The sequence below is a fragment of the Bacteroides sp. AF39-16AC genome (assembly GCF_003602735.1).
Taxonomy (GTDB): Bacteria; Bacteroidota; Bacteroidia; order Bacteroidales; family Bacteroidaceae; genus Bacteroides; species Bacteroides uniformis.
On the sequence record NZ_QTLN01000009.1, the window covers coordinates 1 to 57,671 of the forward strand.

General features: G+C 46.9%; 63 protein-coding genes (1 of these 63 running past the window's edge). 5 read left to right on the forward strand and 58 right to left on the reverse strand.

What is annotated here, in order from left to right; all coding sequences use genetic code 11:
* Window positions 1–79 precede the first annotated feature (79 nt).
* The 4 genes from DW039_RS09460 to DW039_RS09475 all read right to left on the reverse strand — a co-directional run bounded on the left by DW039_RS09460 (window position 80) and on the right by DW039_RS09475 (window position 6,745).
* Entirely contained in the window at window positions 80–799 is a 720-nt protein-coding gene (locus tag DW039_RS09460) for an SGNH/GDSL hydrolase family protein (RefSeq protein ID WP_005825612.1), read from the reverse strand.
* 186 nt (window positions 800–985) lie between these two features.
* Window positions 986–2,386, reverse strand: a complete 1,401-nt coding sequence (locus DW039_RS09465) for an efflux transporter outer membrane subunit (protein WP_120381885.1) — start codon at window positions 2,384–2,386, stop codon at window positions 986–988.
* Window positions 2,387–2,417: 31 nt separating this feature from the next.
* Window positions 2,418–5,609, reverse strand: a complete 3,192-nt coding sequence (locus DW039_RS09470) for an efflux RND transporter permease subunit (RefSeq protein ID WP_120381886.1) — start codon at window positions 5,607–5,609, stop codon at window positions 2,418–2,420.
* 20 nt (window positions 5,610–5,629) lie between these two features.
* Complete coding sequence (locus DW039_RS09475) at window positions 5,630–6,745, reverse strand: efflux RND transporter periplasmic adaptor subunit (RefSeq protein WP_120173086.1); 1,116 nt, start codon at window positions 6,743–6,745, stop codon at window positions 5,630–5,632.
* A gap of 191 nt (window positions 6,746–6,936) precedes the next feature.
* Between DW039_RS09475 and DW039_RS09480 the strand changes: the two genes are divergently transcribed.
* Window positions 6,937–7,773, forward strand: a complete 837-nt coding sequence (locus DW039_RS09480; RefSeq protein WP_117588576.1) for an AraC family transcriptional regulator — start codon at window positions 6,937–6,939, stop codon at window positions 7,771–7,773.
* Between the two features lie 90 nt (window positions 7,774–7,863).
* Entirely contained in the window at window positions 7,864–9,531 is a 1,668-nt protein-coding gene (locus tag DW039_RS09485; RefSeq protein ID WP_120381887.1) for a beta-N-acetylhexosaminidase, read from the forward strand.
* On the opposite strand, the gene DW039_RS09490 is transcribed toward DW039_RS09485, so the two are convergent.
* The 14 genes from DW039_RS09490 to DW039_RS09555 form a co-directional block, all read right to left on the reverse strand.
* Window positions 9,532–11,040, reverse strand: coding sequence for an MBOAT family protein (locus DW039_RS09490; RefSeq protein ID WP_057098260.1), 1,509 nt, complete (start codon window positions 11,038–11,040; stop codon window positions 9,532–9,534).
* Window positions 11,027–11,983: an SGNH/GDSL hydrolase family protein gene (locus DW039_RS09495; protein ID WP_120381888.1), complete on the reverse strand. Its 957-nt coding sequence runs from the start codon at window positions 11,981–11,983 to the stop codon at window positions 11,027–11,029. Before DW039_RS09495 ends, DW039_RS09490 begins: the two co-directional genes overlap by 14 nt.
* The gene (locus DW039_RS09500) at window positions 11,946–13,325 is read right to left on the reverse strand and encodes an SGNH/GDSL hydrolase family protein (protein WP_009037291.1); all 1,380 of its coding nucleotides are present in this window, start codon (window positions 13,323–13,325) and stop codon (window positions 11,946–11,948) included. The genes DW039_RS09495 and DW039_RS09500 overlap by 38 nt, the downstream gene beginning before the upstream one ends.
* A 123-nt stretch (window positions 13,326–13,448) precedes the next feature.
* On the reverse strand, window positions 13,449–13,742 hold the full coding sequence (locus DW039_RS09505) for a PG0541 family transporter-associated protein (RefSeq protein ID WP_005825638.1): 294 nt from the start codon (window positions 13,740–13,742) through the stop codon (window positions 13,449–13,451).
* Window positions 13,743–13,793: 51 nt separating this feature from the next.
* On the reverse strand, window positions 13,794–16,964 hold the full coding sequence (locus DW039_RS09510; protein ID WP_057256343.1) for an efflux RND transporter permease subunit: 3,171 nt from the start codon (window positions 16,962–16,964) through the stop codon (window positions 13,794–13,796).
* A gap of 102 nt (window positions 16,965–17,066) precedes the next feature.
* Window positions 17,067–18,083, reverse strand: coding sequence for an efflux RND transporter periplasmic adaptor subunit (locus DW039_RS09515; RefSeq protein ID WP_005833504.1), 1,017 nt, complete (start codon window positions 18,081–18,083; stop codon window positions 17,067–17,069).
* Between the two features lie 37 nt (window positions 18,084–18,120).
* Complete coding sequence (locus DW039_RS09520) at window positions 18,121–19,479, reverse strand: TolC family protein (RefSeq protein ID WP_035450368.1); 1,359 nt, start codon at window positions 19,477–19,479, stop codon at window positions 18,121–18,123.
* Window positions 19,480–19,506: 27 nt separating this feature from the next.
* On the reverse strand, window positions 19,507–20,169 hold the full coding sequence (locus tag DW039_RS09525) for a TetR/AcrR family transcriptional regulator (protein WP_005825647.1): 663 nt from the start codon (window positions 20,167–20,169) through the stop codon (window positions 19,507–19,509).
* A 155-nt stretch (window positions 20,170–20,324) separates the two neighbouring features.
* Window positions 20,325–21,821 carry a histidine ammonia-lyase gene (gene hutH / locus DW039_RS09530; protein WP_098032615.1) on the reverse strand — a complete coding sequence of 499 codons (1,497 nt, stop codon included), beginning with the start codon at window positions 21,819–21,821 and terminating at the stop codon, window positions 20,325–20,327.
* On the reverse strand, window positions 21,818–22,447 hold the full coding sequence (locus DW039_RS09535) for a cyclodeaminase/cyclohydrolase family protein (RefSeq protein ID WP_098032616.1): 630 nt from the start codon (window positions 22,445–22,447) through the stop codon (window positions 21,818–21,820). The genes hutH and DW039_RS09535 overlap by 4 nt, the downstream gene beginning before the upstream one ends.
* Before the next feature lie 48 nt (window positions 22,448–22,495).
* A complete protein-coding gene (gene hutI / locus DW039_RS09540) occupies window positions 22,496–23,749 on the reverse strand; it encodes an imidazolonepropionase (RefSeq protein WP_120381889.1) in 1,254 nt (417 codons plus the stop codon).
* A gap of 63 nt (window positions 23,750–23,812) precedes the next feature.
* Window positions 23,813–24,703, reverse strand: a complete 891-nt coding sequence (gene ftcD / locus DW039_RS09545) for a glutamate formimidoyltransferase (protein WP_005833514.1) — start codon at window positions 24,701–24,703, stop codon at window positions 23,813–23,815.
* A gap of 147 nt (window positions 24,704–24,850) precedes the next feature.
* Entirely contained in the window at window positions 24,851–26,833 is a 1,983-nt protein-coding gene (locus tag DW039_RS09550; RefSeq protein WP_087333287.1) for a urocanate hydratase, read from the reverse strand.
* Window positions 26,834–26,970: 137 nt separating this feature from the next.
* On the reverse strand, window positions 26,971–27,630 hold the full coding sequence (locus tag DW039_RS09555) for a lipocalin family protein (RefSeq protein WP_120381890.1): 660 nt from the start codon (window positions 27,628–27,630) through the stop codon (window positions 26,971–26,973).
* Between the two features lie 432 nt (window positions 27,631–28,062).
* On the opposite strand from DW039_RS09555, the gene DW039_RS09565 reads away from it, so the two are divergent.
* Both DW039_RS09565 and DW039_RS09570 read left to right on the forward strand, forming a co-directional pair.
* On the forward strand, window positions 28,063–28,341 hold the full coding sequence (locus DW039_RS09565; protein WP_005825664.1) for a LysO family transporter: 279 nt from the start codon (window positions 28,063–28,065) through the stop codon (window positions 28,339–28,341).
* Window positions 28,338–28,958 carry a lysine exporter LysO family protein gene (locus DW039_RS09570; protein WP_005825665.1) on the forward strand — a complete coding sequence of 207 codons (621 nt, stop codon included), beginning with the start codon at window positions 28,338–28,340 and terminating at the stop codon, window positions 28,956–28,958. Before DW039_RS09565 ends, DW039_RS09570 begins: the two co-directional genes overlap by 4 nt.
* A 229-nt stretch (window positions 28,959–29,187) precedes the next feature.
* Here DW039_RS09570 and DW039_RS09575 read toward each other — a convergent pair whose 3' ends face one another.
* Window positions 29,188–29,640 carry a DUF6078 family protein gene (locus tag DW039_RS09575; RefSeq protein ID WP_009037297.1) on the reverse strand — a complete coding sequence of 151 codons (453 nt, stop codon included), beginning with the start codon at window positions 29,638–29,640 and terminating at the stop codon, window positions 29,188–29,190.
* A gap of 11 nt (window positions 29,641–29,651) precedes the next feature.
* Window positions 29,652–30,296 (reverse strand): DUF6563 family protein, encoded by a 645-nt coding sequence (locus DW039_RS09580; RefSeq protein WP_034532588.1) that lies wholly within the window; start codon window positions 30,294–30,296, stop codon window positions 29,652–29,654.
* A gap of 126 nt (window positions 30,297–30,422) precedes the next feature.
* Here DW039_RS09580 and DW039_RS09585 point away from each other — a divergent pair, with 126 nt between their 5' ends.
* Window positions 30,423–32,321, forward strand: coding sequence for a MutS family DNA mismatch repair protein (locus DW039_RS09585; RefSeq protein ID WP_120381891.1), 1,899 nt, complete (start codon window positions 30,423–30,425; stop codon window positions 32,319–32,321).
* Between the two features lie 40 nt (window positions 32,322–32,361).
* Here DW039_RS09585 and DW039_RS09590 read toward each other — a convergent pair whose 3' ends face one another.
* The 38 genes from DW039_RS09590 to rpoB form a co-directional block, all read right to left on the reverse strand.
* Window positions 32,362–32,901 (reverse strand): hypothetical protein, encoded by a 540-nt coding sequence (locus DW039_RS09590; protein ID WP_005833536.1) that lies wholly within the window; start codon window positions 32,899–32,901, stop codon window positions 32,362–32,364.
* 109 nt (window positions 32,902–33,010) lie between these two features.
* Window positions 33,011–33,424, reverse strand: coding sequence for a hypothetical protein (locus DW039_RS09595; RefSeq protein WP_120381892.1), 414 nt, complete (start codon window positions 33,422–33,424; stop codon window positions 33,011–33,013).
* A gap of 141 nt (window positions 33,425–33,565) precedes the next feature.
* The gene (gene rplQ, locus DW039_RS09600) at window positions 33,566–34,069 is read right to left on the reverse strand and encodes a 50S ribosomal protein L17 (protein ID WP_005825680.1); all 504 of its coding nucleotides are present in this window, start codon (window positions 34,067–34,069) and stop codon (window positions 33,566–33,568) included.
* 3 nt (window positions 34,070–34,072) lie between these two features.
* Window positions 34,073–35,065: a DNA-directed RNA polymerase subunit alpha gene (locus DW039_RS09605; RefSeq protein WP_005825683.1), complete on the reverse strand. Its 993-nt coding sequence runs from the start codon at window positions 35,063–35,065 to the stop codon at window positions 34,073–34,075.
* An 11-nt stretch (window positions 35,066–35,076) separates the two neighbouring features.
* Entirely contained in the window at window positions 35,077–35,682 is a 606-nt protein-coding gene (gene rpsD, locus DW039_RS09610) for a 30S ribosomal protein S4 (protein ID WP_005825685.1), read from the reverse strand.
* 117 nt (window positions 35,683–35,799) lie between these two features.
* Window positions 35,800–36,189 (reverse strand): 30S ribosomal protein S11, encoded by a 390-nt coding sequence (rpsK, locus tag DW039_RS09615; protein ID WP_002558049.1) that lies wholly within the window; start codon window positions 36,187–36,189, stop codon window positions 35,800–35,802.
* A gap of 11 nt (window positions 36,190–36,200) precedes the next feature.
* Entirely contained in the window at window positions 36,201–36,581 is a 381-nt protein-coding gene (gene rpsM, locus DW039_RS09620; protein ID WP_004291218.1) for a 30S ribosomal protein S13, read from the reverse strand.
* A 34-nt stretch (window positions 36,582–36,615) separates the two neighbouring features.
* Window positions 36,616–36,732, reverse strand: coding sequence for a type B 50S ribosomal protein L36 (gene ykgO / locus DW039_RS09625; RefSeq protein WP_002558051.1), 117 nt, complete (start codon window positions 36,730–36,732; stop codon window positions 36,616–36,618).
* A gap of 9 nt (window positions 36,733–36,741) precedes the next feature.
* Complete coding sequence (infA, locus tag DW039_RS09630) at window positions 36,742–36,960, reverse strand: translation initiation factor IF-1 (RefSeq protein WP_002558052.1); 219 nt, start codon at window positions 36,958–36,960, stop codon at window positions 36,742–36,744.
* Window positions 36,961–36,969: 9 nt separating this feature from the next.
* Entirely contained in the window at window positions 36,970–37,770 is an 801-nt protein-coding gene (map, locus tag DW039_RS09635) for a type I methionyl aminopeptidase (protein WP_005825687.1), read from the reverse strand.
* A 13-nt stretch (window positions 37,771–37,783) separates the two neighbouring features.
* On the reverse strand, window positions 37,784–39,127 hold the full coding sequence (gene secY, locus DW039_RS09640) for a preprotein translocase subunit SecY (protein ID WP_005825690.1): 1,344 nt from the start codon (window positions 39,125–39,127) through the stop codon (window positions 37,784–37,786).
* A 4-nt stretch (window positions 39,128–39,131) separates the two neighbouring features.
* Entirely contained in the window at window positions 39,132–39,578 is a 447-nt protein-coding gene (rplO, locus tag DW039_RS09645; protein WP_005825692.1) for a 50S ribosomal protein L15, read from the reverse strand.
* A 30-nt stretch (window positions 39,579–39,608) separates the two neighbouring features.
* A complete protein-coding gene (gene rpmD, locus DW039_RS09650; RefSeq protein WP_004291222.1) occupies window positions 39,609–39,785 on the reverse strand; it encodes a 50S ribosomal protein L30 in 177 nt (58 codons plus the stop codon).
* An 11-nt stretch (window positions 39,786–39,796) separates the two neighbouring features.
* Window positions 39,797–40,315: a 30S ribosomal protein S5 gene (rpsE, locus tag DW039_RS09655; RefSeq protein WP_005825693.1), complete on the reverse strand. Its 519-nt coding sequence runs from the start codon at window positions 40,313–40,315 to the stop codon at window positions 39,797–39,799.
* Window positions 40,316–40,320: 5 nt separating this feature from the next.
* Complete coding sequence (gene rplR, locus DW039_RS09660) at window positions 40,321–40,665, reverse strand: 50S ribosomal protein L18 (RefSeq protein WP_005656518.1); 345 nt, start codon at window positions 40,663–40,665, stop codon at window positions 40,321–40,323.
* Between the two features lie 20 nt (window positions 40,666–40,685).
* Window positions 40,686–41,255 carry a 50S ribosomal protein L6 gene (gene rplF / locus DW039_RS09665; protein ID WP_005825696.1) on the reverse strand — a complete coding sequence of 190 codons (570 nt, stop codon included), beginning with the start codon at window positions 41,253–41,255 and terminating at the stop codon, window positions 40,686–40,688.
* 15 nt (window positions 41,256–41,270) lie between these two features.
* Window positions 41,271–41,666, reverse strand: a complete 396-nt coding sequence (gene rpsH / locus DW039_RS09670) for a 30S ribosomal protein S8 (protein ID WP_004291226.1) — start codon at window positions 41,664–41,666, stop codon at window positions 41,271–41,273.
* Window positions 41,667–41,721: 55 nt separating this feature from the next.
* A complete protein-coding gene (gene rpsN / locus DW039_RS09675) occupies window positions 41,722–42,021 on the reverse strand; it encodes a 30S ribosomal protein S14 (protein ID WP_005825697.1) in 300 nt (99 codons plus the stop codon).
* Between the two features lie 4 nt (window positions 42,022–42,025).
* Window positions 42,026–42,583, reverse strand: coding sequence for a 50S ribosomal protein L5 (rplE, locus tag DW039_RS09680; RefSeq protein WP_005825698.1), 558 nt, complete (start codon window positions 42,581–42,583; stop codon window positions 42,026–42,028).
* A complete protein-coding gene (rplX, locus tag DW039_RS09685) occupies window positions 42,583–42,903 on the reverse strand; it encodes a 50S ribosomal protein L24 (RefSeq protein ID WP_005825699.1) in 321 nt (106 codons plus the stop codon). Before rplX ends, rplE begins: the two co-directional genes overlap by 1 nt.
* A 20-nt stretch (window positions 42,904–42,923) precedes the next feature.
* Window positions 42,924–43,289 carry a 50S ribosomal protein L14 gene (gene rplN / locus DW039_RS09690; RefSeq protein ID WP_005825700.1) on the reverse strand — a complete coding sequence of 122 codons (366 nt, stop codon included), beginning with the start codon at window positions 43,287–43,289 and terminating at the stop codon, window positions 42,924–42,926.
* 2 nt (window positions 43,290–43,291) lie between these two features.
* Window positions 43,292–43,561 carry a 30S ribosomal protein S17 gene (gene rpsQ, locus DW039_RS09695; protein WP_005825701.1) on the reverse strand — a complete coding sequence of 90 codons (270 nt, stop codon included), beginning with the start codon at window positions 43,559–43,561 and terminating at the stop codon, window positions 43,292–43,294.
* Window positions 43,558–43,755, reverse strand: a complete 198-nt coding sequence (gene rpmC / locus DW039_RS09700) for a 50S ribosomal protein L29 (protein ID WP_005825702.1) — start codon at window positions 43,753–43,755, stop codon at window positions 43,558–43,560. The genes rpsQ and rpmC overlap by 4 nt, the downstream gene beginning before the upstream one ends.
* 5 nt (window positions 43,756–43,760) lie before the next feature.
* A complete protein-coding gene (rplP, locus tag DW039_RS09705; protein ID WP_004291234.1) occupies window positions 43,761–44,195 on the reverse strand; it encodes a 50S ribosomal protein L16 in 435 nt (144 codons plus the stop codon).
* 21 nt (window positions 44,196–44,216) lie between these two features.
* A complete protein-coding gene (rpsC, locus tag DW039_RS09710; RefSeq protein ID WP_004291235.1) occupies window positions 44,217–44,948 on the reverse strand; it encodes a 30S ribosomal protein S3 in 732 nt (243 codons plus the stop codon).
* A gap of 5 nt (window positions 44,949–44,953) precedes the next feature.
* Window positions 44,954–45,364, reverse strand: a complete 411-nt coding sequence (gene rplV, locus DW039_RS09715) for a 50S ribosomal protein L22 (protein WP_004291236.1) — start codon at window positions 45,362–45,364, stop codon at window positions 44,954–44,956.
* Between the two features lie 36 nt (window positions 45,365–45,400).
* On the reverse strand, window positions 45,401–45,670 hold the full coding sequence (gene rpsS / locus DW039_RS09720) for a 30S ribosomal protein S19 (protein ID WP_002558070.1): 270 nt from the start codon (window positions 45,668–45,670) through the stop codon (window positions 45,401–45,403).
* 20 nt (window positions 45,671–45,690) lie between these two features.
* The gene (gene rplB, locus DW039_RS09725; RefSeq protein ID WP_005825705.1) at window positions 45,691–46,515 is read right to left on the reverse strand and encodes a 50S ribosomal protein L2; all 825 of its coding nucleotides are present in this window, start codon (window positions 46,513–46,515) and stop codon (window positions 45,691–45,693) included.
* Between the two features lie 5 nt (window positions 46,516–46,520).
* Window positions 46,521–46,814: a 50S ribosomal protein L23 gene (gene rplW / locus DW039_RS09730; protein WP_120381893.1), complete on the reverse strand. Its 294-nt coding sequence runs from the start codon at window positions 46,812–46,814 to the stop codon at window positions 46,521–46,523.
* 16 nt (window positions 46,815–46,830) lie between these two features.
* Window positions 46,831–47,457: a 50S ribosomal protein L4 gene (gene rplD, locus DW039_RS09735; protein WP_005825707.1), complete on the reverse strand. Its 627-nt coding sequence runs from the start codon at window positions 47,455–47,457 to the stop codon at window positions 46,831–46,833.
* A complete protein-coding gene (gene rplC, locus DW039_RS09740) occupies window positions 47,457–48,074 on the reverse strand; it encodes a 50S ribosomal protein L3 (protein WP_005825708.1) in 618 nt (205 codons plus the stop codon). Before rplC ends, rplD begins: the two co-directional genes overlap by 1 nt.
* 19 nt (window positions 48,075–48,093) lie before the next feature.
* Entirely contained in the window at window positions 48,094–48,399 is a 306-nt protein-coding gene (gene rpsJ, locus DW039_RS09745; protein ID WP_004291244.1) for a 30S ribosomal protein S10, read from the reverse strand.
* Window positions 48,400–48,485: 86 nt separating this feature from the next.
* Complete coding sequence (gene fusA / locus DW039_RS09750; protein ID WP_016271993.1) at window positions 48,486–50,603, reverse strand: elongation factor G; 2,118 nt, start codon at window positions 50,601–50,603, stop codon at window positions 48,486–48,488.
* Between the two features lie 59 nt (window positions 50,604–50,662).
* Entirely contained in the window at window positions 50,663–51,139 is a 477-nt protein-coding gene (gene rpsG / locus DW039_RS09755) for a 30S ribosomal protein S7 (protein WP_005825710.1), read from the reverse strand.
* A 155-nt stretch (window positions 51,140–51,294) separates the two neighbouring features.
* Complete coding sequence (gene rpsL / locus DW039_RS09760) at window positions 51,295–51,696, reverse strand: 30S ribosomal protein S12 (RefSeq protein ID WP_005825712.1); 402 nt, start codon at window positions 51,694–51,696, stop codon at window positions 51,295–51,297.
* 117 nt (window positions 51,697–51,813) lie between these two features.
* Window positions 51,814–52,125 carry a DUF3467 domain-containing protein gene (locus DW039_RS09765; protein ID WP_005825714.1) on the reverse strand — a complete coding sequence of 104 codons (312 nt, stop codon included), beginning with the start codon at window positions 52,123–52,125 and terminating at the stop codon, window positions 51,814–51,816.
* Window positions 52,126–52,393: 268 nt separating this feature from the next.
* Entirely contained in the window at window positions 52,394–56,689 is a 4,296-nt protein-coding gene (rpoC, locus tag DW039_RS09770) for a DNA-directed RNA polymerase subunit beta' (protein WP_008661873.1), read from the reverse strand.
* 108 nt (window positions 56,690–56,797) lie between these two features.
* Window positions 56,798–57,671 carry the 3' end of a DNA-directed RNA polymerase subunit beta gene (rpoB, locus tag DW039_RS09775; RefSeq protein ID WP_120381894.1) on the reverse strand. The gene runs 2,939 nt beyond the window's last position, so the window shows 874 of its 3,813 coding nt (coding positions 2,940–3,813); the start codon falls outside the window, past its right edge; the stop codon is at window positions 56,798–56,800.

Genomic DNA, 57,671 nt, shown 5'->3' on the forward strand with positions numbered 1-57,671 from the left:
GTAACACATTTATTAGTTTGTAAATGTGTCTACCTATATCAGGATAAGACAAAAAGGATAACTCCCAATGAGTCTGTCCTTAGTTCTTGGCAGGCAAAGAAACAGAAGCCTCCAATATCGGGGAGACAGACTCCCAAACCTGAGCATCGATACTCTGCATTCCTTGCACAGAAGGATGCCCCCATTGTTTATCAATGTCGTGCAAACGAATATTCTCGATGCCATAGTGCCGGCAAATTTCATCCATGGAATCAGTTACCTCTTCGGATAATTCAGAATTGGTAATATTATAAATCCTGGCCGCAGGATAGAGCTGCTTGAGAGATGCAAGCAGATAGCAAAAGGCAGGACGGAAGCTATACAAATCGGCTTTCGTCCAGCCATCATATTGGTATGCGCCAATGGGAGCACCTGCCCAACTGTCATTGGTACCGCCAAAAACAAGGATTATGTCGGGGGTGCCGAGGTTGTGAATACGGGTGATAAAAGAACGGTCGGAGTAATCAGCTTTCTCGTAACCGGTATGACAGACGGTAGAGCCGGAATAGGAATTGTTGCGTTCCAACTGAAAGCCGTGCTCATGGATGAAACGGTACCACCAGGTTTCCTCCACCTTTGTCACATCATTCTCTTTCTTTTCGCCGGGAACTCCATACCAGCAGAGATTGGCGGCAGGAGAGACATGACCGTAAAAAGTGGAATAGGAATCGCCAAGAATAGAAACTTTCTTTTGAGCAAACACCCCTGATATAAGGGTCAGGGAAAAAACAACCAGAAAAAACAAGGATTTGCAGTTCATAATAGATAGATTTTTATGTCGTATGCCGCAAAGTTATAAAGTTTGTCCCGGTTTGACGGCAAGAAACCGTAGTTTTTTTGCCATAGCCCGCTTATATGAAAGCCCCTCTACCATCGGATTCCCACAAAAAAAGGAAATGCCGGATTGATAGAGGGGCGAGAGAATGAAGATGAGAAAGAGTATATTTTACTCCCGCCCTCCACCGAGGGCTTGATAGAGGTTGATGATACCTTGTATTTCATCAAAGCGGTCGGCTACCTGTGTCAGTTGGGCAGAGAGTAGCCCCTGCTGGGCAGTGAGCACTTCCAAATAGGTGGAAGTGCCGTATTGCATCAATAACCGGGTGCTGCAGACGGTAGTTTCCAGTGAAGTTATCTGCCTTGCGCGGAGCTCCGTCTTTCCACGGGCTACCTGCACTTGGGTCAGAGCATTGTTCACTTCGCTACCGGCATTGAGCAAAGCTTGCTGAAAAGCGAGCCTGGCTTCTTCCTGCTGTGCTTTGGCTATCTTGAGCTGTGCCACGTTCAGCCCTTTGTTGAACAAGGGTTGTGTCAGCGAGCCGATGGCAGAGAAGAGTAGTTTTCCTGGATTGACAATCATGCTTCCTGCCGAGTTGGTCCAGCCAGCTGTACCGCTCAGGGTGATGGAGGGGTAGAAAGCAGAACGGGCGGCATTGGTGCTGTAGAAAGCGGATGCCAGCGAGAGTTCGGCACTTTTCACATCGGGACGGCGGGAAAGCAGTTGCAGAGGTACGCCCACCGCAAGTTCCTGCGGGAACTCCTGCCCCGCCAACCGGCCACGCTCAATGGTGCCCGGAACATCGCCCAACAGAATGGAGAGACTGTTCTCCACTTCCTTTACCTGCTGCCGGAGGTCGAGCAGCGAAGCTTCCACCTGACGACAGTTGGCTTCGGATTGCGAAACACTCGCCTCGTTCGTCATGCCTGCAGCCATCATGGCTCGCATGGTGCGTACACTTTCGCGCCAACTGGCGGCTGTTTCTTCGGAAATGCGGTATTGCTCGTCGAGCATCAGCAAGGTGTAGTACAGATTGGCCACATTAGCTATCAGCGAAGTGCTGACGGCTTGTTCGTACTCCAAGCTTTGAAGGTAGAGCGCTTTGGAACGGCGTTTGGCATTGGTCAACTTACCAAAAATATCGACTTCCCAACTTGCCGAGGCAATGCCGGAATAGGTCCACGAGCCTTTGGAATTGTCGAAACTGCTGACGCCACCCTGCGGAGTGAGCATAAACGAAGGCAGGTACGAAAGTTTGGCCGACATCAGCGTGGCTTCCGCCTCCTTGATACGTTGCCGGGCGGAAAGCAGGTCGGTGTTGCCTTGCAAGGCTTGCTCGATGAGCGACTGTAATTGTGGGTCCGTAAAAAGCTCGCGCCAGGAAAGGGAAGCGATGGAGGCAGTGTCTGATGCCACAAACAGACTCAGGCTATCCAGACTTTGCCCGTCCAAATCGTGTCCATAAAGTCCATCGGTCGTGATGTCCTCCGGGCGCTGGTATTTGGTATAGATGCCGCAACCGGTCAGTACCAAGCCGGCGACAGCTAATAATATGAATTGTTTCTTCATTATTTTTTTATGTTAGTTACGCGATAATGTACTAATGTGATTCTTCTATCTCCTTCCGGCTTACTTTCATCTCTTCCTCAATCTGCCAGTCGCTCGTCGGAAGGGATTGGGCAGGACGAAGCCGCTCCTGCAACCACTGGAAACTGATGAACAAGACAGGAACAATGAACAGCAGCGCCAATGTGCCGATGAACATACCACCGACAACACCCGTACCCAATGAACGGTTACCGTTGGCTCCGACACCCGTGGCAACCACCAAGGGGAAAAGGCCGAAAATCATCGTCAGTACCGTCATCAGGATGGGACGGAAACGCGCCTTTGCCGCACTGACGGCAGAAGCAATCAGCCCCATTCCCGCTTTACGGCGCTCGGCGGCATACTCCGTCAACAGAATAGCGGTCTTTGCCAACAGACCTATCAGCATGATAAGTCCCGTCTGTAAATAGATATTATTCTCCAATCCGGCTATCCTGGCAAAAAGGAACGACCCCATCAGGCCCGCAGGAACGGCCAGGATAACGGCAAACGGAATCAGGAAGCTCTCGTAAAGCGCACTCAGAATCAAGTAAATCATCAAGATACAGATACCGAAGATGATGACTGTAGTACCACTCTGCTGGCTTTCCTCGCGGGTGATGCCACCAAAGTCATAGCCATATCCCTTCGGCAAGGCTATCTCCGCCGTTTCTTGTACGGCACGGATGGCGTCACCGGTACTGTATCCCTCGGCAGGCATAGCATTCACGGCAATGGAGTTGAACATGTTGAAGCGGCTCAAGGACTCGGCACCGTAGGAACGGGTCAGCGTAACGAACTGGCTCAACGGAGCCATCTCACCGTTGGACATGCGCACAAAGGCATTGTTCAGTGAAGCCTCATCCAAACGGAACTTCGGGTCGGCCTGAATCATTACCTTGTAAACTTTGGAGAAACGGTTGAAGTTGGAGACATATTGCCCGCCATAATAGCCCGACAGTGTGGACAACACCTGGTCGGGAGTAATCCCGGCACGTTTGCACTTGGAAGCATCCACCTCGACGGTCCACTGCGGATAGCGTACATCGAACGTGGAGTATGCCATCGAAATTTCCGGACGCTGGTTCAGTGCCGCCAGATACTGCTGGGTGGTCTGGAAGAAGGTGTTCATATCCCCTCCCTGCTTGTCCTGCACATTCAAGTCCAGCGCATTACCCATACCATAGCCCGGAATCATACCCGGAGCAAAGGCAAAGACTGTAGCATCCTTAATATCCGCCGTGCGAGCGTATATCTGGTTGACGACTGCCTGCACCTGGTCTTCCTTTGCCGTACGCTCGTCCCAAGGTTTCAGCTTCACGATAATCATACCGAAAGAATTTCCCTGCCCGGACAGCAGACCATAACCGGCAACTTTCTGCAAGTGCAATTTCTGAGGAAGGTCTTCCAGACGCTTCTCCACGCGGTCTATAATGTCATTTGTCGTCTTGAGCGAGCTACCCGGAGCGGTGCTAACGTTGACAAACAACGTTCCTTGGTCCTCGTCGGGCACCAGTCCGGTCTTGGTGGTATTCATCAGGAATACCAGCAGCACTACCGAAAGTGCCAGCAACGACCATCCCAGCCAGCGGCGCTTGATGAACAGCAGCACTATCTTCTTATACTTCTCGACCACCGCCTCGAAAGCCGTGTTGAATGCCTTGCGGAAGCGCGAAGCAAAATTATTCTTCTCCGTCCCATCCTCATTGATATAAGGTTTCAGCAGCAAGGCACAAAGTGCGGGACTGAGTGTCAGCGCATTAATCGCCGAAATGCCAACAGCCACCGCCATCGTCAGCCCAAACTGGGTATAGAACGTACCGGAAGTCCCTCCCATGAACGATACCGGAATAAACACCGCCATAAACACCAGTGAAGAAGTGATAACCGCGTTGCTGATGCCCTTCATCGCATCGATACTTGCCATATAGGAGGACTTATAGCCCACATCAAACCGTGCCTGCACCGCCTCCACCACGACAATGGCGTCATCCACCACCGTACCAATCACCAATACCAGCGCAAACAGCGTAATCAGATTGATACTGAATCCGGCAACGGACATGAAAGCAAACGTACCAATCAGTGAAACAACGATACCTACCAGCGGAATCAGCGTAGAGCGGATGTCTTGCAAAAAGACATAAACCACCAGGATAACCAGGATAATAGCCTCAATCAGCGTTTTCACCACTTCGTGGATAGAGGCGAAGAGGAAGTCGTTGCTGGACATCATCTGGGTAAGCTCCACGCCTTTCGGCAAGTCCTTGCGTGCTTCTTCAAGGAGCCGGTCAATCTGCCGGTTCACTTCCGTGGCATTGGACCCCGCGGTCTGGAACACCATGCAGGAGATACCGGGATGTCCATCCATGGTACCTTTGTAGGCATAACTGTCCTTACCCAGTTCTATGTCGGCGATGTCCTTCAGTTTCAGCACCTCGCCGTCTTCGGTAGAACGGATGACGATGTCGCCGAACTCCTCAGGAGTAATGAGGCGTCCCGTATATTTCATGGTATATTGATACGTCTCATCCGAGTTCTCACCAAACGACCCGGTGGCCGATTCGATATTCTGCTCTGCCAGCACAGCCGTCACATCCGAAGGTATCAGCTTGTACTGCGCCATAACATCCGGTTTCATCCAGATACGCATACTGTAGTCACCACCCATAATCATCATATCGCCCACACCGGAGATACGTAGAATCTGCGGCTTCAGGTTGATACTGATATAGTTGGCAAGAAAGTTTTCGTCATAGCTGTCATCAGGGCTATATAAAGAGAACATCTGTAAGATACTGGTCTGCCGCTTGCTGGTGGTGACGCCCACCTGGGTTACTTCGGCAGGAAGCTGCCCCGTGGCTTTGGACACACGGTTCTGCACATTGACCGCCGCCATGTCCGGGTCTGTACCCTGCTTGAAGTACACAGTAATGGAAACCGACCCTGCATTGCTGGCGGTAGAAGTCATGTAAGTCATGTCCTCTACACCGTTGATGGCCTCTTCCAACGGAGCGATAACACTTTTCTGAAGGGTTTCCGCACTGGCACCATAGTAAGTGGTGCTCACCATGATGGTGGGCGGCGCAATGTCGGGATATTGCTCAACGGGCAAGGTGAACAATCCGATGATGCCCAGAATGACAATCGTAATGGAGATGACTGCCGAAAAAACGGGGCGTTCTATAAAAGTTCTGAGGTTCATATTCTATCGGTTAAAAATTATCATTCATTCGTTTTGGGTTGGACGGAAGTACCTTCACGCAGCAAACCCACGCCTTCGGCCACAATTGTGTCCCCCACTTTCAAGCCGCTCTCTACGATATATTCCTGACCTCCGTTCACACGGGTCACTTGCACGGGAACTGATTGCGCCTTGCCGTCAACTACCTTATATACATAGACCTTGTCCTGCACTTCGTAAGTGGCACTCTGGGGAACAACGATGCAGTTCTCTTTCCGTACCGGGATGATGACGTTGCCCGAACCGCCACTGGTCAGCAATCCCTCTTTATTGGGGAACACGGCACGCAGACTGACTGTACCCGTAGAGGTATCAATTACACCACTGATAGTTTCTATCTTACCTTCTTGCGGATAGACAGAACGGTCATTGAGCTGTAATTCGATAGAGTCCATCTCTGCCAGCGCCTTATCCTTGGAGCCGTAGCGGCGGGTGAGGTCAAGCAACTGATTCTCTGTCATGGAGAAATAGACATACATATTAGAATTATCGGATACGGTCGTCAGTGGTTTGGGCAAACTGGCGCTGACCAACGTCCCCACCCTATAAGGGAGCGTACCTACCATTCCATCTGCCGGACTCTTCACTTCTGTATAAGAGAGGTTATTGGCGGCATTCACCTGCTGCGCCTCGGCTTGGGCCAACTGGGCTTTCGCTGTCAGCAGGCTGTTGTAGGAAGTCTTTAAGTCAAACTCGGAAATCACCTTCTGGGCATAAAGCTCCTTCTTGCTGTCATATGTCAGTTGCGAAGTGGCCACGCCGGCACGGGCAGCTTCCACATTGGCTTCTGCTGTGCGCAAGGCTGCCAGATAGGGCACCTGGTCGATAATAAACAAGACTTGCCCCCGACGCACGGTCTGTCCTTCCTCCACACAAAGTTTGGTGAGTGTACCAGACACCTGCGGATAGATGTCGATGTCCTGCCGTCCGCGGATGGCTGCGGAATAGATTGTCTGCAGTTCTCTGTCGGTAGTCGAAATAGTCATCACCTGATATTCCGACTGGGGTTGCACGGCAGGCGCGCTGCCGCAGGCTGCCAGTGTTGCACAACAGATGACGGTCATCATCTGTTTCATCATACTCTTTTTTGTTTTCATACTCTTTATCTTAAAAAAAATAATACGCCGGCTTTATCTTTTATTTTTTAAGCCGGCAGCAAAGGTATGCCGTTTTTGAACAACCTTTTGTTTCATTGGAGGTACACGACTGTTCATTTTCGGAACATGCCATTTAACAATCCAAAAAGAACTCGTACCTTTGTGACCGCAAATCATAAACAATCTAAAATATGAACCCATTACTGACTACCAAACAAGAAACGTTCAGAGCCGGAACAGACAACCTGGAATTCTTCCGGGAACGTCTTCTGAAAATGAACAATGGAGCACTGATGTTCTGCACCCGTGGAGAAGCAATTATCACAATAGATTTAAGAAAATATCATATTGTACCCAATACGCACATTACGCTGCTTCCAAGTTCCATTATTTCACTGACAAGTGCGAGTAAAGATTTCCTGGTGGACTTCTTTGCCTATTCCGAGACAATGTTCAAGACGGCATGCTTCCGTTTAGAGCCGCCCTTCATACATTTTATAAAGGAGAATGCATGCTATACGCATACCGAAGACGAACCGGTTCGTGCTATCACGGGACTCATCACGGCAAGCAATGCCATCTACCGCGATTCTGAAAATCTGTATCGCGAAGCCATTGCACAAAACCTGCTGCAAATTTTCTTTCTCGACACCTACGACAAGGTTCAACGTTACTTTACGGAAGAGCAAATCAATGGCAGTAACCGGAAAGAAGAATTGTTCAAAAAGTTTATAAATCTGGTACATACGTACTGTACTACCCAGCGGGATGTCGCTTTTTATGCTGACCAACTCTGCATTTCGACCCGCTACCTATCTGCCATCACCAAACAAGTGGCAGAAGATTCTGCCAAAGAAATCATTGACGAAAACCTGATATTGGAACTGAAAATGGCGTTGCAATCCACCGGCATGTCACTGAAAGAGATTGCCGACAAATATCGTTTTCCCGACCAGTCTTTCTTCGGACGATATTTCAAGAAACACACGGGAATGTCACCCAAGGAATATAGAGCAAAAAAGAACTGAGGTATGAGCATGCATTTATCCCCTTCTCCTCTGCCTCTTTAGTATTTTTTCTATATATTTGTCAGACACTAATTTAATCAGTTCAATGCCATGAGAAAACTTACACACATGCTCCTTGCAGGCACTCTCATCCTGGCCTGCTCTTCATGCGGAGTAGAAACAACAGCCAACTATCAAGTCATTCCCTTGCCCCAGGAGATTGCCTTGAGTCAGGAATCCCCCTTCAACCTGAATGACGGTACCATCATCGCCTACCCCGAAAACAATGAACTTTTGAAACGCAATGCCGAGTTTCTGGCCGAATACATCAGCCAGTCCACCGGCCGCACCCTCCAGACAGAAGCCCTTGCCCCGGGAAGCGAAGCGCCCAAAGGCGCCATCACATTGGGACTGGATCCGGCTATCGGCAACCAGGAAGGCTATGTGCTGACCATCAAAGCCGACCGGGTGACCCTAAACGGACAGACCGAGAACGGAGTGTTCTACGGTATACAAACCCTGCGTAAATCAATCCCTGCCGAAACCAAAGCCACCTCTATCCTATTGCCTGCCGGCAGCATCCAGGATGAACCCCGCTTCAGCTACCGAGGCATGCACCTCGATGTGGGCCGCCACTTCTTTCCCATTGAGTTCGTAAAGAAATACATAGACTTGCTGGCACTTCACAATATGAATACCTTCCACTGGCACCTCACCGAAGACCAAGGCTGGAGAATAGAAATAAAGAAGTATCCCAAGCTGACGGAAATTGGCGCCTGGCGCGACCGTACCGTTATCGGCCGGAACACCGAAGAGTATGACAACACCCGGTATGGCGGTTTCTATACGCAGGAGCAAGCCAAAGAAATCGTAAAATATGCCGGGGAGCGCTATATCACGGTCATCCCCGAAGTAGACCTGCCCGGACACATGCTTGCCGCACTGGCCGCCTATCCCGAAATGGGATGTACCGGTGGACCGTATGAAGTGTGCCCACGTTGGGGCGTATTCGAAGATGTGCTGTGCATCGGCAACGAAAAGTCCATGCAGTTCCTCGAAGATGTCATGGCCGAAATCATTGACATATTCCCTTCCAAATACATCCACATCGGCGGTGACGAAGCTCCCCGCACCCGTTGGGAAAAGTGTCCCAAATGCCAGGCACGTATCAGAACCGAAAAATTGAAAGCCGACAAGAACCATACTGCCGAAGACCGTCTGCAGAGCTATTGTATGACACGTATCGAAAAGCTCCTCAATAGTAAAGGACGCCAGATTATCGGCTGGGATGAGATTCTGGAAGGCGACGTCGCCCCCAACGCAACTGTTATGTCATGGCGTGGCTCGGCAGGAGGAATCAAGGCGGCCCAACTGGGACACGACGTGATAATGACACCCAATGACTATTGCTACTTTGATTATTACCAAAGTGAGGATACCCGGCACGAACCATTTGCCATCGGAGGCTTTGTCCCATTGGAGAAAGTATACAGTCTGAATCCTACCGCCTCACTGACCGAAGAACAAGCTAAGCACATACTCGGCACACAAGCCAACCTTTGGACAGAATACATCCCGACCAGCGAACAGGTAGAGTATATGGTTCTCCCCCGTATGGCCGCCCTTGCCGAAGTACAATGGACACAACTGGAAAAGAAAGATTATACAAACTTCACTACCCGACTGGCCGGACTCATCGGCCTCTACCGGAGAGACGGGCTCAACTACCGGGAACCCTTCCGACAGCAGGCAGACTCCACAGCGACCGAGAAGAAGTAATCAGAACTGGAAATAGATAAACGGCTGTATCTCCGAACTTTTCATCTGAATGACCAGATAGATTACAGCAAGCATCAGTACCGCCTTTCCCAACAAGGGGAGGCGGATTACTGTTTTTGTGCAAGCACGTTCCCAACTGTCGGGCACAAAATGCAGCAGATAGCCCAATGCCATCAGTGCAAACACTTCCCAATAACCCTCTACCAGCTGCGGGAAGAGTTGCGGACGGAAAGTAGTGAATATCTGCTTCAGCATATCCATTGATGTGGAGAACTCCGCATTACGGAAGAATATCCAGCAGAAACAAACAAAATGGAAAGTGACAAGCACTCCGAAGAAGCGGTGGATGCCATGGCTCTCCGTCCCCTTCTTACGCCCGGTAAGCGTCATCCAGAACTTATGGGCTGCAAGCGCAACGCCATGCATCATTCCCCAAAGTACAAAATTCCACGAAGCGCCATGCCACAAGCCGCCCAGGAACATGGTAATGATGAGATTGGCATATTGGCGGATTTTCCCCTTCCGGTTGCCTCCCAAAGAAATATAAAGGTAATCGCGCAACCAGCTGGAAAGCGAAATATGCCACCGCCTCCAAAATTCCGTAATGGAAGCGGACTTATAAGGGGAATCGAAATTGATATTGAAATGGAAGCCCAGCAACAAGGCAATGCCGATAGCCATATCACTGTAACCGGAGAAGTCGCAATAAATCTGCAAGGCATAGCCATAAACACCCATCAGATTCTCCACCCCCGAATAAAGAGTAGGATTATCAAAAATACGCTCTACAAAGTTAACGCTGATATAGTCCGATATAACCGCTTTCTTGAAGAGCCCACTCACGATGAGGAAGATTCCACGTCCGAACATCTCATTGGAGACAAACAACGGGCGGCGGATTTGCGGAATGAAATCACGGGCACGTACAATAGGACCCGCCACCAACTGGGGAAAGAAAGAAACATAAAAAGCATAATCCAACAAACTGGTCAGAGGCGTTATCTGGCGACGGTACACATCTATCGTATAGCTCAACGACTGAAAAGTGAAAAAAGAGATGCCCACCGGAAGGAAAATATCCATTGTCGTGAACGTGCCTCCCGTCAGCGAGGCAAAAGTTTCGCCCAGAAAATTGGTGTACTTGAAGTAACACAACAATCCCAAATTGATGAACAGACTCAACACAACCCATGCCTTACGTAGCCAGGGAATAGCCTCGCGTGCCATCAAGCGTGCAATGAAAAAGTCACAGACCGTCACCAGTCCAAGCAGGAAGAAATAAGTGCCACTACTTTTATAATAGAAGTAATAGGAAAACAAGGTGACAAACAGCAAACGCGCCGTCGTCCGGCGTTGCAACAACAGATAAACCAATATAAAAGCGACAAACAGCCAGAGGAAAATACCACTGCTGAATATCATCGGGGCTTGCGGGTCATAAGTGAAGACATCGCGCAAACGGTCCAAGTCTATATTCAATCCGGATAAAAATTCGTCAATATTCCACATAATCGTTATAAGCTTTTAACAAGGCCTGGTAGAACAGCTCGCCTTGCAGGCGGTAACCGTCCGGCAAATAGTGTACATGGTCCGGACGCATCAATCCGGCTTCCTGCCAGTTGAGGCAGGCACGGTGGGTACCGCCAAGTATTTCGTACATGTCCCATACCGCCAATCCGTTTTCATCGGCATAGCGGCGGATGGTCTGCACGGCAACGGCAGTACGCGGATTAATCTTATAGGTCCGACGACGGCGACGCTGCCGGAAACTCTCGTAAGAGCCCGGAGGAGTGGTCATCAACATCGGTACATTCGGCAGTTTCTCGCGAAGCATGCGTACAAGGTCGTCCATCTGGCGATAGTGCAGCATTGTATTGTAACGGCGGTTATGGCTTTCGTTCGTCCCGAAGGAAAGAATAAGCAGGTCGGGATGCAGAGCCGCAATATCAGCAATACGGTCCGGACGGGTGAAAGTAGTACAAAATGCACCGTTGATACCTACATCGGTATAAGAGACTGCCCCGAAAGTGTCCTGCATCAACGCACCGGTGGTACGGGGGAAGATATGGCCGCGTATATGGCTGTCGCCCACATGTACGATGCGAAGCGTATCAGCGGAAGCGCCCAGCCGAGACAGACGCAACTTCTCCCAGAAAGGATTAAGAATACCCAGACTGTCGGTAAGTACATTCTCCTTCATTTGCCGGAATGCGGCGGGAAAAGTTATCAAAGGGACAGACACCGTATCCGTACGTTGGGAATAGAGGCAGAGAGTATCACAATCCGTTCCGCCGACATGACACGAAAGGCTGCCCGGCAATACATCTTGTGCATGGAGCGGCCCTATCGCCGCAATCAGCACCAGCACCGCGCAGCAAATCGTACATCGTAAATCGTACAATCGTGAATCCTCCTTATGGCTCCTCTTCATAGTAGGCCCTCCTTCTGTCATACTGTTCCTTACCATAAATCAAAGACTCATAAAGCAATCCCGCAAGATACTTTCCACCACGGAAGTTGATGTGCGTATAATCATAATTGGCCAGTGACGGCTTGGCATGCACCATCTCTGCCATACTGCCTTCCCCACCCATAGCCTCGAACATGTTCCAGAAAGCGACAGCCTCATCCGCCGCCAAATTCTGTTGATAACGAACCAGATTCTTGATACCGGGCATGGTACGCAGCTCCCCTTCTTCGGTCTTATAGTCACGGTCGCCCACGCTGACCACAAGGATGGCAGCTTGCGGAAAGGCTTCCTTGAGATGTTCCACCGTTGTCTGCATACCTGCAATGTACCTATCGTAATTGCGTCCGCGCTCGGTGGCCACATTCAAGCCGTATTGCAGGATTATCAGGTCGTAGGGTCGCTGCTCGTTGAACTCGCGCATCATCCACACGGGAACAGAACGGAGGGAGAGGCCGGAGCTGCCACGCAGTGAGAAGTTATCCAGCACAATGCCGGAAGTACCGTCCATGGCAAGGCCATAAAACAAGGTGGAGTCCGCACTTTCCACCGTCCAACGGACAGAACCGATATTTCCCTCTACCGTCATCTCCTGCAAATCATCAATCGGCTCAAAAGTCTCGGTAGTTGCTTCGCCACGATTGACGCGGACAGAAAGGGTGGTTGTGCCACGGTTATAGAAAAAAATACTGGCACGCTGGCAAGTATCCAGACGGGAGGCATAGTTCTTCTGCCCCCGCAGTTCCACATAAGCACCGGTATTCGGAATAAAGTAATGTCCGGAGACTCCCAGCTTGCTACGGTCAAAGAACACGGAGTCCATGACAGAATGACTCTGCCATCCGCTGAAGGAATGACGCACTGTAGGACGGAAGCCACTGGTCATGGACGTAATGGTGACAAAACCTACTCCGCAACCGCCATATTTCTGCTGAAGCATCTCGCGTAAATCAGCCGTCAGAATATCCGCTTCGATAAAGGAGTCGCCGAAGTAGGCGATACGAACCGGACGGGGTGCTTTGGCAAGCTCGTCGAGCGCCTGATAGAACCGCGTCATGCCACGCATGGTAGAATCGCTGTAATCTTCAATGCACGTCATGCCCGCACGGCAGGTGTCCACAAAGGCGGGCTTCACCTTCGGGGGCGGAGGCAGCAGGCTGTCCGGCTCACTCACCGGCTTGGAAGGACGACGCACGTCCCCCAAGATATCCACACGCCTCAGCACACGGCCACCCATCGTAATACTTGGCAACAGATGCATCAGCAACAATGCACCCCATACGATAAACGCCAACAGACCCGTATATTTCAATGAATTCTTTTCCATACCTAATGTGGCCGCAAAGATATAGATATAGGTTGAAAAAATCTCTCCGGACAAAAAAGAATTATCCCCAAAGAAACAAGATTTTTTCTCCGGGGATAACGGTTATAGACAGAGCAGACCCGATTAAATGGTCTGTTCGATATTCCAAACAAAAGCACGGAGTCCGAGTTGCTCGGTCTCCTTGTCCATCCGGTGGAGCGCTTCGAGCAACGGAGCCACCTTAGCCTCATCTATGATAGTGATGATGGCGGAACACATACTGGGCCAGGCATGGCTGCCATAGTGCGGTTCCCCCGTCTTACTGCCACGCCCCTGTACTTGCTGCCAATAGCTGAAGCCGCGGCAGTTGTGGCGGTCAAGCAATGCCATGATACGTTCAAAGAACGCTTGGTCGAATGTTATAAATACTGATTTCACGCTATATAATGTTTAGTGATTAATGTTTAATGATTAACGGATAATGATTAATCATTGTTTACGTGGTTTCGTCATCTTCTCCTTATGCAACTGGTAATAATCATTCAGCTCACGGTCTTTCTTAATCTTCTTACGCGTGCGGCGGATACCAACACCTGCAAACGAGCAATAGAGTACGGGGACAAGAATCAATGTCAGAATGGTAGATACCGTCAGACCGCCAATTACGGCAACACCCAACGGACGCCACATCTCGGCACCTTCACCCTGCCCTACAGCCATCGGCACCATACCGAGGATAGTGGTCAGCGTAGTCATCAATACCGGACGCAAACGGCTGCGGCCTGCCGTGACTACAGAGTGAAGCACCGCTTGACCACGTTCGCGGCAAAGCGTGATGTAGTCGATGAGTACGATACCGTTCTTCACCACAATACCAATCAACATGATTCCACCCAAAAGCGACATCACATTCAAATTGGTTCCCGTAAAGAATAATGCCATCAACACACCGCTGAATGCAAATGGAATGGAAAACATGATGATGAACGGATAGCTCAAAGACTCAAACTGAGCTGCCATCACAATGAATACGAGAATAACAATCAATACAGCCAGCGTTCCCAAGTCGGAGAATGAATCCTGTTGGTCCTCATACGAACCCGAAATCTGGATAGAAGCACCACTTGGTAAGTCCATCTTATCAATTATAGCATTACCATCGGCCACCACATCGCCCAAAGGTGCTCCCGAAATAACCGCAGATACAGTAACAATACGCTCACGGTCTTTACGTTCGATGGTAGGAGGAGCAGAACGCTCGACTACTTTGCCGAGGTCTTTCACGCGAATACCCTCACCGGAAGGCGTATAAATAAGGATGTTCTCCAAATCTTCAATCTTTGTACGGAATTCGGGAGCGTAACGCACACGGATGTCGTACTCGTCACCATCTTCGCGATAATAAGATGCCAAAGCACCATTTACACGATTACGCAGATAGTTGGAGGCAGTAGAAAGATTCAAGCCATGCAATGCCAGCTTCTCACGGTCAAAGTCCACCTGATATTCGGGCTGATAATCCTGACGGCTGATGTTCACTTCACTCACACCTTTCACCTGCAACAATTTCTCTTTCAGTTCGGCTGACACTTTGTCCGTAGCGGTGAAGTCGTAACCATAAACCTCAAAGTCGGCACTTGCCTGGGCGCTCATGCCGCCTGTGCTACCGCCCAGAATAACCTGCGCCTTGTCCAATTCAGGATACCCCTTCAAGTCCTCACGCATTTCGTCGCAAACGGTTTCCAGTGTCACGTCACGGTCTCCCGGACTCACCAGACTGATATTGAAACTAATGATATGACTACCGTTGTCCTGCATGGAAGCAAACGTATTGTCAGAGTCCGCCTGCCCCACAGTGTAGTTGCAAACTTTCATCATATCTCCGTAGCGCGTCATCCACTTGTTTGTCAGTTCCGAAGCCAACGCTTCCGCACGCTCCACACGGGCCCCGATGGGCAACTGAAGGTTGATACCGATGCGGCTATTGTCTGCTGCCGGGAAGAACTCGGTACCAATGTACTTGGCACAGAACAGACTTGCCACAAAGAATGCGGCACAGCCTGCCATAACCGTCAGACGATGGCGCACAGCCCAGTTCAACCGGTTCTGATACCACACGTCAAGACCGTCCAGCGCACGCTGAATCGGCGTATAGAGCGTAAGGAACATCTTACTCTGCTTTTTCTGCAAACGCAGAAGCTGCGCACACATCATCGGGGTGAATGACAAGGCTGAAACTGTGGAAACCGTCATAATCACACACATCATCCATCCCAACTGACGGAATAACACACCGGACATACCACTTACCATCGTCAATGGGAAGAATACCGCAATCATAGTCAGCGTAGATGCAATTACGGAGATGGCCACCTCGTTCGTGGCATGTATCGCTGCCTGCTTCGGTTCGGAACCCCGTTCAATATGGGTCGTTACATTCTCGAGTACCACAATGGCGTCGTCCACCACGTTACCAATAGCAATAGAGAGACAAGAGAGCGAGATGATATTCAGTGAACCGCCGTCGATGATACCCAGATAGATGAACGAGGCAACCAGTGACATCGGTATGGTGATACAAATAATGACCGTGGCACGCCAACGCCCCAAAAAAACGAACACCACCAAGATAACGAACAGCATAGCGTACATAATGGTTTCCTCCAAGCTGTCTATTGTATTCAAGATGTTATCGGAAGTATTGACAATGATCCCCAGCTTCACATCGCTCGGCAGTGACTTCTGCAACTGCGGCAACATATCAATTACCTTCTGCGAAATAGCTACAGAATTGGCACCCGATTGTTTCTGCACCACAATCATAGCGCCCTGCACACCGTTGCTATACGTCTTCTGTGCACGTTCCTCCACAGAGTCCACAACTTTTGCCACATCGCGCAGATAGACGGAAGCACCGTTGTGCGTACCTACCACGATGTTCTCCATCTCTTTGGGATCCTTGAACTCACCTTCCACACGCAGCGAATAGGTATTGCTACCCACATCGAACGTACCGCCCGGCGTATTCCGGTTTTCGGCACTGATAATAGAGCTGATAGTTTCTACAGAAAGGTTGTAGGCATCCAGTTTATTGGGGTCGCAATATACATTGACCTCACGCTTGGGGGCACCCGAAATGGACACCGTACCCACACCGGGCACACGCGCCAAGGGATTCGCCACGTTGTCATCCAATATTTTGTAAAGAGCCGGCTGGCTCTCCTCTGCCTGCACGGAGAGCAGCAGGATAGGAATCATGTCCGTACTGAACTTGAAGATGATGGGAGTTTCGACCTCATCGGGCAGCATGGAGCTCACCATGTCCAGTTTATCACGCACGTCGTTCGTCAGCACGTCTATGTCATATCCATACTCAAACTCCAGCGTAATCACGGAAATATTCTCCGACGAACGGGAAGTGATATGCTTCAAGTTGCTGACCGAATTCAGCACGTTTTCCAACGGACGGGTCACGTTATTCTCGATGTCCGAGGCACTGGCACCCTGATAGGTCGTCATCACCATAATGGTGTTGGTCTCGATGTCCGGATAAAGGTCTACCGGCAATTTCGACAGAGAGAACAGACCAAATATAGCCACTGCCAGGAAGCAGAGCGAGGTCATAATCGGTTTCTTAACCGCTCCTTCGTATAAACTCATAAGATTAATTCTTTAATTTGCCAATGTGCTAATATGCTAATTGGCTGCGCAATGTAGCTACATCGGCACATTAGCATATTATCACATTACCACATTACCATATTATTTTTCTACCTCGACTTCCACACCATCGGCTAATTTAGACTGCCCAGCAATAACAACTTGAGAGTTATTGTCTACACCGGAAATCAACTCATACTCCGTATCCATACGACGGCCAAGCTCTACCTTATTATAAGACACCTTGCCGTCCTTGTAGACATAGACATAGCGGTCGCCTGAACCGGCACGCTTCACAATGGCCAGGTCGGGAACAACCACGTGGTCCTGTGTTCCGAAGTTCAGCGTGGCGCGGGCAAACATTCCCGGACGTACGCGCTGATCACGGTTGACAAGCTGTATCTCTACCGGGAAAGTACGGGTAGCCGGGTCGATGGTAGGATAAACAAGGCTGATTTTGCCTTCGAACTCCTCGTCACCATAGACATCTACTTTCACGGATACGGGAGCGCCCTTCTTCACTTTGGTAAAGTAGCCTTCGGATACGTTGATGTATAGTTTTACCGGAGTGATTTGCTCCACTACCAGTACCGGTTCTCCACCGCTATACATATCTCCGTTATCGTAATTGCGTGCCGTCACCACCCCGTTAATGGGACTGAGCAACGAGGTGTTCTCCAAGAGATTCTTATAGGAAGTCTCACGGATGTCGAGATTCATCTTGGCGGTATCCCACTCCGACTTGGAGGCACCGCCTACCTTATACAACTCGTCAATACGCTTGAACTCTATCTGCTGGTTGTCCAACTGATATTTTATCTGCTTCAGATTGGCAGCATCCATGCTGACCAGCTTCTGGCCTTTCGACACGCGGTCGCCCACCTCCACAAAGATGCGGTCTATACGCACCGGAGAAGAGGGAGCAATATTGTTTTTTACTTCGGCTTCCACCGTAGCGGTGTATTCCTGAATCTGTTCCACGGGACGGGACGACACCTCGGCCAGTTTCACCCTCGGCTTCTCGTCCACCTTCTCAGCAGCAGCTTTATCACTACCTCCGCTACATGCCCCCAACATGGCAACAACCAGCAGGGCCATCCATTGAAAACCTTTTTTCATATCGTTGTTCTTATTTCTATTCTTCATTCTTAGTTCTTCATTCTTCGTTCTCTGCAATATAATCCTTTCCCAGCACTTGGTCAAGGTCAGCCTTCGCTACCAGATAATCATAGATGGACTGATTGTAAGTCAGTTCAGCCTCCGTAAGCTGCACTTGTGATGTGTTCAGTTCCAACACCGTACCTTTGCCTACCTCATAGCGTTTACCGGCAATCTGCACAGCTTTCTGTGCCTGCATCACATTCTCGCGGTTGCTGACAACCTGCTCGGAACTGGCAGCCATGTTGTTCTGGTAGCTGGTAATCTGCATGTTCAGCTTTCGCTCTGTGTCCAGACGGTTCTGCTCCAACTGACGTATCTGAATACGGTTGGACTTGAGCTTGGTGAAATTGCTTGCCTTATACAAAGGAATACTCAGCGTAAACATCAGTGCGGAACTTCCGCTCCAATTATAATCGAGGATGTTCCAATCCTCGTTGTAGAGTGACTGGTACTGGTAAGAATAGTTCATACCCAAAGTAGGCATGAAGTTGGCACGGAGTGACTTGATGTTCTGATTGAGCATCTTCCGGTTCAAGTCCAACTGCTTCATCGTCGTATTATTGTTCAGATTGGCAGCGGGCTGATTCAGTTCATTGGCAAACAGCTCCGTCTCATAGTTGCCGAGATTGTCGGCAATCTCTATATCCACATCGGCCGTTACCCCCATCAGTACCTTCAACTGCAACTTGGACAACGTCACGGCATTACCCGCTGAAATCACATTCGGCTTAATGCTGCGCATCTGCACCTCGGCACTGATTTTATCGAACTCGCTGACGGTACCCTGCTGATACTTGGCATTGACAATGTTGTAGTTGTCTTCTGCCAGCTTATAGCTCTTCTGCAACACATCGTAGGAGTCTTGCGTCAGCATCAGCTGATAGTAACCCTTAGTTACCTGGTTCACCAAGTCCAGCTTAGAAGCCCGTGACTTTTCCACAGCCAGTTCAATGTCTGTCTTCGTCATCGACATGGCCTTATATACGCTAGGGGCGAATATGGGCAAACTGATATTCAGCACCCCGCTTACCGTATTCGAATTGTCCATACCCATCTTGAACGACTGTCCACCAAGATTCATCTGTGCCGCACTGATGGTATGATTCCACGTACCGTCAATGCTTGCCTGCGGAAGCAAGTTCTGCCAGGTCTCCTTGTGAGTCACTTTCTTCAAAGCAATTTCTTCCTCCGCCACCTTTATGGTAGGATTGTCGCTTAAAGCAATCTCCAAGGCACGGTCAAGGGTCAGGGTCAGGGTATCCTTTGCCTCTTGTGCGCGCACATAGCCGCCGGCATACAGCACAGCAACTGCCAACAGTAGTGCTCTTCCTACCCAAAATCTCTGCATCTTCATAAATCAAAAATAGATTATTTATTAAAACTACTCCTTCGTTTCATCCGGCTTTACCTGATTCTTGCGATATTCGCAGATAAAGTCCTCCAGGACACGGGCACCCTTCTCCGTAGAGATACCGCGCAAGAAAGTGAACATGATAGATTCGTACACTTCAAGGAAAGAATACTCATTGCAGATGTCCGAATTCATCAGCAAATCGAGCTGGTCGCGCACGAGCAGATTGATAATGGCGAAATTCACATCATCACGAAAAATGCCTTGCTTCACGCCCTCTTTGAAGAAGTTCACTGTATCTTCCGAGCTCCGGTTCCGATTGTTCTTCATCAACTGATAAGCCTTGGGATATTTCTTGATATCCTCAAAAAACTTCTTGTTCGTGGCATGAAAACGCTCTATGCTCCACTGATAACATCTCAACAAAACTTCCAATACGTTACTGGAAGTCTCTATTACTCCTTTCACAAAAATATCACCATCCTTCTGGGATTTCAGGATACATTCTTCCAACAAGGTCTCCTTGTCCGGAAAAACTTCGTAGAGAGTGCGCTTAGAGATACCCAAAGATGCGGCAATCTCATCCATCGTGATACTTTTTATTCCATTTGTTGTAAATAATTCTACGGCGGCCAGAATGATACGTTCCCTCAGTTCCACCCGTGATGTTGAATGCTTCGTGTGTTCGCCCATTTTTCTTCCCTTTCTAAACTAAAACTATTTTTATTCATTATCGGAATAAAACGGGACAAATATAGAAAGAAAACTCAATTCGCCAATTAAGTTTCCTTTCTTATTGTTAACAGATTAATAATTATTATGTTTCTGGCAGATTTATTGGGAAGTTCCTAATAATCAAACTTTGTCCGGTTGAGGAAAGCGACTGTCTTATGGATTTCCTTATACATCACGATGTCTTCCTTCACAAAAGGGACTTCCTTGCGATATTCGTGCAGGAAACGCTCCAGAACGGGAGAAGTCTTTGCCGGACGGCGGAAGTCGATGCCTTGAGCGGCATTCATCAGTTCGATGGCAAGGATATGCTCCAGATTGTCCATAATGCGATAAAGCTTAGTAGCTGCATTGGCACCCATGCTGACATGGTCTTCCTGCCCGTTGGAGGAAACGATGGAGTCGCTGCTGGCGGCATAGCAGTACATCTTATTCTGGCTTACCATAGACGCGGCAGCATATTGCGGAATCATGAAACCGGAGTTCAGACCGGGATTGGCCACAAGGAATTCCGGAAGTCCACGCAGCCCCATGATAAGCTGGGCGATGCGCCGCTCGGATATATTGCCCAACTCTGCCAGGGCAATGCCGAGAAAGTCGTAGGAAATGGCAAGCGGCTGGCCGTGGAAGTTACCGCCCGAGATGATACGGTCCTCATCGGGGAAGATGGTGGGATTGTCCGTCACAGAATTGATTTCCGTCAGCAGGACGGAAGCCACGTAACGGATGGCGTCTTTCGTGGCCCCATGCACCTGAGGGATGCAACGGAACGAATAAGGGTCTTGTACATGCTGCTTGGGACGGGCTATCAGTTCGCTGCCTTCCAATAGTTTGCGGAAGTTGGCACCCGTTTCTATCTGGCCCTTGTGTGGACGGATCTGCTGGATACAGTTCATAAACGGGTCTATACGCCCGTCGAAAGCTTCCAGAGAAAGGGCGGCAATCAAGTCGGCTTTCTTGGAGAGACGGAAGGCTTTGAGAAGGGCAAAGACACCGTTGGCACTCATAAACTGGGTACCGTTGAGTAATGCCAATCCCTCTTTACTCATCAGCTTCACCGGTTCCCAACCGAACTCATCGAGCACACTGATAGCCTCGCGCTTCTTTCCTTTATAATAGACATCGCCCACACCGATAAGCGGCAAGAAGAGGTTGGCCAGAGGAGCCAGGTCGCCGGAGGCGCCCAGTGAGCCACGGTCATAAACGATAGGCATCACGTCGTTATTGAAGAAATCTAGGATGCGCTGCACGGTGATGACCTGCACACCGCTATGCCCCAAAGAGAGGGCATGCGCCTTGAGCAACATCATCAGTTTGATGATGACCGGGCGTATCTCCTCGCCCACACTGCAAGCATGGCTCTTGATGAGATTTTCCTGCAAGGTGCCCAGCTCGTCCGACGAAATGCTCTTACTGCACAACGAACCGAAACCGGTAGTAATGCCATACAAGGGTTCTTCCGACTCCGCAATCTTCTTGTCCAGATAATCGCGGCACTTCTGTATCCGCAGCTTGGCTTCCGGAGCCAGCTCCAGTTTCAGGTTTTCATTGATGATACGTTCGATGAGGTCGAAGGTCAACTCACCGGAACCTACATAATAGACATTGTTCATACTTTCAGCTCTTGATTGATTTCGTCCAACAATTCCTTTTCTTTCGCACAAGCCAGGCGTTCCAATTCGTCGGCTTCACTTTGGAGCTTGGACACAAACTCCTTGTCCTTCAGCGAACCCAGGTTGATGCGTACATTCATCAGTGCGCCCAGCACAGCCGAACGGGCAGACATCATGGCCACACAAGCATCCGTAACGGCATTGCGGTTGCCCAGGCGGGCTACATCCATGATGACCGTCATCAGCTCATACGCATTGCGTGCCACCTGCATGGGAACAAGGGCGGCAAACTTGGTAGCCTCCTGGATGGCAGCGCTGCGCGCCGCCTTTTCCTCATCCGTAGCTTTCGGCATCTTGAAGCAGGCAAACACCTTGTCGTAGGCTTCAGAGTCGCGGTCTATATCTGCTACAAAAGCCTCCTTTTGCTGCAAGGCAACTCCGGAGATATGGCGCATCAGCTCTTCGTGAAGTTCATAACCTTTCTTACCGATGGTGAGGTTAGCAACCATAGCGGCAAGAGCAGAAGCAATAGCACCGTTCAAAGCGGCAATACTACCGCCACCGGGGACGGGATCGCTACCCGCCACTTTATTCAAAAATTCCTTTACTGTCAAATCAACTAACATGATATTAAATATTAAAGATTAAGGATTAAGAGGGGATATCAGCACTTCTTAAAGTACAGGATAAAGCACTCCCCCCTTTATGGTGGTATTGACACAATTCATACCTACATAATAAGGTAGAAAGTGATAATTATCCGTATTGAGCACTACGAAGTCTCCTTTCTTGCCCACCTCGATGCTGCCGATGCTATCCGCGCGGTTCAAGGCGGCGGCACCGTTCAAGGTCAGGGCAGTGATGGCCTCTTCAATACTCATTTTCATATAAATGCACGCCAAGGCAAATGTCAGGGGGATGGAGCCGGAGAAACAACTGCCCGGATTGAGGTCGGTGGCAAGGGCCACGGCACAACCGGCATCAATCATTTCGCGTCCACGAGCATAGGGTTCTTTCAAAGTAAAGGCTGTCAGCGGAAGAAGGGTCGCCACAACTCCCTTGTCGGCCATGGCGTGGATGTCCGCATCCGAAGCATGCAGCAGATGGTCGGCAGAGACGGCAGAAAGTTCAGCAGCCAGTCCGGCACCCCCTAATGGTACAATCTCGTCGGCATGGAGTTTCAAGGCAAGTCCCATTTCCTTGGCTACCAGCAAAAGGCGACGGGACTGCTCGATGGAGAAAACGCCCTGCTCACAGAAGACATCGCAGAACTCTGCCAAATTATTATGAACCACTACGGGCATCACTTCGCGGATAATGTAGTCCACGTACTCGTCCGTCTGTCCGTTGTATTCTGCAGGCACAGCATGTGCACCGAGAAAAGTGGAGACAACGTCTACACGCTTGTGCTCGTCATTATTAAGGCTACGCATCACCCGAAGCTGCAGGAGCTCGGTTTCCTTGTCCAGACCGTAGCCGCTCTTTCCCTCTACGGTAGTCACTCCCATAGCACTCATCTGCTTCAGAAAGCCCTCCGCCTTGCTGCGCAGCTGGATGAAATTGCATGCACGGGTAGCTTTCACCGTACTCACGATGCCTCCTCCACGTTCCATGATGGACATGTAACTCTCTCCCTTCAAACGCCAGGAGAACTCCTCGGCACGCTCGCCACCAAACACAAAATGTGTGTGTGAGTCCACAAAGCCGGGTAGCAGACACTTGCCGCGGGCATTGTAATGCCAGTAGTGCTGATAATAGCCGTCACGCTCCTCTCCACGGTTAGGTCCGACGTAGGTGATGATGCCATCGGTCACTTCCACCGTAGCATTGTCGATGATGCTCAGTTGCTCCATCTCCTTGCCGCAACGGGCAGAAAAGCCGAGGGGGGTCACTACACGGGTATTGAATATAATAAGGTTTTCTGTCATAAAGCCTCTCTCCTAACCCCTCCCCCGTAGGGAGGGGAATTAAGTTAGTACTATTTAATTCGGTTACATTCGTGCTTCTAAGACTTGCTCCATGGAGAAGTTCTCCAATCCCAGATAGTAGGACGCTGTATCTATCAAGGCCTCCATCGGCACCAGACCGATAATCTCACTGCCCACAATACTGACGCCGTAGCGGCGGGCTTCCACACGCACCAGTTCGAAAGCACGGTAGAGGGCGGTGCGGGTATAGTCCGTCATGTTGATGGATACCTGCGTGATGCCGCGGTCCTTCAACTCCACTCCCATTGCCTTGCAATAACGCAGTCCTCCGCCGATGAAACGGATTTTCTTAGCGATGTCATGGGCTATCTCCAGACTGGGGGTATTGAGGTTGATGTTATAAGCCACCAAAGGCATGCGGGCACCGATAGCCACTGTGCCTGCGGTGGGATGACGTTCGGCCAGTCCGAAGTCGGGATGCCATTCCGGTTGCTTTATCTTCTCGGCCATACCTTCGAACTCCCCTTTACGGACAGCAGCCAAATTCTCCCGATGAGGGGCAGAAGCAGACTTTTCATATAAGAAGACGGGAAGATTGTAACGTTTTGCAACCTCCTTGCCCACTTCTTTCGAGAGGGCAACGGCTTCTTCCATCGTCACATTCCGGATGGGGATAAAAGGTACTACATCTACAGCACCCATACGAGGATGCTGTCCCTGATGGTGATTGAGGTCTATCAGCTCTACCGCCACGCCGATAGCTTCGAGCACAGCATCACGAAGCGGTTCCGGCTCGCCCACTACGGTCACCACAAGGCGGTTGTGGTCTTCATCGTTACTGTAATCCAACAGTTTCACACCTTGTTTGCCCCGAAAAGGAGCTACTATCTTATCTATCTTCTGCAAATCGCGCCCTTCGCTGAAATTGGGGACGCATTCCATAATCTTATTCATAATGCTCTTTAAAAAAAAATATATATACTCTGATTTTTCAGACGCAGATGACGCGAATTCTTTTTATCGGAATACAGAGACGTCGGGATTCTTTTGAAAGAAAAAATCCGCGTTATCCGCGTCTAAAAAATGAAATCATCACTTTACTTACTCCTTCACCACTTTCTGCACCAACTTCTCATCAGCCACATACGGCATCGTGATATGATAGCCGTCTGCATGCGTACGGTTAAACTCCTCGCTCGTCTCCATGGCATGCGGATTGCGTGCCCACGAACGGCGGGCCACACCACCCATCACATCCCACAACATAGCGGAACGCAGGATTTCGTCTACCCGGTCACTGCCGTCGCACACCATGCCGAAACCGCCGTTGATGGCTTTTCCGATACCTACGCCACCTCCATTGTGCAAGGCCACCAAGCTCATGCCACGCGCACAGTTTCCAGCAAAACACTGCACCGCCATATCTGCCATGACATTACTGCCGTCCTTGATATTGGATGTTTCACGGAATGGAGAGTCTGTACCGCTGACATCGTGATGGTCGCGTCCCAACATAATGGGGCCGACCTCTCCCTTACGCACCATTTCATTGAAGCGCAAAGCTATATTCATACGTCCCACGGCATCCTGATAAAGAATACGAGCCTGCGTGCCTACCACCAAGTTGTTTTTCTCCGCATCACGAATCCAATTATAGTTATCCAAATCTTGCCCGCGACGTGTAGGGTCGATACATTCCATCGCCGCACGGTCGGTCTTCACCAAGTCTTCATGTTTTCCACTGAGGCACACCCAGCGGAACGGACCATAACCATAATCAAACAGTTCCGGTCCCATTATGTCTTCCACATAGCTGGGAAAGATGAAGCCGTTCTTATCATCTCCGTCCCGAGCAATTTCGCTCACGCCGGCATCGTAGACGGCTTTCATGAAGGAGTTCCCATAATCGAAGAAGTACGTGCCGTGTTCCACCAGCCTTTTTATAGCCTTGAAATGACGCTCCAAGGAAGCATCCACCAGACACCGGAATTTCGACGGATTCTCGTGCAGCATATGGGTACGCTGCTCAAACGTCAGTCCGGCAGGACAGTAACCGCCCTCATAGGTGGCATGGCAGGAAGTCTGGTCGGAAAGTAAATCTATGTGCAACTGCTTCTGCACCGCATATTCCAGCAAATCGACGACATTGCCGTGATAGGCCACAGAAACCGGGCGACACTCGTCCATGGCTTGTCGAGCCAGCGAGAAGGCTTCTTCCAGAGAATCTGTAACGTGTCCCACCCAGCCCTGGGTATGGCGGGTTTCGATGCGGGAAGCATCCACCTCGGCAATGATTGCCGCCGCCCCTGCCATCTCGGCAGCTTTGGGCTGCGCACCGCTCATGCCTCCCAGACCGGAAGAAACAAACAAGCGTCCGCGCAAATCGCCATCTTGCGGAATGCCCAGTTTCAGACGGCCTGCATTCAGCAACGTATTGAACGTGCCGTGCACGATGCCCTGCGGACCGATGTACATCCAGCCGCCGGCAGTCATCTGCCCGTAGTTGGCAACGCCCATCTGCATAGCGGTGTGCCAGTCCTTCTGATTATCATAGAGCCCCACCATCAGCGCATTGGTAATGATGACACGGGGCGCCTCGGGCTTGGACTTGAAAAGCCCCAACGGATGTCCGCTTTCGATGACCAGTGTCTGTTCGCGCGTCAACACTTCGAGGTACTGCTTGATGAGCCGGTATTGCATCCAGTTCTGGCAGACCTGTCCCGTCTCACCATAGGTAACTAATTCATACGGATAAAGGGCGATGTCGAAACAAAGATTATTGTCAATCATCACCTGGAAGGCCTTGCCTTCAATGCAGTTCCCCTTGTACTCGTCGATGGGTTTCGCTTTGAGGTCGCCCTGCGGGCGGTAGCGGTAGCCGTAGATACGTCCACGTGTACGCAGTTCTTCCATGAACTCCGGAGCGAGGGTTTCGTGCAGCTCTTTGGGGATGTAGCGCAAAGCGTTCTTCAATGCCGTAGCCGTCTGCGCAGGGGTAAGGGTGTAGCCACGGTCGGGTGCCCGCCGGATACCCTCGACAAAGGAAGGATAGGCAGGCAATGTTTTACTTAAGGTTATCTCCATGACATATAAAGATTAAGGATTTACAAAGTGTCAGCCCACAAGGGTTATATTTGCCGCAATATAGAAATAAATCCCGACATTCGCAATGGAATGCCGGGATTATTTATCTTTTAGTCAGAAACCAACAAAGAGGAATTCTATTTTAAAGCCATTTTATTGATTTTCATTATCTGATAGACACCTTCATAATCGGCGGCAAATCCGTCATCGGCTTTGCCCATATCGACTACTTCCAACTCTACGTATACCGGTTTTCCGTTTTTAATTCCTTTCGTCATATCATCATATTTCTGCATGAGTTCTCCGGTCTCATCCACAATCCAATAATCGGCAGAATCTCCTTCGGCTTTGAAGGAACGCACTTCATGGCCGACGACCAGCTCGCCTTTTACTGACAAAAGTTTCTTGGCAGGGGTAAGCACCGCGGCAGGTATTGTTTCTTGATTCAGTGCTTCATTGTTCCTGGCATATTTCAAGAGCAACTCTCCTCTTTTGAGAATCAAGCTGTCCTGCGTCAGTTTTTCTATTGTCAGCGTATCCGTGAAAGAAATATTCTGGTGATTGCCGATGCTGGTACCTGAAAGTAACAACCGGTTTCCTACTTTTTTCCATGCCTCATATTTCAAGGTGGCCATGTTAATGGAAGAGGCGCTTCCGTCCCCATCAAGAACGAAACCTTGTTGCATGCCGGGCATTCCCGGAACCGGCTCCACCCAGGAGCCTTCAATGGAGGCATTGTTGCAAGCAGTCAAAGCAACCATGCCAAGAACAGCAGTTAAATCTCTCAATCTTTTCATGTCTCTTTTCTTTCTAAAACTATATTTCTAAACAAAGGAACTCTTGTATTTCCTCTATGTTCCTGCAAAATAATGTTTTTACGGGAGCTTCCATATATTGAAGAGTCTTTTCACAAAACAAATTGTGAATATTTATTTGGAAATTATTCAAGCTAGCATTACCTTTGTACCGAAATTCAAAAAACGATATGAACCAGTCTTTAACTACAACATACAATACGCGCAATGCTGCATGGGGCAACAAGACCTTATGCGGCCATTTCATAGTGCACGTACATTGGTTCAGCGGATTCATTTAACTACCCTGCAATTTACATTTTACTATTTTGCACTTCCCTTACCGAGAAAAGGAGGGAGAAATGCCGTGTATGGGGTTTCCATTCGGAAAAACCGGACTAACCTATGTATTCACCAAAAAGAAGAAGAAAACTTATGTTTACAATTATATCTATCATGTTTATAGGAATCGGTATCGGATACCTGATGCGTAACGTACAAATGTTGCAAAAAGTGGAGAAAAGCGCCTCGCTCACCATCTTACTGCTGCTCTTTGTACTCGGTGTATCCATCGGCTCCAACCGTCTGATTGTTGACAATCTGGGAAGATTCGGGTGGCAGGCCGCCGTACTGGCCTCACTGAGCATTACAGGCAGCATGCTGGCCTCACTGATGGTGTTTCACCTATTTTTCAAGAAAGGAGAGAAGAGATGAAGGGAAGTTTGACGGTTGTTGCATTTTTCTGTGCCGGCTGCCTGATGGGAGTAGCCAATGATTTTCAGTTCGACCTGCACGACTTATCCATGTATGTGCTCTATGCATTGATGTTCCAGGTGGGCATCGGCATCGGGAGCAACAAGAAACTGAAGGAGCTGGTCAAGAGCCTGCGGCCCAAAATGCTTTTGGTGCCGATGGCCACCATTGTGGGAACGCTGTTGTTCTCCGCCTTCGCCAGTCTGCTGTTGAGCCAATGGAGTGTGTTCGACTGCATGGCGGTGGGTAGCGGATTTGCTTATTATTCGCTTTCCTCCATTCTGATTACGCAATTCAAGGAACCTTCCATAGGCCTGCAACTCGCCACGGAGCTGGGCACCATCGCCCTGCTTGCCAATATCTTCCGTGAAATGATGGCTTTGCTGGGTGCACCGCTCATCCGGAAATATTTCGGCAAACTGGCACCTATATCGGCGGCAGGGGTCAATTCGATGGATGTACTTCTACCCTCCATCACCCAATATTCCGGAAAGGACGTGATTCCTATCGCTATATTCCACGGAATATTAATTGATATGAGTGTACCGGTATTCGTATCCTTCTTCTGCAATCTGTAAACAGCAGGCCGAAAAGAGGGAGATAAGGCCTCATTGTATTCATACTGTAACAACGTGAACAACAGCGACTTCTCACTGCAAAGTGAGTGCATGCATTTTGCAGTGCCACTGCATACCGTTTGCAGCATCACTGCATACCTATTTGCAGTGATACTGCAACTGCTTTGCAGCGCGACTGCAACGGGTTTGCAGTGACGCTGCAAAAGGTGTGCAGTGACTTTGCAGCCGGTCACCAAGCTACCGCATACTCGTAGTGGTCGAACTTAGGCTTGGTGCCTATGCCTACCGCATTGAATACCCGGGCTATCCGCTGCTGTTCTTCGGGAGAGATAGGGCGCTCGCCCTTGCGGCAATGATAGTAATAGCGTTCGCAAGAGAAGCATCCCATCACGCGATGGCGCACGGTGAAAAGCAGCTTGGTGGGTACTTCGTCGAAAAGGCGTGTCATACCGCGGGCATAATGCAGCTGCTCGCTGGAGCGGTAACGGGCACAAGTGGAGGACCCGGACAAGCTGCCGACATAAAAAGGATTCACCGCACGAACGGACTGTGGCTGGGGGCCTTCACTCTCGGACAACAGTTGTGCCGCTATCGCCCGCAGGCAGGAAGAGGCTTTGGGGCACTTTCCGTTACCCGCAAAGCAGTATTCGTACCCATCGGGCACGTCTTGCAATAATATCATCTTATTAATGATTAATGATTAGTGATTAATGGACGGAGTGCACGCAGATACTTGCCGATGACCTCTGCCGACTCGCTTGTTTCTTTCTCGAATTCGGCGTGCAGTGTCGGGTATCCGGCAAGCAATTGCATCATTCGCTCACGTCCCACGAACTCGGACTTTCCGGTTTCGGGATTCAGTTCGTAATAGACGCGGGCATGCACCAGTCCCGAAGCATTGATGGCGTCTCCCACTTCACCGCCCAATCGTGTGGCATCATCGGGAGTCATGGTACTGGTGGCTGCTTGTCCCACAGGCTGTGCACAGAAGTAAACCTTGCCGCCGAGCCACATGGCAGGTGCATACCACTGCCCGAAGCGATAACGCTTATAGCGCATCTTACGGCAATTGACATAAAGCGAGGTATCTACCCGTACAGCATAACAACGGGACTTCAAATAACGGCAAAGACCGGGATTGTCGTCTACCGTAATACGATAATCGGCACCGCCCATGAGGTAAATCTGGTTCTTTGTACGCTTCTCAATCTTCAGTGTGGTAACCGTATCGCCACGGTTCTCCACCAACTCTTTCAGATTGGAATACATTACCTGTTGCGCCCCCACCGGCAAAACCGCCAGCAACATCAGAACGCCTAACAACCAACTCTTCTTCATATCCCAACCTCCTCTTTTCTGAAACTTTGTTTTAGTGAGCGAAAGGTACATTTTTTATCGGAAGTAGACAAAAAATCGCGGAAAAAACAATTGGAAATGTATATCTTTGCCTTAAACTTAACATGTATGGAGCAAATAAATACGATAGATAAAATCAGCGCCGTCTACCGCAACACGGCAGAAGAGGCAAGACAAGAACTGAATAAAGTACAACAGAAGATTTACCGCATCGGCAGCCTGCGCCTGCTGCTATTTGTGGCAGGAGTAGTAGGAATTATCTATTTCTGGAGCGAGAGCTGGGGTATACTGGCCTGCATTGCCCTCATCACCCTACTGCCGTTCCTATTTTTTATGAAATACCACAACCGGCTGTTCCATCGCAAGGACTATCTGGAAAAGAAGATAGAAATCAACGAGCAGGAACTCGCCGCTCTGGATTACGATACGTCTTCTTTCGATGACGGCGAAGCATACATCGACCCCACCCATCTCTACACCTATGATTTGGATGTTTTCGGTCCGCATTCCCTTTTCCAGTACATCAACCGTACCTGCACACAGCCCGGGAAACACCGCCTCGCCCACTGGCTGGGGAAACATCTCGAGAGAAAGGAAGAAATCATCCGCCGACAAGAAGCCGTCAGTGAACTGGCTCCGGAACTGAAATTCCGTCAGCGCTTCCGTATCCTCGGCCTGCTGTACAAAGGAAAAGCCGCCGATGAAACAGAACTGTGCCAATGGGCGGAAAGTCCGAGCATCTTCCGGAGCCGGAAATTACTGCGCCTCCTGCCGGTACTGGTGACGGGAGCCAACCTCATCTGCCTCGCACTCGTCATGGCAGGAATTCTGTCCGCAAGTATCTACGGCATCATCTGGACCTGCTTCGTCATCGCCGGCTTCGGCTTCACTGGCAAAGTCACCAAGATGCAGGCCATCTATGGCAAAAAACTGCAAATTCTCTCCACCTACGCCGCCCTGCTCCACCTCATGGAAAAGCAGCCTGCACAAGCCACCCTGCTCAAAGAGATAAGACAACAGATTGACGGAGAAAAACGGAAAGCCTCCCACTCCATCAGCAGGCTGAACAAGCTCATGGATGAACTCGACCAACGCAACAATGTCTTTATGTACGTCATTCTGAACGGCCTCTTCTTCTGGGAACTGCGTCAAATCATGCGCATTGAAGCCTGGAAAGAGCAATATGCCGCTGAACTGCCCGGGTGGCTCGATGCCATCGGACAAATGGATGCGCTCAACTCACTGGCAACATTTGCCTATAATCATCCGGACTATATTTACCCAAAGATAGTTCAAGCGGAAAGAAAGGGAAAAGGAAACCTAAATAAAGAAGAAGAAAGCAATTCTGAAACGGAAGCACCCATCAATGCCCCTTCCTCCTTCCGTCTCCGTGCCGAAGCCCTGGGCCATCCGCTGATGAACCGTGACCGCTGTGTCCGCAATGACATCGACATGGTGAAACGACCGTTTTTCATCATCGTCACCGGCGCCAACATGGCAGGGAAAAGCACCTATCTGCGTACGGTGGGCATCAATTACCTCCTTGCCTGCATCGGCGCCCCCGTCTGTGCCCGCCAAATGGAAATATGCCCGGCCCGGCTCATCACTAGCCTGCGTACCTCGGATTCACTGAACGACAACGAGTCCTACTTCTTTGCCGAACTCAAACGTCTGAAACTCATCATAGACAAGCTGCAGGCTGGTGAGGAGCTTTTCATCATCCTCGACGAAATTCTGAAAGGTACCAACTCCATGGACAAGCAGAAAGGCTCCTTTGCCCTTATCAAGCAATTCATGACTTTGCAGGCCAATGGCATCATTGCCACCCACGACCTGCTGCTGGGAACACTCATCGACCTCTTCCCCGATGACATCCGCAACTATCGCTTCGAAGCAGACATTACAGACAATGAACTGACCTTCTCCTACCGCTTGCGCCCAGGTATCGCCCAGAATATGAACGCCTGCTTCCTGATGAAAAAAATGGGGATTGCCGTTGCCGACTAATCCCCACCACAGTTAAAGTCAAGTCTAACTCTTTGACTGATTATGCTGTTTTACATTTCTCCAGGAAAGTAGACACTGCAACCGCATCGCTACCCGTATAGTAGCGTACGGAAGTTACCGGAGTATATGTGTAAGGCACAAACTGATACAACTGTACAGCCGCAAATTTATTGTCCTGCGAAATCATGACATCCATGCGCACATTTCCACTGCCGCTACTTTTTATTTCAGTCTCGCCATTCAGCTGTTCATTCTCAATCATATCTGTAAGTTTGCCCAAATATTTCAAATCGAAGAAAACACTGCGTTCCTTGGTCACACTGCCCGTCGGCAAATAGACCACTTCCTTCGATTTCCAAAACAGACGGAACACGCCAAGCAAGACGAATGCCGTACCCAGCACCATCAAAGCCATGCTGAGAGTGGAAGATTTATCACTCATCTCAAAAATGGATGCAAAAATAAAAACACCGACCAGCAGCATAGCTACTGAAAAGATAAGTCCTGAAACACTGGTACGCTTTACAATATCGGGATGTGAAGACGCAAAAAGAGTTGCGTCAATAGTTTGAGTTGCCATAATTATAATATGTTTTAATGAATTTATTAGAAATAGAAAATACAGTATTTCCCTGCAAAAACACATAGTCTGACCATACACAAGGGAAAAAGGAAGATTCAATAAAACACTAAATGAGAATACGCCTTAGCGTGAAAATGTAATATTCGCACACCGGCTGGCAACGATAATAGGCAGTGGCATCATAGAGTTTCTCACGATGCAGAGACAAAACAGCCGCTCGCTGGGCCAGTTTGTCAATCCAGTCCTTTAAAGAAAATATATATTCCGTGGTAGAAATGCGCTGTATACGGGAGTACGTCAGCGAATGTAATTGTCCACCCATGCCCGCCAGCTCTGCATCCGGCAGATAAGGCAATTGAGGCATCTCAATATAGGCATCAGTCTGCTCATGTACGGCAATAGTATTCTCACTCACAACATTCCCACCACTCGCCGCTTTATTGGCAAATGTATCGCTTACAGTCTGCCATAAAGCCAATGCAAGCACCATGAATCCTATGAATCTTAAGAATTTAGCCATATCTATGTGCAAATATAACAGTTTCTTTCAGGAATTTGTTTAATGCACACATCTTTTAATGTTTCTTGGATGATTTATAGGAAATAAAAAGCCGCTCCAAACAAATTGGAACGGCTTCTATATATAAAAAGAATAGTTGAATTATTCAGCTTTAGCTTCCTCAGCAGCAGGAGCTTCTGCAACTGGTGCAGCAGTTTCTGCAGCAGGAGTAGCTTCAGTAGCAGCAGCTTTCTTTGAACGGCGGGTACGAGTAGCCTTCTTGGCAACCTTTTCCTTAGCCATGTTTTCGTTGTAGTCAACGAGTTCAATGAAGCACATTTCAGCATTGTCACCCAAACGGTTACCAGTCTTGATAATACGAGTGTAACCACCCGGACGATCAGCAATCTTCACAGAGATTTCTTTAAACAATTCAGTTACAGCATACTTGTCTTGCAAATTGCTAAATACAACACGACGGGAATTAGTCGTATCGTCTTTAGCCTTTGTAATCAAAGGCTCAACAAACTTCTTCAAAGCTTTAGCCTTTGCAACGGTCGTAGTGATTCTTTTGTGCTTAATCAAAGAACACGCCATATTAGCCAACATAGCGTTTCTATGAGAGGCAGTACGACCCAAATGGTTGAATTTCTTATTATGTCTCATTTTTTATTCTTTATCTAATTTATATTTAGAAATATCAGTTCCAAACGACAGATTCAGACTTTCCAGCAAATCATCAAGCTCGGTAAGCGATTTCTTTCCGAAGTTTCTGAATTTCAGCAAATCCGTCTTGTTGAATTGTACCAAGTCACCAAGAGTCTCTACATCTGCAGCCTTCAGACAGTTGAGGGCACGTACAGAGAGATCCATATCAACAAGCTTGGTCTTTAGCAACTGACGCATGTGCAATACTTCTTCATCAAATTCTTCGTTGCCGTCAACATCATTTGTTTCCAGCGTAATCTTCTCGTCAGAGAAGAGCATAAAGTGATAAATCAGAATCTTTGCAGCTTCTTTCAAGGCTTCTTTCGGATGAATGGAACCGTCGGTAGTAATCTCAAGTACCAGTTTCTCGTAGTCGGTCTTCTGCTCTACACGGAAGTTCTCTACCTGATACTTCACATTACGTATCGGAGTATAAATAGAATCGATAGGAATTACGTTCACATCGGTGCAATATTCGCGGTTTTCGTCAGCAGGAACATAACCACGACCTTTGTTGATCGTAATATCTATCTGCATAGTCGACTTTGAATCTAAATGACAAATAACTAATTCAGGATTTAACACTTCAAATCCAGTCAAATACTTACCTATGTCACCTGCTTTAAATTCACTTGAATTCTCGACTGTAATACTTACTTTCTCACTCTCGAATTCTTCAACTACTTGCTTGAATCTCACTTGTTTCAGATTCAAGATAATGTTAGTAACATCCTCTTTTGCCCCCGGAACACTGGAAAATTCATGCTCAACACCGTCTATCTTGATAGTAGTGATAGCAAAACCTTCCAATGAAGAAAGCAGGATGCGGCGCAGTGCATTACCCACGGTAATACCGAAACCGGGCTCCAACGGACGAAATTCGAATTTTCCGAATCTAGAGTCCGCTTCCAACATTAATACTTTATCAGGTTTTTGAAATGCTAATATCGCCATGAAATTAATTATTATTTAGAATACAATTCTACGATCAAATGCTCTTTAATGTTTTCAGGAATGTCTGCTCTTTCAGGTACATGCAGCAATTTGCCTACCTTAGAGTTATCATCCCATTCCAACCAAGGATATTTGCTATGGTTAAAGCCAGCCAGTGAATTAGCGATAACTTCCAATGATTTGGATCTTTCACGAACACCGATCACCTGACCCGGTTTCACTGCATAAGAAGGAATATTCACAACCTCACCGTCTACAGTAATGTGCTTGTGGCTCACCAACTGACGAGCAGCTGCGCGAGTAGGAGCAATACCCAAACGGAATACGATATTGTCAAGGCGACCTTCCAACAATTGGAGAAGGATTTCACCAGTAATACCTTTAGCAGTCTCAGCCTTCTCAAACAAGTTGCGGAATTGTTTTTCCAAAACGCCATAAGTATATTTGGCTTTCTGTTTCTCACGAAGTTGAACACCGTATTCAGAAGTCTTTCTCTTTCTGGAATTACCGTGCTGTCCGGGAGGATAGTTCTTCTTTGACAATACTTTATCTGCTCCAAAGATACCTTCACCGAATTTACGGGCTATTCTTGATTTTGGTCCAGTATATCTAGCCATTTCTTTTAAATATTTAATTGTTTATTCATGAACTTGGGTTTGTTGCAGCCGCGATTGCAGAGAGAAAGTTTACAATCCAATAACAAAATCAAGTCTCACTTCTATTAAAGGTAAATTTTAAACTCTACGTCTTTTCGGAGGACGACAACCGTTGTGCGGAAGCGGAGTTACGTCAATGATTTCAGTAACCTCGATACCTGCACCGTGGATAGTTCTAATAGCAGACTCACGTCCGTTACCCGGGCCCTTCACATATGCTTTTACCTTTCTCAAGCCAAGATCGTATGCTATCTTAGCACAATCTTGAGCAGCCATCTGTGCTGCGTAGGGAGTGTTCTTCTTTGAACCTCTAAAACCCATCTTTCCGGCAGAAGACCAAGAAATGATCTGACCTTCGCTGTTTGCCAGAGAAACAATAATGTTGTTAAAAGATGAATGAACATGCAACTGTCCATTAGCATCAACCTTCACATTTCTCTTTTTTGCTGCAACTGTTTTTTTTGCCATATCAACAATTATTATTTAGTAGCTTTTTTCTTATTAGCAACGGTTTTCTTTCTACCCTTACGAGTACGGGCATTGTTCTTTGTGCTCTGACCTCTTACTGGAAGACCAATACGATGACGAACACCACGATAGCAACCGATATCCATTAAACGCTTAATGTTCAATTGAACTTCAGAACGAAGATCACCTTCAACCTTATACTCTGCACCAATGATCTCACGAATCTTGGCAGCCTGATCATCCGTCCAGTCTTTTACTTTCAGGTCTCTGTCAACACCTGCTTTATCCAAAATTTTTGCTGAACTACTACGACCTATACCATATACATAGGTCAACGCAACTTCACCTCTCTTGTTTTGAGGCAAATCGACACCAACTATTCTTATAGCCATATACTAAATTATTTTTTTTGCAAAAATAATAATATTATCCTTGACGTTGTTTATACTTAGGATTTTTCTTGTTAATAACATACAAACGGCCATTACGTCTAACGATCTTACACTCTGGCGTACGTTTCTTTAAGGATGCTCTTACTTTCATATCTTAATTTTATTTATATCTAAATACAATTCTTCCTTTCGATAAATCGTAAGGAGACATTTCGACTCTTACTTTATCCCCTGGCAGGATTTTGATGTAATGCATCCGCATCTTACCGGAAATATGTGCAGTAATCTCATGTCCGTTTTCTAATTCAACACGAAACATTGCATTAGACAATGCTTCAACTATAACTCCATCTTGTTCTATTGCAGATTGCTTTGCCATATTAATTTCTTAAATTGCTTTATCTCCTAATACTTCTTCAATGAACTCGAATGATGACAATATATCAGCTTCACCAGTGCCGACTGCTATCGTATGTTCAAAATGAGCTGCACACTTGCGGTCTTTTGTCCTCACCGTCCAGCCATCACGCTCCATGAGTATTTGTCGGTTACCTAAAGTTATCATCGGTTCAATGGCAATGCACAAGCCTTTCTTCAGCATTGTCCCATAACCACGCTTTCCGTAATTGGGAACCTGAGGATCTTCATGCATTTCCTTGCCTATTCCGTGACCCACAAACTCACGCACCACACCATAAGAATTAGATTCGCAGTGCTGCTGTATCGCATAACCGATATCACCCAACCGCTTGCCGTGAACGGCATTCTGTATCCCTATGTACAATGCTTCTTTAGTAACCTTCAGTAATTTGCGGACTTCTTCGTCAACTTCACCTACACAAAACGTATAGGCTGAGTCGCCACAAAAGCCATTCATGTAAGTACCACAATCAACAGACACGATATCACCATCTTTCAGTACCACATCATCTCCCGGAATACCATGTACCACCTGGTCATTTACAGATGTGCAAATAGAAGCTGGAAACGGATCGCCATATTGATTAGGAAAACCTTTAAAGGTTGGAACAGCACCATTGTCTCTGATGAACTCTTCCGCCACCCTATCCAGCTCTTTTGTTGTCACTCCGGGCTTTATAACCTTAGCTATCTCAGCCAACGTCTTTCCAACAAGCAAATTACTCTTGCGGAGCAGCTCTATTTCATCTTCTGTTTTAAGAAATATCATTCTTCAAAAAAGATTAATATGCAGCTACATTACCACTGCGGCCTTTAATACGTCCGGATTTCAGCAAACCGTCATAGTGTCTCATCAACAAATGACTTTCTACCTGCTGGAGAGTATCAAGCACCACACCCACAAGGATTAACAAAGATGTACCGCCAAAGAATTGAGCAAACTCAGCTTTCACACCGAATATACCGGCAAACGCAGGCATAATGGCAACCAAGGCCAAGAAGAAAGAACCAGGCAAAGTAATACGCGACATAATCACGTCAATATACTCAGCAGTTTGCTTTCCTGGCTTGATACCCGGAATAAAACCATTGTTTCTCTTCATATCTTCAGCCATCTGAGTCGGGTTAATAGTAATTGCAGTATAGAAATACGTAAACAATATAATCAACACTGCAAAAATCAAATTATACCAAAAGCTTGTATGATCAGTCAATGCACGTACGAAACCACTTGCATCATTTACATTTGAGAACCCAACAAGAGTGATAGGAATAAACATGATAGCCTGAGCAAAAATGATAGGCATCACGTTAGCAGCATTCACCTTCAAAGGAATATACTGTCTAGCACCGCCATATTGCTTGTTACCCACGATCTTCTTCGCATATTGTACAGGAATCTTTCTAGTTCCCTGCACCAAAAGAATAGCGAATGCAATAACAACCAGCAGAACAACAAGCTCAATCAAGAACATTACCAGACCACCAGTCTTGTCCGTCATACGGGAAATCAATTCCTGGAATAAGGACTGTGGCAGACGGGCGATGATACCAATCATGATAATCAGCGAAATACCATTACCGATACCCTTATCCGTAATTCTCTCACCAAGCCACAAAATAAACATACTTCCAGCCGCTAAAATAATGGTAGAAGTAAACATAAACAGAGTCCAATCTAATGAAGCATTTAAAGAAGGACCAGCCTGCATCTTAAGATTGAGCAAATAAGAAGGAGCCTGAACCAAAAGAATAAGAATCGTCAGATAACGAGTATATTGATTCATTTTTCTTCTACCACTCTCACCTTCGCGCTGCAATTTCTGGAAATACGGAACCGCAATACCCAGCAACTGAATCACAATGGAGGCAGAGATGTACGGCATGATACCCAATGCAAAAATAGAGGCATTGGAAAATGCTCCTCCGGAAAACATATTTAACAAGGCTAAAAGACCTTCGCTTGTCTGTTGATGCAATTGTGTCAGCATTGACGGATTGATACCCGGCAAAACGACATACGAACCAAAACGGTAGATTGCCACAAACAATATGGTAATGAGGATCCGTTGTCTCAGATCCTCAATTTTCCATATATTCTTTAATGTTTCAATAGCTTTTCTCATTGAATTAGAGTTTTACTACTTGTCCACCAGCAGCTTCGATGGCAGCAACAGCAGTCTTAGAAAATGCATGTGCTTGTACATCCAACTTAGCAGTCAAAGTTCCGTTACCTAATACTTTTACCAACTGGCTTGCAGAAATGAAACCAGCAGCAATGAAGTCACTGATACCTACAGTCTGCAAGTTCTTTGCTTCAGCCAATTTCTGAATTGTATCCAAGTTGATAGCCTTATACTCTACACGATTGATATTTTTAAAGCCAAACTTAGGTACACGACGTTGAAGAGGCATCTGACCACCTTCAAAACCGATTTTCTTAGAGTATCCAGATCTTGATTTAGCTCCTTTATGACCTCTAGTAGAAGTACCTCCCAAGCCAGAACCCGGACCACGTCCAATTCTCTTTCTTGTTTTAGTAGATCCCTCTGCAGGTTTTAAATTACTTAAGTTCATATTGTAATTCGTTTTATATTCAACAAATAATTACTTAACAATGGTAACCAAGTGTTTAACCTTATCCACCATTCCAAGAATTGAAGGAGTGCATTCGTGTTCAACCACACGATTCAACTTATGAAGTCCCAGTGCATCGAGAGTTCTCTTCTGATCAGCAGGAGCACCAATTCTACTTTTAACTTGTTTAATCTTTATAGTCGACATATTCTTCCTCCTTATCCTCTAAATACTTTTTCCATACTAACTCCTCTGTTCTGGGCAACCATACGAGCATCGCGCATTTCACTCAATGCCAAGATAGTAGCCTTTACCAAGTTGTGCGGGTTGGAAGAACCTTTTGACTTAGCCAAAACGTCTGTTACACCAACACTTTCCAATACGGCACGCATTGCACCGCCAGCAACAACACCAGTACCGTGAGAAGCCGGTTTAATAAATACTTCAGCGCCACCGAACTTTGCAGACTGTTCGTGAGGAACTGTACCTTTCAGTACAGGCACTCTTGTCAGGTTTTTCTTTGCAGATTCAACACCTTTGGCAATAGCAGCGGTTACTTCACCAGCTTTACCAAGGCCCCAACCGATGATGCCTTCTTCGTTTCCTACTACCACAATAGCAGAGAAACTAAAAGTTCTACCACCTTTGGTTACTTTGGTTACACGATTAATAGCAACCAATCTGTCTTTCAGCTCTATATCGTTTGTAATCTTAACTCTATTATTAAGTCCTGCCATAATGATTAAAATTTAAGTCCACCGTTACGGGCAGCATCAGCCACCTCTTTTACTCTCCCATGATACAAGTAACCATTACGGTCGAAAACAACAGTAGTAATACCTGCTTCCTGAGCTTTTTTCGCAATCAGTTCACCTACTTTAGCAGCTTGTTCCTTCTTAGGCATTTTTTCAGTCATACCCAACGAAGAAGCGGCAGCCAATGTCTTACCGGACAAGTCATCGATAATCTGAACATAGATTTGCTTGTTACTTCTAAATACACTCATACGCGGGCATTCAGTAGTACCTGAAATTTTGTTGCGTACTCTATATTTGATCTTAATTCGTCTTTCTATTTTTGTTGTCATAATAATATCAATTTAAATGATTATTTAGCACCAGCTGATTTACCAGACTTTCTACGAATTTCTTCGCCAACAAACTTAATACCCTTACCCTTATACGGTTCAGGCTTACGGAAAGAACGTATTTTAGAGCAAACTTGACCAAGTAACTGCTTGTCGCAAGATTCCAATATAATCAAAGGATTCTTGTTTCTTTCAGACTTAGTCTCAACTTTAACTTCAGGAGGCAACTGTATAAAGATACTGTGAGTATAACCTAAAGCCAGTTCAATGATATTTCCCTGGTTAGAGGCACGGTAACCTACACCGACAAGTTCCAATTCTTTCTTATATCCTTCTGATACACCAACAACCATGTTGTGCACCAATGAACGGTATAATCCATGGAATGCATGCTTTTGCTTGGGGTTATCCAGCATTGCATTTTCATTCTCAGCCAAAACAACATGACCGTCTTCGATGGTAACATTGATAGCAGGATTTACATATTGGCTCATTTCGCCTTTGGGTCCCTTAACGGTAACCACGTCATCTTTCAGAGTAACTGTTACTCCAGCGGGAATACTAATGGGTAATTTTCCTATTCTTGACATTGCTAATTCCTCCTATTAATATACATAACACAAAACTTCACCACCAATCTTCAGTTCAGCGGCTTCTTTGTTGGTCATTACACCCTTGGAAGTAGATATTATAGCAATACCCAAACCATTAATAACACGCGGCATGTCTTTATAACCGGTATATTGACGCAAACCCGGAGAAGAGATTCTCTCCAGCTTCTTGATTGCGTTAACCTTGTTTACCGGATCATACTTCAAGGCAACTTTGATTGTACCTTGAGGACCATCTTCTACAAACTTATAATTAAGAATGTAGCCCTTTTCAAAAAGAATCTTAGTGATTTCTTTTTTCAAATTAGAAGCCGGAACTTCCACAACTCTGTGCTTCGCTTGAATAGCGTTCCGCAACCTCGTCAAATAATCTGCTATTGGATCAGTCATATAAAAAATAAATTAAATTAATCAGGCCTACCCTGACAATATTTAAAAACAATAATTACCAGCTTGCTTTCTTTACACCGGGAATAAGACCGTTAGAAGCCATCTCACGGAACTGGATTCTGGAGATGCCAAACTGACGGATATATCCTTTGGGACGACCTGTCAGCTTGCAACGGTTGTGCATGCGAATCGGGTTAGAATTTTTAGGCAAATCCTGCAATTTCTGTGCAGCTTCAAAAGCTTCAGCAGGATCACCGGTTCTAACGATTTGCTTCAACGCAGCTCTTTTCTCGGCATATCTGGCTACTAATTTAGCACGCTTTACTTCGCGTGCTTTCATTGATTCCTTTGCCATATTATCAATCTTTTTTAGCGTTTTTAAACGGTAAACCGAATTCTTTCAACAAGGCATACCCTTCTTCATCTGTTTGCGCAGAGGTTACAAAGGTAATATTCATTCCGAGAATTCTAGTAATACTATCGATATTAATTTCAGGGAAAATGATTTGTTCCTGAATACCAAGGGTATAGTTACCCTTACCATCGAACTTACTTTCAATACCCTTGAAGTCGCGGATACGAGGCAGAGCTACACGAACCAACTTTTCAAGGAATTCGTACATTCTCTCACGACGCAGAGTTACCATAACGCCAATCGGCATTTTCTTACGCAACTTAAAGTTTGCAATATCCTTACGAGAAATGGTTGCCACGGCTTTCTGGCCAGTGATAGTAGTCATTTCATTAATTGCCACTTCAATAATCTTCTTGTCGGCAACAGCCATACCCAGACCCTGATTGATAACAATCTTCTTAAGTACGGGTATCTGCATAGAAGAAGAATACTGGAACTGTGATTTCAATGCAGGCGCAATACGCTCTGCATATTCTTTCTTAAGGCTAGCAGTATTACTCATTACTTAATCTCCTCTCCTGATTTTTTAGAATAACGCACTAAAGTGCCTTCAGCACTTACTTTTCTACCAACACGCGTTGCTTTGCCAGTCTTTGGATCAACGGGGTTCAAGTTTGACAAGTGGATAGAAGCTTCTTGCTTCACAATACCACCTTGCGGGTTCTTAGCATTCGGTTTTGTACTCTTAGACACCATGTTGATACCTTCAACGATTGCGCGGTTTTTATCAACAAGAACCTTCAATACACGACCAGTCTTACCCTTGTCTTCACCGGAGTTTACATAAACTGTATCGCCTTTTTTAATATGTAATTTACTCATTACTCAAATCTTTTACAATATTAAAGTACTTCAGGAGCGAGTGACACAACTTTCATGTTAGTAGCACGAAGTTCACGAGCTACCGGACCGAAAATACGACTACCTCTAATTTCACCTGCATTGTTCAACAACACGCAAGCATTATCATCAAAACGTATGTAAGAGCCATCAGCACGACGGATTTCTTTCTTAGTACGTACGATCAAAGCTTTAGACACTGCACCTTTTTTAATATCACTTGAAGGGATAACGCTCTTAACAGAAACGACAATCACGTCCCCTACTGAAGCATAGCGACGACCTGTACCACCCAAAACGCGGATACAGAGAGCCTCTTTTGCCCCACTATTATCACATACTGTAAGTCTGGATTCTACTTGTATCATAATTACTTAGCTCTTTCAATTATTTCTACCAATCTCCATCTCTTAGTCTTGCTCAAAGGACGAGTTTCCATGATGTGTACAGTATCGCCGATATTGCACTCATTCTTTTCATCATGAGCATGGTACTTCTTCGTCTTGCTAACGAACTTACCATATATGGGGTGTTTCTCCTTAAACTTAGCTGCTACTGTAATGGTCTTATCCATCTTGTTGCTCAGCACAACCCCAGTTCTTTCTTTTCTTAAATTTCTTGCTTCCATCAAGCTCATCATTTATTGTTAAGTTCTCTTTGGCGTAATTCAGTCTTCATACGCGCAATAGTCCTGCGTAATTGTTTGATCTGAGCAGGATTATCCAAAGGAGAAATAGAATGATTTAAAATCACTTGGTTGTAATTAGCTACTTCTGCTTCAACTCTTTCTACCAAGTCACTGGTAGGCATCTCTTTAATTTCTGCTGTTTTCATACTTCTTACGCATTTTGATTTTGAATATCATAATCACGTCTAACCACAAACTTAGTTGTGATAGGAAGCTTCTGTGCAGCCAAGCGCAAAGCTTCTTTAGCGATTTCATAAGATACTCCTTCGGCTTCGATAATAATTCTACCCGGTGTAACAGGCGCTACGAATCCTTCCGGCGCACCCTTACCCTTACCCATACGCACATCAGCAGGCTTTCTGGTGATAGGTTTGTCGGGGAAAATACGAATCCAAATCTGTCCTTGACGTTGCATATATCTTGTCACTGCAATACGCGCAGCTTCAATCTGACGGCCTGTAATCCATTTCGTTTCCAAGGCCTTAATACCAAAAGATCCGAAAGCCAACTGGTTTCCTCTTTGGGCATTACCCTTTTGACGGCCTTTTTGTTGTCTTCTGAATTTTGTTTTTTTCGGTTGTAACATAATTCCTAAAAATCAAATTCGTTAGCGATTATTTTTCTTTCTTTTGAAGTTCTTTCCGCCATTGTTTCCGCTATTGCTTCCACGACCACTTTCCTTGCTTTGCGTAAAGTTCGGAGCCAACTCCTTCTTACCATAAACTTCACCTCTACAAATCCAAACTTTAATGCCGAGAAGACCAACCTTAGTCAATGCTTCTGCATGACAATAGTCGATATCTGCTCTGAAAGTGTGCAACGGAGTTCTTCCTTCCTTATACATTTCAGAACGGGCCATTTCTGCACCATTCAAACGTCCTGAAATCTGAATCTTGATACCTTCCGCACCCATACGCATTGTATTGGCAATAGCCATCTTGATGGCACGACGGTAGGCTATTTTGCCTTCAACCTGACGGGCAATGTTGTTAGCCACGATAACAGCATCCAACTCTGGTCTCTTAACTTCGAAGATATTAATCTGAATATCCTTATCAGTAACCTTCTTCAACTCCTCTTTCAACTTGTCAACTTCTTGGCCACCTTTGCCGATAATGATACCCGGACGTGCAGTACAAACGGTAATAGTCACGAGTTTCAGTGTACGTTCAATTACAATTCTTGACACACTAGCCTTTGCCAGACGAGCGTTCAAATATTTACGAATCTTGCTATCTTCCAGCAGAGAATCGCCGTAATTCTTTCCACCATACCAATTGGAATCCCATCCTCTGATAATTCCTAAACGGTTGCTTATTGGATTAACTTTTTGTCCCATTTACCTTAATTTTGATCTTCGTTATTACTTTTAGAACCAACGAACAACGTTACGTGGTTTGAACGTTTACGAATTCTGTAACCTCTACCCTGCGGAGCCGGTCTCATTCTTTTGAGTGTAGCACCACCATCAACAAAAATCTTGGTTACGAACAGCTCGCCACTTTCAGCTTTACGTTCGTTTTTCTGCTCCCAGTTAGCAATTGCAGAGCGCAGCAACTTTTCCACTCTTGCGGCAGCCTCTTTTGAAGAGAACTTCAAAACGCCGAGTGCTCTGTTCACCTCCATCCCGCGAATCATGTCAGCCACGAGACGCATTTTACGGGGGGAAGTAGGAACATTTTGCAATTTCGCAAAATACATGGTCTTAAGGGCTTCTTTTCTTTTTTCAGCCGATATTTTTTTTCTTGCTCCCATTATATTATTACTTTATTATTTCAGATAAATCCTGTTTTATTTTTTCTTGTTACCAGCGTGTCCTCTGAAAGTACGAGTTGGAGCAAATTCGCCCAACTTGTGTCCTACCATATTTTCGGTAACATAAACAGGAATAAATTTATTTCCGTTGTGAACTGCAACAGTATGGCCTACGAAATCAGGCGAAATCATTGAAGCTCTGGCCCAGGTCTTAACTACCACTTTCTTGCCCGATTCATTCATGGCAAGCACTTTCTTCTCAAGCTTAACGTTAATATACGGACCTTTTTTTAATGAACGACTCATAATTTACTCAATTAATCAGATTACTTCTTTCTTCTCTCAATAATATACTTAGACGATTGTTTCTTCGGAGCTCTTGTCTTAAGACCCTTAGCGTACAATCCCTTACGAGATCTCGGGTGTCCTCCTGAAGCACGTCCTTCACCACCACCCATCGGGTGATCAACCGGGTTCATAACAACACCACGGTTACGCGGACGACGTCCTAACCAACGAGAACGTCCAGCTTTACCTGAACTTTCCAATCCATGATCTGAGTTACCTACACTACCAATAGTAGCCTTACAAGTACTGAGGATCTGACGAACCTCACCTGAAGGCAACTTGATAACGCAGTACTTACCTTCTCTAGAAGTCAACTGAGCGAAGTTACCAGCCGAGCGAACCAAGGCAGCGCCTTGTCCCGGACGTAATTCGATGTTGTGAATTACAGTACCGACCGGAATATTCTGAAGCGGAAGTGCGTTTCCGATTTCCGGAGCGGCAGTCTCACCTGACATCAAAGTCGTACCAACTTGCAATCCATTGGGAGCAATAATATATCTTTTTTCTCCATCTGCATAAAACAACAAAGCGATACGAGCCGAACGATTCGGATCGTATTCAATTGTTTTAACCACTGCAGGCACACCGTCTTTATTTCTCTTGAAATCTACGATACGAATAATCTTCTTACTACCGCCACCGATGTAGCGCATAGTCATCTTACCTTCGTTGTTACGACCACCTGAAGATTTCTTACCAAATACAAGAGACTTTTCTGGTACCCGTGCAGTAATCTCTTCGTAAGTACCAATAATTTTATGTCTTTGCCCCGGTGTTGTGGGCTTAAATTTACGTACTGCCATTTTTATTAAATATTGCTATAAAAATCAATAGTATCTCCTTCTTTCAACGTAACGATAGCCTTCTTGAACGCATTCGTACGTCCGTTGATGATACCGGCACGAGTATAGCGGCTCTTGTTTTTGCCGCCATACTTCATTGTATTCACATCAACTACTGTAACGTTGTAAAGGGCTTCAACTTCCTTCTTAATTTCCAGTTTATTAGCTTCAGGACGCACGATAAAGCCGAAACGATTATTCGTCTTATCAGTAATTGCAGTCATCTTCTCTGTCACTAACGGTTTAATAATAATTCCCATTATTTAAGCCTCCTTTTTACATTAAGATATTGTCGATAGCAGAAAGTGCACTTTCAGCAAACACAACGACCCCAGCGTCCAATACTCTGTAAGTATTTAACCCTGAGATAGTCTGCACATTAGCACCCTTCACATTACGAGCCGACAAATATACGTTTTTATTTGCTTCTGGTAAAATCACAAGCAGCTTTTTGTCAGAAACTTTAAGATTTTTTGTCATTGCAACAAAATCTTTAGTCTTCGGAGCTTCAAAAGAGAAGTCTTCTACTACTACAACTGCGTTGTTCTGAGCCTTGTATGACAAAGCTGACTTACGAGCCAGAGCCTTTACTTTTTTGTTTAATTTGAAGTAGTAATCTCTCGGTTTCGGACCGAATACGCGTCCACCACCAACAAGTACCGGTGAGTTCATGTCACCACGACGTGCACCACCACCACCTTTCTGGCGACCGATTTTACGAGTAGAACCACTGATTTCGCTTCTTTCCTTTGACTTGTGTGTACCCTGACGCTGGTTAGCCATAAACTGTTTAACATCCAAGTAGATAGCGTGGTCGTTGGGCTCAATTCCGAAGATAGACTCGTTTAACGTAATCTTTCTCCCAGTGTCTTCACCTTTAATGTTATATACGTTAACTTCCATTATTTCTCAATTATTACGATTGAACCTTTGCAACCAGGAACAGATCCCTTAATCAAAAGAAGATTGTGCTCCGCGATTACCTTTAATACCTGCAGGTTTTGAACAGTTACTCTGTCGCCACCAAGCTGTCCGCCCATGCGCATTCCTTTGAATACTTTTGCAGGGTAAGAACAAGCACCGATAGAACCCGGCTTACGAGCGCGGTTGTGCTGACCGTGAGTAGTCTGGCCTACACCACCAAAACCATGGCGTTTTACTACACCCTGGAAACCTTTACCCTTAGAAGTACCTACAACGTCAACAAAAGTTGCGTCATTGAACAGTTCTACGGTAACAGTGTCACCCAGATTCAACTCTGTTTCAAATTCTTTGAACTCAGCCAAGTGTTTCTTGGGAGTTACTCCAGCTTTCTTAAAGTGGCCCATCAAAGGCTTTGTAGTGTGCTTCTCCTTCTTGTCCTGGAAGCCCAGCTGAACAGCTTCATAACCGTCCTTTTCTACAGTTTTCACTTGAGTAACAACACAAGGACCTGCTTCGATAACAGTGCATGGTACATTCTTACCCTCGGCACTGAAAACGGATGTCATTCCGATTTTTTTTCCTAATAATCCTGGCATTTCACTTAATTTTTAATACTTACACTTTGATTTCTACTTCCACACCACTCGGCAACTCCAACTTCATCAGAGCATCTACTGTCTTAGCTGTTGAGCTATAGATGTCAATCAGTCTCTTGTAAGAAGAGAGTTCGAATTGTTCACGCGACTTCTTGTTAACGAAAGTCGAACGGTTCACGGTAAAGATACGCTTGTGCGTAGGAAGAGGAATCGGACCGCTAACGATGGCGCCCGTTGTCTTCACCGTTCTTACAATCTTCTCAGCTGACTTGTCAACCAAGTTGTGGTCGTAAGATTTCAGTTTGATTCTAATTTTTTGACTCATTACTGTCTTTAATTATTAAATAGTTATATAAGATGAAGTTCCGCAGGCTAAGAGTCATTCGCTAGCCTACGGGACTTCAAGTTTTTTTAGATTAAGTCAGCACGACCTTTTACTTCCTCCAATACTGCCTTGGCAATAGAGTTGGAAACCTGGGCGTGGTGAGAGTATACCATTGAAGAGGTTGCACGACCAGAAGTGATGGTACGCAATGCTGTTACGTAACCGAACATTTCTGCCAGCGGAACCATTGCCTTCACGATACGTGCACCGGAACGGCTGGATTCCATACCTTCCACCTGGCCACGACGCTTGTTCAAGTCACCAATAACGTCACCCATGTTCTCTTCCGGAGTAACAACTTCCAGCTTCATGATAGGCTCCATCAATACCGGGCCTGCCTTAGCACAAGCATTCTTATATGCCTGGATAGCACAGATTTCGAAAGACAACTGGTCAGAGTCAACCGGGTGGAAAGAACCGTCAATCAAGGTTACTTTCAGTGAATCCAACGGATAACCTGCCAACACACCATTCTTCATGGCAGTAGTGAAGCCCTTCTGTACAGACGGGATAAATTCCTTAGGAATGTTACCACCCTTCACTTCGTCGACGAATTGCAATCCGCCTTCCTTGAAGTCTTCATCAACCGGGCCGATGTTCACGATAATATCAGCGAACTTACCACGACCACCGGACTGCTTCTTGTAAACTTCACGCAAGTTGACTGTCTTAGTGATAGCTTCCTTATAGTTAACTTGAGGCTTACCTTGGTTACATTCAACCTTGAACTCACGTTTCAGACGGTCGATGATAATATCCAAGTGAAGCTCACCCATACCAGAGATAACTGTCTGACCAGTCTGTTCGTCAGTCTTAACTGTAAACGTCGGATCTTCTTCAGCCAGCTTAGCCAAGCCATTTGACAGTTTATCCATATCCTTCTGAGTCTTAGGCTCAACTGCGATACCAATTACCGGTTCCGGGAAGTCCATAGACTCCAATACAATCGGTGCAGTTTCGTCACACAATGTATCACCAGTATGTATATCCTTGAAACCTACGCCAGCACCAATATCACCAGCACCGATAACTTCTACCGGATTCTGCTTGTTTGAGTGCATCTGGAACAGACGGGATACGCGTTCTTTCTTACCAGAACGAGAGTTATAGATATAAGAACCAGCCTCAATCTTACCGGAATAAACGCGGAAGAAAGTCAAACGACCTACATACGGGTCTGTTGCAATCTTAAATGCCAAAGCAGAAGTCTTTTCGTCTTCGCTCGGTTTACGGTCTTCTTCAGCACCAGTTTCGGGGTTTGTACCGATAACGTTCTCTGTATCCAGCGGAGAAGGCAAGAATGCACACACGTAATCGAGCAATGTCTGTACACCTTTGTTCTTGAATGAAGAACCGCAAAGCATCGGAACGACAGCCATTTGCACTGTTGCGTTACGGAGAGCTCTCAAAACCTCTTCTTCTGTAATGGTAGAAGGATCATCGAAATATTTCTCCATCAAAGCATCGTCAAACTCAGCCACTTTTTCGAGCATCTTATCTCTCCATTCATTAGCTTCGTCTACCAGATTTGCAGGAATTTCTTCTACTGTATAGTCAGCACCCATTGTTTCATCATGCCAATAGATAGCTTTCATTTTGATAAGGTCTACCAGACCTTTGAAAGATTCCTCAGCACCGATAGGAACGACGATAGGACACGGATTAGCGCCCAAAACGTCCTTCATCTGGCGGACTACCTCAAAGAAGTCAGCACCCGAACGGTCCATCTTATTAACGTAAGCGATACGCGGTACGTTATATTTATCAGCCTGGCGCCAAACTGTCTCAGATTGCGGTTCAACACCACCTACTGCACAATAAGCAGCAACGGCACCATCAAGAATACGCAAAGAGCGTTCTACCTCAGCGGTAAAGTCAACGTGCCCCGGAGTGTCAATCAAGTTAATTTTATAAGTATCACCGGCATATTTCCAACGAGTGGTAGTAGCAGCAGAAGTGATAGTGATACCACGTTCTTGTTCTTGCTCCATCCAGTCCATTGTAGCGGCACCATCGTGTACCTCACCGATTTTGTGGGTCAAACCCGTGTAAAACAAAATACGTTCAGAAGTCGTTGTCTTTCCGGCATCGATGTGGGCCATGATACCGATATTACGTGTCAAATGTAAATCATGCTTTGCCATTTTCTAATTCCCTTACTTTAAGTTTTTTTAATCTTCTAATTGGTTAGTCTCTTATAGTATTAGAATCTGAAATGAGCAAATGCACGGTTAGCTTCTGCCATTCTATGCATATCTTCTTTACGTTTGTAAGCACCGCCCTGTTCATTGAAAGCATCCATGATTTCGGCAGCCAGCTTATCAGCCATTGATTTACCGCCACGCTTACGTGCAAAGATAATCAAGTTCTTCATGGAAATTGATTCCTTACGGTCAGCACGGATTTCTGTAGGAACCTGGAAAGTAGCACCACCCACACGGCGAGACTTAACTTCCACTTGAGGAGTCACATTATCCAGAGCTTTTTTCCAGATTTCAAGAGCGGATTTCTCTTCGTTCTGCATTTTGTTCTTCACTGTTTCCAACGCAGCATAGAAGATTTCATAAGAAGTGTTCTTCTTTCCATCGTACATCAAGTGATTCACGAACTTGGAAACTTTTACATCATTGAACACGGGATCCGGAAGGATAACGCGTTTTTTTGGTTTTGCTTTTCTCATTTGTCTGAAAGAATAATGTTTTTCGTTCTTGGTTGTTTACTTCTGTCTTCTTCAACTCTCCCTCCGGAGAATTTACTCAACCTTTAGCATTTCCAACAAACTAAAACGTAAGTTATTACTTTAAATTTTCCTATTTTGGGAATCAGGCCACCAGATTATTTCTTCTTAGCAGGAGCTGCTTGACCCGGTTTCGGACGTTTTGCGCCGTATTTGGAACGTCTTTGTGTACGACCTGCAACACCTGCAGTATCCAAAGTACCACGTACGATGTGATAACGCACACCCGGAAGGTCTTTTACACGACCACCACGTACCAACACGATAGAGTGTTCCTGCAAGTTGTGACCTTCTCCCGGAATATAAGAGTTCACCTCTTTACCATTGGTCAAACGTACACGAGCTACTTTACGCATAGCTGAATTCGGCTTCTTCGGAGTGGTTGTATACACTCTCACGCAAACGCCACGTCTTTGAGGACAAGAGTCCAAGGCTGGAGACTTTGATTTCTCCACCAGCACTTCGCGTCCTTTTCTTACTAATTGCTGAATTGTAGGCATTTTAATTGTTTTTAGTTATATATTATTGTTTATATTAATTCAAAACTATACACTTTTGGGCTGCAAAGATACTAATAAGTTTTGAATAATCAATGCACTACAAGTTTTTTTTTGATTTTACGCTTCACCCTTGATGTTGGGAAGAGGCGGAAATGTTTGTTCGTCCGGCATGCGAATCAGTCCGAAAGCGCGTTCATATTTCCCAATATTCTCTTCGAGTGCACGCAGCAAACGCTTGGCATGTTCGGGTGCCAAAACTATGCGCGATTGCACGCCAGCCTTTGGCATTCCAGGCATCACGCGGATAAAGTCGAGAATAAATTCCGAACTGGAATGAGTTATAATAGCCAAATTGGCATATGTACCTTGCGCCACTTCTTCCTTCAATTCTATCTGGAGTTGACCGTTGTTGTTTTCTTGATTTTCCATGTTGCACAATTGTTTTTAAAATGTTCTTAAAAGATAGACCAAAAGTACTCTTTTTTTTCGGATGATATACATTTAAGTTCAAAAAGACACATAATAATCCGTTCTGAAAAAGGAGCAAGCCACTGCAACCGTTTTGCAGTAGCACTGTAACAAACATACAGAAGCATTGCAGTACAGAAGGAAGAGGCAAAGATAAAACAGAGAGGGAATACTCCTTCTTATAGGATATTCCCTCTCTATTTTATAGAATTATATTGACGTTGTAAGGCTATCCCTCTACTTTCTCGTCTACAGCATAATCAAGTACCGTCTTCTTGTTGGCAAGCATACGGTCGTACTCTTCTTTGGAGCCAACGATAATCTTCTCGAACTCGCGTTGTCCGGTACCGGCAGGAATCAGGTGACCGCAAATTACGTTCTCCTTCATACCTTCCAGACGGTCCACCTTTCCGTTGATGGCAGCCTCGTTCAGTACCTTCGTCGTTTCCTGGAAGGAAGCAGCCGACATGAAGCTTGAAGTCTGCAATGCAGCACGGGTGATACCTTGAAGAATCTGAGTAGAAGTCGCAGGTACAGCGTCGCGCACTTCCACGGGTTTCAAGTCGCGGCGTTTCAACATGGAGTTCTCGTCACGCAGCTTGCGGGCCGTCACAATCTGGCCAGCCTGCAGACTCTGGGAATCTCCAGCATCCACTACCACCTTCTTTCCCCAGATACGGTCATTCTCTTCCATGAATTCCATCTTGTCAACAACTTGCTGTTCCAGGAAGCGGGTATCACCTGGCTCGTCGATTTCCACCTTGCGCATCATCTGACGAACGATGATTTCAAAGTGCTTATCATTAATCTTCACACCCTGCAGACGGTAAACGTCCTGAACCTCGTTCACAATATATTCCTGCACGGCCGTAGGACCTTTGATAGCCAGGATGTCCGCAGGTGTGATAGCACCGTCAGACAACGGAGTACCGGCGCGTACATAGTCGTTCTCCTGAACCAGAATCTGCTTGGACAACGGTACGAGGTACTTCTTCACTTCACCGGTCTTGGAAGTAACGATGATTTCGCGATTACCGCGTTTCACCTTACCCATGGTAACCTCACCGTCGATTTCTGAAACCACAGCGGGATTAGACGGGTTACGTGCCTCGAACAACTCAGTGACACGGGGAAGACCACCCGTGATATCACCCGCTTTACCTACGGCACGCGGAATCTTCACGATAACTTCACCGGCCTTTACCTTCTGACCGTCTTCAACCACTACGTGGCCACCTACTGGCAAGTTGTATGTACGGATCAGTTCGCCGTCTTCTGTCATGATGTGTGCGGTAGGCACCTTCGTCTTATCCTTAGACTCAATGATGATGATTTCGCGCAAACCGGTAGATTCATCAGACTCTACCTTATAAGTCACGTTTTCAATAACACCTTCAAATTCAATCTTACCGGTAGCTTCGGTAATGATAACCGCGTTGAACGGGTCCCAACGGGCAATCATCTTGCCTTTCTCTACCATTTCACCATCGGCTGCATAGAGCGTAGAACCGTAGGGTACATTATGAGTGGAAAGCACAATACCCGTGTTGACATCCACGAAACGCACTTCGGCCAAACGGCCTACCACTACCTTTGCCGGTTCGCCTGCTTCGTCGATAACGTCTACCGTACGGAGTTCTTCGAATTCCAGACGGGCAGGATTCTTGGCCACGATGCTTGCGTTGGCAGCAATATTGGCTGCCGTACCACCGGCATGGAATGTACGCAGTGTCAACTGTGTACCCGGCTCACCGATAGACTGTGCAGCGATTACGCCGACTGCCTCGCCCTTCTGAACCATACGGCTGGAAGCCAGGTTACGTCCGTAACACTTGGCACAAACACCTTTCTTGGATTCGCAGGTCAATACAGAACGGATTTCAACGCTCTCGATTGGAGAGTCTTCAATGCGTTGTGCAATGTCCTCGGTAATTTCCTCACCGCCGGCCACAATCAGTTCGCCGGTTGTAGGATGAACAATATCATGTACGGATACACGACCCAGGATACGTTCATACAGAGTGGCAATGGTTTCATCATTGTTCTTCAGTGCCGTACAAACCAATCCGCGGAGCGTGCCGCAGTCTTCTTCATTAATAATCACATCATGCGATACGTCAACCAGACGACGGGTCAGGTATCCGGCATCGGCCGTCTTCAAAGCGGTATCGGCAAGACCCTTACGGGCACCGTGGGTAGAGATAAAGTACTCCAACACGGACAGACCTTCCTTAAAGTTAGAAAGAATCGGGTTTTCGATAATCTGACCGCCTTCGGCACCTGCTTTCTGGGGCTTCGCCATCAAACCACGCATACCGGAGAGCTGACGAATCTGTTCCTTAGAACCACGGGCACCGGAATCCAGCATCATGTATACAGAGTTGAAACCCTGGTCGTCGCTTGAAATGGTTTTCATCAGGATGTTGGACAACTCAGAGTTCACGTGCGTCCAGATATCGATTACCTGGTTGTAACGCTCGTTGTTCGTGATGAAACCCATGTTATAGTTATTGATTACCTGCTCTACTTCATCATAACCTTTCTGTACTAATGCTTCCTTCTCTTCCGGGATAATGATATCGCCCAAGTTGAACGACAAACCACCCTTGAAGGCCATGTAATAACCGAGGTTCTTGATTCCGTCGAGGAAGTCGGCTGCCTTGGCAACACCGCACACCTTGATTACGTGACTGATGATGTCTCGGAGTGACTTCTTGGAGATAATCGTATTGATATATCCTGCTTCTGCCGGAACAATTTCGTTGACAATGACACGGCCCACGGAGGTATCGTGCATCATCTTGTCCACAATGTTACCATTCTCGTCAACGTCTTTCACTATTACGCTTACCGGAGCATGGATGTCGCACTTACCTTCATTGTAGGCAATCAGCGCTTCCTCAGGACCGTAGAATGTCAGGCCTTCACCCTTGGCACCCTTGCGCAGCTTCGTAATATAGTACAGACCAAGTACCATATCCTGAGCAGGCACAGTGATAGGAGCACCGTTGGCAGGGTTCAATATATTGTGTGACTGGAGCATTAGCATCTGTGCTTCCAGAATCGCTTCGTTGCTCAACGGCAAGTGCACGGCCATCTGGTCACCGTCGAAGTCGGCATTGAACGCCGTACATGCCAACGGGTGCAGCTGGATTGCCTTACCTTCAATCATTTTAGGCTGGAATGCCTGGATACCCAGACGGTGAAGTGTCGGGGCACGGTTCAACAGCACCGGATGCCCCTTCATCACGTGTTCCAAAATATCCCAGATAACGGGTTCCTTGCGGTCTACAATCTTCTTGGCGCTCTTTACCGTCTTCACGATACCACGCTCAATGAGCTTACGAATGATGAACGGCTTGTAAAGCTCGGCTGCCATCAGTTTAGGGATACCGCATTCGCCCATCTTCAGCTCCGGACCTACAACGATTACAGAACGTGCGGAATAGTCGACACGCTTACCCAACAAGTTCTGACGGAAACGTCCTTGCTTACCCTTCAAACTGTCGGAAAGTGACTTCAACGGACGGTTAGCGTCGGTCTTCACTGCACTCGATTTACGGGAGTTATCAAACAGAGAGTCGACAGCTTCCTGCAACATACGTTTTTCATTACGCAAAATCACTTCAGGAGCCTTGATTTCAATCAATCTCTTCAGACGGTTGTTACGGATGATGACACGACGGTAAAGGTCATTCAAGTCAGAAGTTGCGAAACGGCCGCCATCCAATGGGACCAACGGACGAAGTTCGGGCGGAATAACCGGTACAATGCGTACAATCATCCACTCGGGCTTGTTGCGTCCGCGTGATGCACGGAACGACTCAACTACCTGAAGACGTTTCAGAGCTTCGGTCTTGCGTTGCTGTGAAGCATCGCTTCCGGCACGGTTACGCAGTTCGTAAGACAAAGAGTCAAGGTCGAGGCGTGACAGCAAATCGTAGATAGCTTCCGCGCCCATCTTGGCAATGAACTTATTGGGATCTGAATCTTCGAGGAACTGGTTGTCTTTCGGCAACTTTTCCAGCAAGTCCAGGTATTCTCCTTCTTCAAGCAAGTCATACTGTGCCACTTCATCGGACAGTACACCCGGCTGAATGACAACATAACGCTCGTAATAGATAATGGCATCCAGCTTCTTGGTGGGCAAGCCCAACAAGTAACCGATTTTGTTGGGAAGTGAACGGAAGTACCAGATGTGAGCCACGGGCACAACGAGCTGGATGTGTCCCATACGCTCACGGCGCACTTTCTTTTCAGTCACTTCCACACCACAACGGTCGCAGACGATGCCTTTGTAACGGATACGCTTGTACTTACCGCAATGGCACTCGTAATCCTTGATAGGACCAAAGATGCGCTCGCAGAACAATCCGTCGCGTTCGGGCTTATACGTACGATAGTTGATGGTTTCAGGCTTTAAAACTTCACCACTCGAATTCTCAAGGATTTCCTCAGGAGAAGCCAAACCGATAGAGATTTTCGAGAAATTACTCTTTATCTTGTTATCTTTTCTAAAAGCCATAAATTTATTTAATTGATAATTGACAATGGAAAATTGAAATTGAAAAACTGAAAACCGATAATTGAGAATGGTAACTTGCATTATCCACTCTCAATTATCAATTATCCATTATTCTAAGTTGATGCTCAAGCCCAAACCTCTCAACTCGTGCAGCAATACGTTCAGTGACTCGGGGATACCCGGAGCAGGCATCGGTTCACCCTTCACGATTGCTTCATAAGCCTTGGAACGTCCTACAACGTCATCAGACTTGATAGTCAGGATTTCCTGCAGAATGTGTGCGGCACCGAACGCTTCGAGTGCCCAAACTTCCATTTCTCCAAAACGCTGACCACCGAACTGTGCCTTACCACCCAACGGCTGTTGCGTAATGAGTGAGTACGGACCGATGGAACGTGCGTGCATCTTGTCTTCAACCATGTGACCGAGCTTCAGCATGTAAGTCACACCTACCGTAGCCTGCTGCTCGAATGCTTCACCGGTACCACCATCATACAGCGTTGTCTTGCCGTAGCGAGGCAAGCCGGCCTTATCGGTCCATTCGTTCAAATCGTCCAAAGATGCACCGTCAAAGATAGGAGTGGCAAACTTCACGCCCAGGTTTTTTCCGGCACGCCCGAGAACGGCCTCGAATATCTGACCGATGTTCATACGTGAAGGCACACCCAACGGATTCAGCACGATGTCTACCGGAGTACCGTCAGCAAGGAACGGCATGTCTTCCTGGCGTACCACACGGGAAACAATACCCTTGTTACCGTGACGACCGGCCATCTTGTCACCGACACCAATCTTACGTTTCTTGGCAATGTATACCTTGGCCATCTGAATGATACCTGCGGGCAACTCGTCACCGATAGTGATGGCGAACTTCTTGCGTTTCAGCTCGGCATCGAGTTCCTTGTACTTCTTGATGAAGTTCATCACCAATGCACGAATCAGTCCGTTGGTATGTTCATCCTTCGTCCAGTTGCTCAACTGA

Bases quoted from the DNA above. Each gene is read 5' to 3' on its own strand.
- secY (WP_005825690.1), bottom strand. From the start codon at position 39,127: ATGAGAAAAGCTATTGAAACATTAAAGAATATATGGAAAATTGAGGAT.
- DW039_RS09580 (WP_034532588.1), bottom strand. From the start codon at position 30,296: ATGAAGAAGAGTTGGTTGTTAGGCGTTCTGATGTTGCTGGCGGTTTTG.
- rplP (WP_004291234.1), bottom strand. From the start codon at position 44,195: ATGTTACAACCGAAAAAAACAAAATTCAGAAGACAACAAAAAGGCCGT.
- rplR (WP_005656518.1), bottom strand. From the start codon at position 40,665: ATGACAACAAAAATAGAAAGACGAATTAAGATCAAATATAGAGTACGC.
- DW039_RS09480 (WP_117588576.1), top strand. From the start codon at position 6,937: ATGAACCCATTACTGACTACCAAACAAGAAACGTTCAGAGCCGGAACA.
- DW039_RS09520 (WP_035450368.1), bottom strand. From the start codon at position 19,479: ATGAAGATGCAGAGATTTTGGGTAGGAAGAGCACTACTGTTGGCAGTT.
- DW039_RS09550 (WP_087333287.1), bottom strand. From the start codon at position 26,833: ATGGAGATAACCTTAAGTAAAACATTGCCTGCCTATCCTTCCTTTGTC.
- DW039_RS09570 (WP_005825665.1), top strand. From the start codon at position 28,338: ATGAAGGGAAGTTTGACGGTTGTTGCATTTTTCTGTGCCGGCTGCCTG.
- DW039_RS09575 (WP_009037297.1), bottom strand. From the start codon at position 29,640: ATGATATTATTGCAAGACGTGCCCGATGGGTACGAATACTGCTTTGCG.
- DW039_RS09460 (WP_005825612.1), bottom strand. From the start codon at position 799: ATGAACTGCAAATCCTTGTTTTTTCTGGTTGTTTTTTCCCTGACCCTT.
- ftcD (WP_005833514.1), bottom strand. From the start codon at position 24,703: ATGAATAAGATTATGGAATGCGTCCCCAATTTCAGCGAAGGGCGCGAT.
- rplX (WP_005825699.1), bottom strand. From the start codon at position 42,903: ATGAGTAAATTACATATTAAAAAAGGCGATACAGTTTATGTAAACTCC.
- rplD (WP_005825707.1), bottom strand. From the start codon at position 47,457: ATGGAAGTTAACGTATATAACATTAAAGGTGAAGACACTGGGAGAAAG.
- DW039_RS09585 (WP_120381891.1), top strand. From the start codon at position 30,423: ATGGAGCAAATAAATACGATAGATAAAATCAGCGCCGTCTACCGCAAC.
- DW039_RS09465 (WP_120381885.1), bottom strand. From the start codon at position 2,386: ATGAAGAAACAATTCATATTATTAGCTGTCGCCGGCTTGGTACTGACC.
- DW039_RS09495 (WP_120381888.1), bottom strand. From the start codon at position 11,983: ATGACAGAAGGAGGGCCTACTATGAAGAGGAGCCATAAGGAGGATTCA.
- rpmC (WP_005825702.1), bottom strand. From the start codon at position 43,755: ATGAAAACAGCAGAAATTAAAGAGATGCCTACCAGTGACTTGGTAGAA.
- hutI (WP_120381889.1), bottom strand. From the start codon at position 23,749: ATGACAGAAAACCTTATTATATTCAATACCCGTGTAGTGACCCCCCTC.
- hutH (WP_098032615.1), bottom strand. From the start codon at position 21,821: ATGAACAATGTCTATTATGTAGGTTCCGGTGAGTTGACCTTCGACCTC.
- rpsM (WP_004291218.1), bottom strand. From the start codon at position 36,581: ATGGCTATAAGAATAGTTGGTGTCGATTTGCCTCAAAACAAGAGAGGT.
- rplQ (WP_005825680.1), bottom strand. From the start codon at position 34,069: ATGAGACATAATAAGAAATTCAACCATTTGGGTCGTACTGCCTCTCAT.
- DW039_RS09475 (WP_120173086.1), bottom strand. From the start codon at position 6,745: ATGAAAACAAAAAAGAGTATGATGAAACAGATGATGACCGTCATCTGT.
- DW039_RS09565 (WP_005825664.1), top strand. From the start codon at position 28,063: ATGTTTACAATTATATCTATCATGTTTATAGGAATCGGTATCGGATAC.
- rpmD (WP_004291222.1), bottom strand. From the start codon at position 39,785: ATGTCGACTATAAAGATTAAACAAGTTAAAAGTAGAATTGGTGCTCCT.
- rplF (WP_005825696.1), bottom strand. From the start codon at position 41,255: ATGTCAAGAATAGGAAAATTACCCATTAGTATTCCCGCTGGAGTAACA.
- DW039_RS09485 (WP_120381887.1), top strand. From the start codon at position 7,864: ATGAGAAAACTTACACACATGCTCCTTGCAGGCACTCTCATCCTGGCC.
- map (WP_005825687.1), bottom strand. From the start codon at position 37,770: ATGATATTTCTTAAAACAGAAGATGAAATAGAGCTGCTCCGCAAGAGT.
- rplC (WP_005825708.1), bottom strand. From the start codon at position 48,074: ATGCCAGGATTATTAGGAAAAAAAATCGGAATGACATCCGTTTTCAGT.
- DW039_RS09595 (WP_120381892.1), bottom strand. From the start codon at position 33,424: ATGGCTAAATTCTTAAGATTCATAGGATTCATGGTGCTTGCATTGGCT.
- ykgO (WP_002558051.1), bottom strand. From the start codon at position 36,732: ATGAAAGTAAGAGCATCCTTAAAGAAACGTACGCCAGAGTGTAAGATC.
- DW039_RS09500 (WP_009037291.1), bottom strand. From the start codon at position 13,325: ATGGAAAAGAATTCATTGAAATATACGGGTCTGTTGGCGTTTATCGTA.
- DW039_RS09535 (WP_098032616.1), bottom strand. From the start codon at position 22,447: ATGTTAGTTGATTTGACAGTAAAGGAATTTTTGAATAAAGTGGCGGGT.
- rpsJ (WP_004291244.1), bottom strand. From the start codon at position 48,399: ATGAGTCAAAAAATTAGAATCAAACTGAAATCTTACGACCACAACTTG.
- rplN (WP_005825700.1), bottom strand. From the start codon at position 43,289: ATGATACAAGTAGAATCCAGACTTACAGTATGTGATAATAGTGGGGCA.
- rpsD (WP_005825685.1), bottom strand. From the start codon at position 35,682: ATGGCTAGATATACTGGACCAAAATCAAGAATAGCCCGTAAATTCGGT.
- DW039_RS09515 (WP_005833504.1), bottom strand. From the start codon at position 18,083: ATGAAAAAAGGTTTTCAATGGATGGCCCTGCTGGTTGTTGCCATGTTG.
- DW039_RS09525 (WP_005825647.1), bottom strand. From the start codon at position 20,169: ATGGGCGAACACACGAAGCATTCAACATCACGGGTGGAACTGAGGGAA.
- DW039_RS09470 (WP_120381886.1), bottom strand. From the start codon at position 5,609: ATGAACCTCAGAACTTTTATAGAACGCCCCGTTTTTTCGGCAGTCATC.
- rpsE (WP_005825693.1), bottom strand. From the start codon at position 40,315: ATGGCAGGACTTAATAATAGAGTTAAGATTACAAACGATATAGAGCTG.
- rpsN (WP_005825697.1), bottom strand. From the start codon at position 42,021: ATGGCAAAGGAATCAATGAAAGCACGCGAAGTAAAGCGTGCTAAATTA.
- rpsL (WP_005825712.1), bottom strand. From the start codon at position 51,696: ATGCCTACAATTCAGCAATTAGTAAGAAAAGGACGCGAAGTGCTGGTG.
- rpsH (WP_004291226.1), bottom strand. From the start codon at position 41,666: ATGACTGATCCAATAGCAGATTATTTGACGAGGTTGCGGAACGCTATT.
- DW039_RS09555 (WP_120381890.1), bottom strand. From the start codon at position 27,630: ATGAAAAGATTGAGAGATTTAACTGCTGTTCTTGGCATGGTTGCTTTG.
- DW039_RS09490 (WP_057098260.1), bottom strand. From the start codon at position 11,040: ATGTGGAATATTGACGAATTTTTATCCGGATTGAATATAGACTTGGAC.
- rplO (WP_005825692.1), bottom strand. From the start codon at position 39,578: ATGAACTTAAGTAATTTAAAACCTGCAGAGGGATCTACTAAAACAAGA.
- rplE (WP_005825698.1), bottom strand. From the start codon at position 42,583: ATGAGTAATACTGCTAGCCTTAAGAAAGAATATGCAGAGCGTATTGCG.
- rpsQ (WP_005825701.1), bottom strand. From the start codon at position 43,561: ATGATGAGCTTGATGGAAGCAAGAAATTTAAGAAAAGAAAGAACTGGG.
- infA (WP_002558052.1), bottom strand. From the start codon at position 36,960: ATGGCAAAGCAATCTGCAATAGAACAAGATGGAGTTATAGTTGAAGCA.
- rpsG (WP_005825710.1), bottom strand. From the start codon at position 51,139: ATGAGAAAAGCAAAACCAAAAAAACGCGTTATCCTTCCGGATCCCGTG.
- rpsS (WP_002558070.1), bottom strand. From the start codon at position 45,670: ATGAGTCGTTCATTAAAAAAAGGTCCGTATATTAACGTTAAGCTTGAG.
- DW039_RS09765 (WP_005825714.1), bottom strand. From the start codon at position 52,125: ATGGAAAATCAAGAAAACAACAACGGTCAACTCCAGATAGAATTGAAG.
- DW039_RS09590 (WP_005833536.1), bottom strand. From the start codon at position 32,901: ATGGCAACTCAAACTATTGACGCAACTCTTTTTGCGTCTTCACATCCC.
- rplV (WP_004291236.1), bottom strand. From the start codon at position 45,364: ATGGGAGCAAGAAAAAAAATATCGGCTGAAAAAAGAAAAGAAGCCCTT.
- rpsK (WP_002558049.1), bottom strand. From the start codon at position 36,189: ATGGCAAAAAAAACAGTTGCAGCAAAAAAGAGAAATGTGAAGGTTGAT.
- rplB (WP_005825705.1), bottom strand. From the start codon at position 46,515: ATGGCAGTACGTAAATTTAAGCCCACAACACCGGGGCAAAGACATAAA.
- DW039_RS09605 (WP_005825683.1), bottom strand. From the start codon at position 35,065: ATGGCGATATTAGCATTTCAAAAACCTGATAAAGTATTAATGTTGGAA.
- rplW (WP_120381893.1), bottom strand. From the start codon at position 46,814: ATGGGAATTATTATTAAACCGTTAGTGACAGAGAAGATGACTGCAATT.
- DW039_RS09510 (WP_057256343.1), bottom strand. From the start codon at position 16,964: ATGAGTTTATACGAAGGAGCGGTTAAGAAACCGATTATGACCTCGCTC.
- rpoC (WP_008661873.1), bottom strand. From the start codon at position 56,689: ATGGCTTTTAGAAAAGATAACAAGATAAAGAGTAATTTCTCGAAAATC.
- rpsC (WP_004291235.1), bottom strand. From the start codon at position 44,948: ATGGGACAAAAAGTTAATCCAATAAGCAACCGTTTAGGAATTATCAGA.
- fusA (WP_016271993.1), bottom strand. From the start codon at position 50,603: ATGGCAAAGCATGATTTACATTTGACACGTAATATCGGTATCATGGCC.